Genomic DNA, 57,671 nt, shown 5'->3' on the forward strand with positions numbered 1-57,671 from the left:
TGCAGATGTCGCAATCCACACCTGGCCAGAAGGCCCTCACTCATTTCAAGATCACCTGGCCGTGAGCCCTGTCACCAACCTCCGTGGTCAGTACAGCTAGGTATAAAACTGCCGGACGCGCCGCGCCCCGCCTGCGGGGCCAGGCGGGGCGCGGGTCAGGGCTCGGCGCTCAGGGGGTGGGGGCGGGTCAGGCGTCCGCGCAGATCGCGAAGACGCTGATGCCGACCGTGCTGTAGCCGGGCTGGCGGCCGAGCGCGACCCAGCCGTCGCCGTCGTCGGTCGGGAAGCTGCCGACCAGGATGGCCTCGTTGCCGCGGGCCTCGCCGCCGCCGCCGATGGCCTTCTTGCCGGCCGGGCAGTGGACCGTCCGGCGCTGGAAGTCGGGGACGTTGGCGTTGCCGAGGCTCACCAGCTGGTAGCCGGGGATGCCGCGGGCCGCCTCCGACGCCTGGGCGGGCTGCCCCGCCGAGGCGTTCGCCTGGACGGCCAGCCCGACCCCGCCGGCCAGCGCGATGGCCAGCAGGCCCGCCCCGATCGTGGTGTGGCGACGCATCATGTCAGTTCCCTCCTGTGCGACGAGGACAACTGGTTCGTCCTCGCACTACTTCGAGGTTCGGCTGAACGGCGCAACAGGTGGAGCTGATTCACTCTCAGGAGTGAAGTGACTCCGGGTCAGGCGGGGATGAACTGATAATCGCGGGCGATGCGCCCGTCCGGGGCGATCAGCACGAACTCCACCCCGCCGCCGATCACCTGGCCGGTCCCGGGCTGCAGCGCCTCCCACTGGAAGGTCACCGCGTCACCCACTCGCAGCGCCCCGGGCCGGGCGCGGAAGAGCATCGTGCCGGGGGCGACCAGGTGCTCGTAGGTCCGGGCGACCCGGACCTCCAGGGCTGCGTGCCCGTGTGCCCGCAGCGCCTGGTCGGTGAAGCCGATCGCGGCCGCCGGCTCCCGGACCTCCTGCGGCGGGTGCAGCAGGTGGACCGCGTCGGGGCACCAGAGCCGGGCGACCTCGGTGCGGCGGCGCTCGGGGTCGGGCTCGTTCCAGACGGCGGCGTAGCGGTCGGCGAGCTGCTGGGCGAAGGGGGCGGCGGTGGACTCGGTGATCTCCATGGCCGCCATCCTGCGGAACCGGCTGCGCGCGAACAATTCCCTTCCGGGAATCACTGGTTAGGCTGGGCGTGGACCAACGAACCGGGGGAGTGGGCATGGTGGACGCGGTCGGGCCGTTCGCGGAGTACCAGCCGGCGCCGGCGGACCGTCCGGCGCCGGTCGCGATCACGCTGGCGGAGGCGGTGGCGGGCGACCTGCCGGAGCTGGCCGCGCTGAAGGTGGCCGAGCGCGGCGGCACGGCCGGGTACTGGGCCGAGCGGCTGGCCCGCCGGGTGCCCGCCGGACCGGACGAGCTGGTGGTGGTGGCCCGCAGCGGCGGCGAGCTGGTCGGCTACGCGGGCGTCACGCTGCTGACCGAGCACCCCGGGGACGGCGCGCCGGCGGGCTGGTACCTCAGCGGCGTGACCGTCGCGCCCGACTGGCGGCGGCGCGGCATCGGCGGCGCGCTCACCGACTGGCGGTTGGCGCGGATGCGGGAGCTGGCGGTGCCCGAGGTGTGGTGCTTCGTCTCGGCGCGCAACCCGGCCTCGCTGGACCTGCACCGTGCGCTGGGCTTCACCGAGCACGGGCGCGGCCGGTCCTTCCAGGGCATCACCTTCGGCGGCGGCGAGGGCGTGCTGCTGGTGCTGCGGCTGGGCTGAGCGGGCGGGCCGGCGGAGCCCCTCGCTGACGGTGCGGCAGGTGTGAGAGGGTCGGAACATGGAACAGCGCGAACTGGGACGAACCCACCGTCAGGTCTCCGTCGTCGGCCTCGGCACCTGGCAGCTCGGTGCCGACTGGGGCGAGGTCGGGGAGGAGGAGGCACTGGCGGTGCTGGAGGCCTCGGTCGAGGCCGGCGTCACGCTCTTCGACACCGCCGACGTCTACGGCGACGGGCGCAGCGAGCAACTGATCGGGCGCTTCCGCAAGGCCCGGCCCGACGCCGAGGTGTTCGTGGCGACCAAGTTCGGCCGCCGGGCCGAGCAGCGCCCCGAGCACTACAACCTCGCCAACTTCCGCGCCTGGGCCGACCGCTCGCGCGCCAACCTGGGCGTGGACCGGCTCGACCTGGTGCAGCTGCACTGTCCGCCGACGCCGGTCTTCTCCTCGGACGAGGTGTTCGACGCGCTGGACACCCTGGTCGCCGAGGAGCGGATCGCCGCCTACGGGGTCAGCGTGGAGACCTGTGCCGAGGCGCTGACGGCGATCGCCCGGCCGGGGGTGGCCAGCGTGCAGATCATCCTCAACGCCTTCCGGCTGAAGCCGCTGGAGCGCGTCCTCCCGGCAGCCGCCGCGGCCGGGGTGGGCATCCTGGCCCGGGTGCCGCTGGCCTCCGGGCTGCTGGCCGGGCGCTACACCCGGGAGACCGTGTTCGGCGCCGACGACCACCGCAGCTACAACCGGAACGGCGAGGCCTTCGACCAGGGCGAGACCTTCTCCGGCGTGGACTACCGGACCGGGGTCGAGGCGGCCGCCGAGTTCAGCGCGCTCGCCCCGGCGGGCGCCACCCCGGCGCAGGCGGCGCTGCGCTGGGTGGTGCAGCAGCCCGGGGTGACCTCGGTGATCCCCGGCGCGCGCAACCCCGAGCAGGCGCGGGCCAACGCGGCCGCCGCCGGGCTGCCGCCGCTGCCGGAGGCGACCCTGGCGGCCGTGCGGGAGCTGTACGACCGGCGGATCCGGGCGCAGGTGCACGAGCGCTGGTGAGCCCGGGCCGGGGCGGCCCGGCCAGACCCGCTCCGACCCGCTCCGACCCGCTCCGACCCGCGACGGACGCGGGGCGGAGCGGGGAGCGTCACCAGCCGGGACGCTCCAGGATCTCGACGACCGCGGCGGCGACGGAGTGGCTGCCGCCGTTGCTCATCAGCAGGACGTGGTCGCCCGGCCCGACGGCGCCGGTCTCCACCAGGTGGGCCAGGGAGAGGAACTGGTCGCAGGAGCCCAGGTGGCCGAGGGCGCGGCCGAGGTCGAGCATGCCGCGTTCGGGGGCGATGCCCAGCGGGCGCAGCAGGCCCTGGATGTACCGCGGGTCGCCGCTGAAGACGTGGGTGACCCGGGTGATGTCGGCGGGGGTGAGGCCCGCCTCGTCGATCGCCTGCCCGGCGACGGCGGTGCGGGCCTCCATGAGTTCGCGGGCCATCGCCGTGCGCAGGTCCCGGTCGGTCACCTGGTCCGCGTAGGCGCTCATCCGCAGGCCCAGCGGGATCGAGGTGCCGACCGCGGGGCCCGGCGGGAACATCCGCTCCGTCCCCCGGTACAGCCGTTCCCAGGAGGAGAGCGAGGAATGGGCGAGCGAGCGGATCCGCAGCGGACCGGCGGTGGCGGACAGCAGGACGGCGCAGCCGGCGTCGCCGAGGATCGATCCGCGCCCGGTGCTCCAGCCGTGCGCGTAGGTGAACCGGTCGGTCGTCGGCGCGCCGGAGCCGCCCGCCGCCGGGACGCCGGCGCCGTCCGCCGCCGTGACGCCGAAGTTGTCCGCCGCCGAGACGAGGACGGCGGACCCCTGCGGCGCGTGGGCCAGGTAGCCGTGCGCCAGGCGGGCGCCGTCCAGCATCGCCGTGCAGCCCTGGTTCAGGCCGATCGCGGGCGCCGTCGTGCCGAGGACCTGGTCCTGCACGTAGTTCGCGGAGAACCAGCCGTCCGGGCCCTGGTGGTAGATGCCCGTGTGCATCACCAGGCAGACCTCCCCGGCCGTCAGGCCGGAGCGCTTGAGGGCGAGCCGCGCGGCCTCGGCGGCCAGTTCCGGCGCCGGGGTGTCGTCGGCCACCGACACGCTGGTCCAGCCGTCGTCCCGGGCCTGCTCCGCGCCGGGCCGCCCGGCGGCGACCGCCTCGGCGATCGGCCACAGCCGGGGCACGTGGGCGGCCAGGCCGGCGATGTACAGGTGCTCCGTCTTCATGAGGTGCTCCCCAGTCCGATCAGCAGATGGCAGACGAAGACGGCCGGCAGATAGCCGGCCACCGCCGCGACGGGCCAGCGCGCCGCCCCGGCACGGGTGAAGCTCCGGGCGGCGAGGGCCGCGAGGACGGCCGGCGGCAGTGCCAGCCAGCCCCACCACCCCGCTGCCCCGCCTGCCCAGGGACGCAGCACCGCCAGCGACACCCCGGCGGAGGCGGCGGCGAAGACCAGCGCGAGCACGACGGTCGCGCGCAGGCCGAAGACCCGTACGTAGCTGCGCTCGTGCGGGCCCGGCTCGCGCACGATCTTGCGGGCGAGCTCGTGGTGGGTGGCCGCGAACATGATCACCAGGAGCAGCGGGACCACGTGCCGGGCCGCCCGCCAGAGGGAACCGGTGTCCAGACCGGTGTCGTGCAGGAAGACCGCGTACAGGTAGAGGTTGAGCAGGATCTGCACCGGGGAGCTCAACAGGACGCCGGTGGCCACCGCGTCGCCGCGGGGCCACCCGAAGCGCAGCTCGGCGCCCACCAGCAGGGTGGTGTAGGCGAGTTGCGCGGCGAGCAGGAGGAGGGCGGCCCGGTCGCCCGCGTTGAGGAGCAGCAGCAGCGCGGCGCCGGCGGCGGCGAGGACGTAGAGGTCGCGTGGCAGCACGGCGCCGCGGGCCAGCGGGCGGGCCGGGTTGTGGCGCCGGTCGTAGGGCAGGTCGCGCAGGTCGTCGGCGGCCCGCAGGAGCAGCAGGTCGACCAGGACGGTCACCGCGGCCGGCACGGTGCCCCACCCGGGCCGCCAGTGTGCGATGCGCCCGTCGGCCGCGGCGAACAGGCCGGTGGCGCCGACCGCCCAGACGGCGGCGAACACCAGCGAGAGCGGCAGCGGGAAGCTGCCGCGCACGAACGCGCCGAGGCGGGTGGCGAACGGACCGGGGTCGGTGGGGGCGGGGGTGGACGGGAGGGCGGGATGGTGGGTCATACCGGCGGCTTCGCGGCGGGGCCGGCCGGGCCGGCGGCGCTCCAGCGCACCGGGAGTCGCCAGACACCGTTGATGAACATCGTCCGGCGCCATTCCAACTCATCTTCAGGGACGGCGAGTTCGAGGGCATCGAAGCGGCGCAGCAGGGCATTGAGGCCGATCTGCAGCTCGGCGCGGGCGAGTTCGGCGCCCAGGCAGAGGTGGCGCCCGTATCCGAAGGCGAGATGGGAGGCGACGTCCGGGCGGTCGGGGTCGAAGGCGTCCGGGTCGGCGAAGACGGCCGGGTCGCGGTTGGCGGCGTCGGTGAGCGGCACCACGATCCGGCCGGCCGGCACCGGGCAGCCGCCCAGCACGGTGTCCTCCGTCACCAGGTGGGGGGCGCCACCGGTGTTGTTGAGGGAGGTGAAGCGCAGCATCTCCTCGACCGCCAGCGGGGTGCGCGCGGGATGCTCGCGCAGGGTCCTGGCCAGGGCGGGGTGCCGCAGGAGCAGCAGCACGCACATGCCGAAGGAGTTGCCGGTGGTCTCGTAGCCGGCCATCAGCATGCCCGAGCCGAGGGCCACCACCTCCCGGTCGGAGAGGCGCTGGCCGGGGTCGTCGTCGGGCCGGGTCGCCAGTCTGGTGAGCAGGTCCTCGGCCGGGTCTCCGGCCTCGGCGGCGCGCCGCTTGTCGGCGACCAGGGCGGCGAAGTAGTCGTCCATCCGGGCCTGGCTGGCGGCGACCTCCTCCGGGGTGTGGCCGGAGGTGGACATGAGGATGTCGACCTCGGCTCGCAGCAGGGCGCTGCCCTCGAGCGGCACGCCGAGCACCTCGCAGATGACCCGCATCGGGAAGGGCACGGTGAAACCGCCGACCAGGTCGGCCTCGCCGGCGGCGGCGCCGGCGGTCAGCTCGTCGAGCAGGTGCTCGGCGATGGCCTCCAGGCGCGGGCGCAGCAGGCGGACCTGGCGCGCGGTGAACGCGGGGAGGATCGCGCGCCGGCGGCGGGTGTGGTCGGGCGCGTCGGCAGTGGCCAGCAGGACGGACTCGGTCTTGCGGGCGAACAGCGGGCGGGCGAGTTCGGTGTAGCCGGTGCGGCTGAACCGGTCGTCGCCCAGGACGGCGGTGACGTCCTCGTGCCGGGTGACCAGCAGGGCGGGCTGCCCGCTGGACAGTCGCACCGGGTGCGGGGTGCCGGTGCTCAGCACGTCCTGGTAGGTGTCCGGCGGCCGGACGTCACCGGCGGGCGGGAAAGGGAAGCGGGCCGGGTCGGTCATGGCGTCTCGCCCTTCTCGGTGTGGACGGCGGCTGCGGGCTCCGCGGGCTGCTCGGACGGCGGGAGCAGGCGCACGGTGCCGGCGGTGCCGTCGATCTCGATCCACGCGCCGTCGGGGATCGCGGTGGTGGCCCCCGGGACGGCGACCACGGTCGGAACGCCGAGCAGGCGGCCGGTGATCGCGGTGTGGGACAGCAGGGTGCCGCGTTCGACGACCATGCCCGTGGCGGACATCATGAGGTACAGCCAGCCAGGGTCGGTCTCCCGGGCGACGAGGATCCGCCCGACGGCCAGGTCGGGGTCGGTGGACGGGTCGAGCACCACCTTCGCCCGGCCGCGGACCACCCCGGCGCTGGAGCCGATGCCGCGCAGGAGGCCGTCGTTCACGGCGCCGACCGCGCCGACCGCGCCGACCGCGCCGACCGCGACCGCCCGGGGCAGGGACCGGGCGAGCGGCAGACCGGCAGGGGTGCCCAGCAGGGCGGGACGCTGCGGGTTCTTCGCCCACCGCTCGCGCTCGGTGCGGCGCAGCGCGGCGAGCGCTCGCAGATCGGTGACCGTCCCGGTCCCGTCGAAGGCCCCGATGACCTCCTCGATGGTCAGGTCGGCCACGTCGAGCCCGTCGTCCAGCACACCGGCGCGGGCGAGTTCCGCGCCCAGCTTCCACATCACGTCCCGGGACAGGCCGAACAGCTGGGTGCGGCAGAACCGGGTGTCCTCGCGGATCCGGGCGAGGTCCCGGCCCAGCGAGGTGATGCCGAGCAGGACGGCGCGCTTCGCCGGGTTCGGGCACACCTCGCGCAGCCGCTCGCGGGCGCGCCGGGCGGCGGCCTGCTCCTCGGCGCGGCTGGCCGCCACGGTCGCTCCCTGGCGCACCAGCGGGCGGATCAGCGCGAGCACGGTCCACGGGCGCTGGCGGGGCGTGACCTCCTCCAACTTGAGGTCGTGCAGCGCGCGGTCGCCGTAGCGGGCGACGTAACCGAGGGCTGCCTCGGCGACGGCCGCGCCGTGCCGGCCGGAGACCATCTGCTGCCACAACTGCTCCGGTTCGCTCCGGTCTTCGAGCACAGCGGCGCGCAACTCGGGAACGGCGCCGACGAGTTCGGCCAGGCTCACGGCCGCTCGGACCGCTTGCAGGGAGCGGTTCTCCCGCCCGCCGCCCGTCAGTCCGGCCAGTACCTGCGGGCCCTCGCCGGTCCAGCGGCGCAGCAGGATGCTGCCCGAGCCGAGCACGACCAGGGCGATGAACGCGTTGACCAGGGTCACGCCCCAGCGTTCACCCGAGCGCTCCCACAGCCGCCGGTGGAAGGCGATCAGCTCCTCCGGCGAGTCGCCGACGGTCTCCGCCTCGGCCAGCTGCCGGTCCCACCAGCGCAGGAAGCTCCTCACCTGCCACGGGTGCAGCACGCTGCGCCAGGCCAGCCGGGGCAGGGAGCGGGCGACCGCGGAAGCGGCCCAGCGGCGCTCACCGCGGGCGGGGCCGGTGATGCCCATGGCCTGTTCCCAGCCGCGGCGCACCAGTTCGAACATCGGCATCTGTCCGTGCAGGGCGTGCCAGTCCTCCAGCCGGTAGTAGACCTGACCCTCCAGGTAGCCGACCATCCGGCCGAGCCGGTGGGCGTTGTCCCGGATCCAGGACTCGGGCACACCCATCCGCCGGTAGAGGTCGGTGAAGGAGCGGCGGTAGAACTCCCGGGACTGGGAGAAGGTGAGCGCGCCCGAGACGCCGGGGAAGCTCTCGGTGATGTTGTGGTTGCCCCAGTAGACGCGGGCGGGACCGTCTCCCGCCGGGTCCGCGCCTGTCACACCGCCCGTGACACCGCCGGTGGCTCCGGCGGTGGGCGCGGGCGGGGCGAGGACCATCGGGCGGGCCTGCAGGAGGTGGACGGCCCCGTCCGCGGTGAGGGCGCCCTCGATGTCCTGCGGGACGCCGAAGACCTCCTCCACCCGGGCGGCCAACTCCCCGATCGCGCGCACCTGCCCGTCGTCGAGGACCGGCAGGTCGGCCAGTTCCCCGGCCACCGGCAACAGGACCGGCGGCCCGGCGGCCACGCCTTCGGGCAGGCCCATCGACCACCGCTTGTGCACGGTCCGCGCGCTCACCTCGCCGGTGGCCGGGTCGTGGAAGAAATGGTCGATGTCCGCCCGCTCCTGGACGACGCCCTCGCCTATGCCGTACGCGGCCGCGACCACCTGGTGCGGCGACCCGCCCCGGGGGTCGCGGGTGAACGCCACGAACGAGCGGGTGCCGAGCACCATCCGCTGCACGCCGACCGCGACCCGGGCGCGGAGCGGGTCCAGTCCGCGCAGGATGCGGTAGCGCACCGCCTGCGGATTGAACGCCGAGGCCCAGCAGCGGACCACCGCCTCGGCCAGGCCGCCCTCGTCGACGTACAGGAAGCTGTCGCTCATGCCCGCGAACGGGTCGACGGCGCTGTCCTCCCCGACCGCCCCGTCCGCCGGCCCGTCCCCGGCAGGGGTGTCCGGCGCGGCCACGGGGACGACGCAGGCGCGCACCGCGACCAGGCCGCCCGGCCCGTCCAGCCCGGCGAACTCCTTGCCGATCCGCTCCGCCAGCGCCGCGGGCAGGCTCGAGGCGGTCAGCGCCGCCCGGGCCGCCGCGCACCAGGCCTCCACCGCCTCCCGTCCGGCGCCGTCCACCGGCAGCGGCGGCAGCGCGGGGCGCAGCGCCTCCAAGGCCTCGTCGAAGGCGGCGGCGGACAGGCAGAAGAACTCCGGCACCCGGAACCCGGCCCGGCGCAGCACCTCCTGACGGGCGAACTTGTGCCCGACCCGCGCGGCGTCCGCCAGCACGTCCCCGCCGGTCGCCGCGGTCACCACGAGCTCAGTCATCCGACCCGCCGCCCCGTGCTCCGCCGCCCCAGCCGTCCAGGTGCAGCACGCTGTCCACCGACCGGCGCGGGGCCGGTCCGAAGCCGTCTCCCAGCACGTGCGCGGTGGGGATCAGCGCCCCCTGGCGCACGTCGCGCGGCAGTCCGAGGATGTCGGCGACCTCCTGCTCCGCGTCCAGGTGGACGGCCGTCCACGCCGTGCCGAGCCCGCGGGCGCGGGCGGCGAGCATGTAGCTCCAGGCGGCCGGCAGCAGCGACCCCCACGCGCCCGCCTGATTGCCCGTCGGCAGCGGCCGGCCGCCGAGTTCCAGGCACGGGATCACCAGGACCGGCACCTCGTGCAGGTGTTCCGCCAGGTATCGGCTGCCGGCCAGCATCCGGTCGGACACCCGGCCGCCGGCCGCCTCGGCCGCGGAGATGGACGGCGGGTAGTGGACCTCGAAGACCCGCCGGTAGACCTCGGCGATCTGCTTGCGCCGCCCCTCGTCGGTCACCACCAGCCAGTGCCAGCGTTGCGTGTTGCCGCCGTTGGGCGCCTGCAGCGCGATCTCCAGGCACGCGCGCACCAGCGCGACGTCCACCGGACGCGTCAGGTCCAGCCGCAGGCGCACCGAGCGGGTGGTCGTCAGCAGTTCGTCCGGGGTCAGCGGCACCGTGACCCGCGCCGGGCGGGCGGGGGTGCTCACCACAGCCCCGGCACGAGGCGGGCGTGGCCGGCCGCGTAGGCGGGGTAGCCGGGGATGTTCACCAGCATGCGCTCCTCGGTACGGATCCGGAAGGTGATCGCGGCGGCCAGCGCGATCAGCAGCGCCAGGCTCAGCGGGTTGAGGAAGAAGGCGATGAAGCCGATGTGCGCCAGCAGCATGCCCGCGTAGGCGGGGTGGCGGATGAAGCGGTAGACGCCCCAGGTGATGACCTGGTGGTCGGCCTGCCGCGTGACGTGGTGGGAGTAGAACCGTCCCAGCGTGTGGATCGCGACCTGGCGCAGCACGACCCCGCCGGCGAACAGCGCCGCCGGGACCAGCAGCAGCGGCGACCAGCGGTCCCAGGGCAGCGGGCCGAGCACGGCCGCGGACACGGTGGCGATCCGGGCCGCCGCGTAGAGCAGCAGCGTCGCCGACTCGCGGGGCGCGGCGCCGGAGGTCCGGAAGGTCACCGGGATCTCGACCGCCAGCCACCCCAGGTAGCAGGCGGCCAGGACGGCGGCGACCAGGTCCACCGGCTCTTCGGCGTGCCGCAGGTGCATCACCAGCCCGGTGCCGGTCGCGAGCACCGCGACGACGAACAGCAGCCGTGGTGCCCGCGCCGCCCAGGACGAGCCGGTGCCCGCCGCCGGTTCCACCGTGCTCACCTGGCCGCCCTCCGCTTCAGGTAGTCGGCGCGGCTGAGGCTGTGGACGCCGATCTCGCACCGTCCGTGCCGCTCGCCGCTCTCCGCGTCCAGCACCGCGAACCCGTACGCCGCACGCGCGCCGCGCGCCGGTGCGAACTCCCAGCTCAGCTCCAGGGGCACCGCCACCGGCAGACCGGTCGGCAGGTCCGCGTCCAGCGTGACCCAGAGCATCTGCGCGTCCTCGTCGCGGCCGTGGGCCGTGTGGCCCAGCATCGTCGCCAGCTGACGGGCCGACTCGATCAGCGCGCCCGGGGTGTGCACCCCCGCGCCCGCCAGCCGGTGTTCCGGCGGCGGCACGAGCACGGCTGCCCGGTCGGTCCGCACCGGGCCGCTCACCAGGACGTTCTCCGGCCGCTGCCGGTGCACCAGGGTCGAGTCCGCCGCCGCCTCGGCCCCCCGCGCGGCGCCGGAGGCCACGGCCCGGACGGATCCGGCCGACCCCGCGGGTCCGGCGGGAGCGCCGAGGCCCACGGTCGCCCGGCAGACGGTCACGCCGTCCTGGACGGCGGTCAGCTGCCACGCGGGCCCCTCGCCGGCCGCGACCGGTTCACAGTGCAGCCACACCGGCGAGCTCAGCTCGCACATCCGGTCGAAGGTCAGCGATATCCGGATCCGGCCGTCCGCCGCGTCCGCCCGCCCCGGTTCCCGCGCCCGGACCAGGTCCAGCATGCCGGCCACCAGCACCATTCCCGGCACGTGGTCGAGCGGGTGGTCGAAGAAGCACCGGTCCCCCTGGTCCACCACCACGGGAACCACCACAGCCGGGTCGGCGGACGGGTCTGACGACCCATCACTTTCTCGGACGTCTTCAACGTTCGCCCCGACTAACACTTCTGATCAGTCCTCCTCCCACGGGGCCGACCGGTCCACCCGCCGGTCGGCCCCGCCCCGTAGGAGCGCTCCCATAGTCTACGAACTGATGAAGCGTCAGTTGCGGACGAGATCCCTGATGCCATTGAAGTCACGGGAGTTGAGGAAATCATCGATCATCAGTCCGGGCAACCCCGCCCTTTGCCGACACCTCCGAAGTCCGTTGCCGCCGACCGGAAACGCACCCTTGGTTGACCAAAACCCCATCGCCCGCCCCGCTCGCAGCGGCCGGGGCGGCCCCACCCGACGGGGTGGGGCCGCCCCGGCGTGCGGGCGGCTCAGGCGCGGCGGCCGTAGCGGCGGTTGAACAGCTCGACCCGGCCGGCCGTGTCGAGCACCCGGGCGTTGCCGGTGTAGAAGGGGTGGCTCGCCGAGGAGGTCTCGACATCGACCACCGGGTAGCTGCGGCCGTCGGTCCACTCGGCGGTGCGGTCGCCGGTCGCGGTGATGGGGGCACCCCCGGCCGAAGGCTGGGGGAGGGTGAGGAAGGTCAGGCCGCCGACCCGGTCGCGGAAGAGGACGGGGCGGTAGGCGGGGTGGATCGCGGTCTTCATGCGGGGCTCCTCCAGGGGCTTCGAGGGGTGGCGGGGGTGTGGTGCGGGCGGGGTCAGCGCTCCTCGCGGAACTCGACGTGCCGGCCGGCGACCGGGTCGAACTTGCGCAGCACCAGGCGGTCGGGGTCGTTGCGGCGGCTCTTGCGGGTCACATAGGTGAACCCGGTGCCGGCCGTGGACCGGAGCGTGGTGACGGGGCGCAGGTCACTGCGGGCCATGGTGTCCTCCCGTGGGTCTCGGAAGCGGCCCTGGATGGAATGGTTATCGTTTCCATTTCCAGGCTTGCGATCTCCACAACGGCGGAGGGCCCCGGTCCATTCCCGCTGGGGGCGCCCGGCTTCGGGGCAGCCCCAGCCCGGTAGGCTCGGGGCTCCGCAGGCCGGGGAGACCCGGCGAGGAGGAGAAGGCCGAGATGTCGGGGACCGAGACCCAGAGCCCGCCCGCCACACCCGTGGCGCCGCACCCGTGGCGCGGGCAGGGCCCGGCCGTCGGCGCGGTCGCGGTCGGCGGCGCGATCGGCGCCTGCGCCCGGTACGGACTGGGGCTGCTCTGGCCGACCGGGCACACCGCCTTCCCGTGGACCACGCTGGTGATCAACGTCGTGGGGTGCGCGGTGATCGGCGCCTTCCTGGTCGCGATCACCGAGGGGGTGCCCGCGCACCCCCTGCTGCGGCCGTTCTTCGGCACCGGCGTGCTGGGCGGCTTCACCACCTTCTCCACCTACTGCGTGGACATCCAGCGGCTGGTGGACGCCGGCCGCACCGGCACGGGCCTGCTCTACCTCGCCGCCACCCTGGTCGGCGCGATGCTCGCGGTCTGGACCTCGGCCCGGCTGACCCGCCGGCTGCTCTTCGGCCGGAGGCGTGCGTGAACTGGCTGCTCGTGATCGCCGGCGCCGTGGTCGGCGCCCCGCTGCGCTACCTGACGGACCGCACGGTGCAGTCCCGGCACGCCAGCGGGTTCCCCTGGGGCACGTTCAGCGTCAACGTCTTCGGCTGCCTGGTCCTCGGCACGCTGAGCGGCGCCTCGGCCACCCCGCACGTGCAGCTGCTGCTCGGCACCGGCCTGTGCGGGGCGCTCACCACCTACTCGACCTTCTCCTACGAGACGCTGCGGCTGACCGAGGACGGGGCGGGCCTGCTCGCGCTCGCCAACATCGGCGGCAGCGTCTTCGCCGGCCTGGGCGCCGCCTGGCTCGGCCACGCACTCGGGCAAGCGTTCTAGCCGATTCCAGCCACCTCGTCCGTCCGGTGTAGGCCATACGGGCGGTTCGGAAGCAAGCCATCGACTTCTGGTGGCTAAGCTCGCACCACATGACAGAAAGTCAGAAGACGCGAGTGGCGAGCGAGTACGCCGAGGTGGTGATCCTCGGCGCGGGCCCGGCCGGGCTGGTGCTCGGCAACCTGTTACGCGGCGCCGGGGTGGACTGCGTCATCCTCGAGCGGTCCGCCCGGACCCAGCTGGCGGGCCGGGCGCGGGCCGGGTACCTCGCCGCGAACACCGTGCGGATCCTGGCGCGGCACGGACTCGACGACGGCCTGCGGCGGCGCGGCCGGCCCCATGGCAGCTGCGAGTTCCGCACCGGGGGCGGCCGGTTCCGGCTCGACTACGGCGGCCTCGGCCGCGGCGAGCGGCACACCGTCTACCCCCAGCAGCAACTGGTCGCCGACCTGCTGGCGTACTACCAGCAGACCGGCGGCCGGATCGAGTTCGCCACCGAGGCGCTGGCCGTGCACGGGGCCGACGGCGACCGGCCCACCGTCACCGTCCGCCAGCCCGACGGCAGCCCCGCCACCTGGCGGGCCAGCTACGTGGCCGGCTGCGACGGCCGGCACGGCGCCGCCCGCCGCTCGCTGCCGCCCGGCGCCGTCCGCCACCACCGGCGCGACCACGGCGTCACCTGGCTCGGCCTGCTCGCCGAAGCCCCGCCCAGCCTGGACGCCGTCGGCTACGCCGTGCACCCGCGCGGCTTCGCCGGCCACATGGCCCGCACCCCCGAGGTGACCCGCTACTACCTGCAGTGGCCGGCCGGCGCCCCCGCCGGGGCCTGGAGCGAGGAGCGGATCTGGGCCGAACTGGCCCAGCGGATGCGCACCGAGGCGTACGGGCCGCTGCAGCGCGGCCGGATCGTCCAGCGCACCGTCATCGAGCTCGGCTCCGACGTGCTGGAGCCGCTGCGCCACGGCTCGCTGCTGCTGGCCGGCGACGCCGCCAGCCTGATCAGCCCCGCCGCCGCCAAGGGGGCCAACCTCGCCGTGCTGGAGGCCGAACTCCTCGCCCAGGCGCTGACCAGCGCGCTGCGCGGCGGTGACACCGACGCGCTGGACAGCTACTCCGCCCGCTGCCTGACGCACATCTGGCGGGCCCAGGAGTTCTCCCAGTGGATGATCCGGCTGCTGCACGCGGCCCCGGAGAACGGGGGCGAAACGTTGTTCCAGGACGCCCTGCGGAACTCCCGGCTGGAGTCGCTGCGCACCTCGCGCACCACCCAGGACTGGTTCGCCGACCACTACGTCGGCATCTGACGCACCGCCACCCGCCGCGCCCGTCCCCGCCGCGGCGCCATCCGACGTGCCACGAGAAGACGTGCCACGAGAAGAGGACCCGATGACCACCTCGCCCACGCCCACGCCCGCGCTCATGACCGACGCGGCCCGGCTGCGGGACACCGTCGACTTCGTCCGGGCCCACGACACCGTGACCCTGCTCCCGCTGCTGCTCCCCGGCCTGACCGGCCCCGAACTCGCGGCCCTGCTGCGCACCTGCCGGTTCGCGCACGCCGCGCTGCTGGTGCTGCCGCCCGACCGGCCCGCGCTGCGCGCCCGGCTCGCCGAGTGCGGACTGGACGCCGCGGTGCCCGCCCGCCCCAGCGTGGTGGTGCGCGACCGGCTCGCGCTGCGCCACCACCGCGACCCGGCCGGGCTCGACGTGCAGATCCTGCGCCCGCCCGTCACCGGCCCGGACGGGGCCCGCCGCGAGGTCGAGGTCTTCGTGCTGCCCGTCCCGCCCGGCTCCGAGCTGACCGCCCTGGCCGAGCGGGAGCGGGCCGGGCAGCACGAGGCGCACCTCGCCTTCGAGGTCGAGGACCCCGACCCGCTCACCCTGCGCGGACTGCGCGACCTGCTCGCCAAGCACGGCGCCCGGGCCGACGGCGGCGGCTACAACCCGCACGAGGACGGCACCGTCTTCTACTTCACCGCCCCCGCCGACTCCAAGGCCGGATACGGCCGGATCGAACTGCACGCCGCCGGCGACCACCGTGAGGTGCTCGCCGCCCACCTGGCCGAGCACCGGGCCGGGCAGCCCGGGGAAACGTTGCTGCGGCTGCTCACCGGCGCCTGGACCACCCAGGCCCTGGCCGTCTTCGCCCAGCTGCGGGTGCCCGACGCGATGGACACCGCCACCGCCGCCGGCCCCACCGCGCTGGCCGCCGCCGTCGGCGCCGACCCGGAGAGCCTGGCCACCCTGCTGCGCTACCTGGCGATGCTCGGCCTGGTCGAGGAGGAGCCCGCCGGCTTCCGGCTGACCGAGCACGGCGCCCTGCTGCGCGCCGACACCCCCGCCTCGATGCGGGCGCTGGCGCTGATGTACGGCGGCGCCTTCTACTGCTCGTTCGGCGCGCTCGGACACACCGTGCGGACCGGCGAGCCCGCCTTCGACCACCTCTTCGGCGAGAACCACTTCGACCACTTCGCCCGCGAGCCCGAGCTCGCCGCGCTCTTCGACCAGTCGATGGCCGCCAGCACCCGGATGTTCGAGCCGCTGCCCGCCCACCCCGTGATCACGGCCGCCGGTGCCGCGCCCGAGCCGGCCACCGTGGTCGACGTCGCGGGCGGCACCGGCGAACTGCTCGGCCGGATCCTCACCGCCCACCCGCGGCTGCGCGGCGCCCTGCTGGAGCGCCCGCACGTGATCGACGCCGCCCGGCGCTCGCTGGCCGCCGCCGGCTGCGTCGAGCGGTGCACCCTGCGGGCCGGCGACTTCGCCGAGGTGCCGGCCGGCGGCGACGTCTACCTGCTCTCCCGGGTGCTGCACGACTGGGACGACGAGCGCTGCCGGGAGATCCTGCGGCACTGCGCCCGGGCCATGCCCGCCCACGCCGATCTGCTGATCGTCGAGCGGCTGCTGCCCTCCGACGGCTCGCCCTCGCTGGCCACCGCCTGGGACCTGCACATGCGGTGCAACGTCGGCGGCCGGGAGCGCCGGGCCGAGCACTACGCCCGGCTGCTCGCCGACGCCGGGCTGGAGCTGGTCGGGCGGGCGCCGCTGCCGCTGGACGCGGCGGTGCTGCACGCCCGCAAGGCGGCCTGACCAGGCGTCAGCCCGGGATGCCGGCGGCGATCAGGTCGGCGTTGATCGCGGCGCCGGCCCGCAGGCCGGCCGCCGCGGCCACGATCACCTGGGCGGTCGGGTCGGCGACATTGCCCGCGACCCAGACGCCCGGCAGCTCGGTCGCGCCGGTCGGGTCGGCGGGCACCCGGTCGCCGATCACCTGGCCGGCGTGCTCCACCGGCACCGTCCGCAGGCCCAGCGCCGCCAGCAGCCCCGCCCGCGCGGTCAGCCGGGGCGCCACCACCAGGGCGTCCAGCGGCACCCGCCCGCCGGAGGCCAGCAGCACACCGGGCAGCCCGTCGCCGTCCGACTCCACCGCCAGCACCGGCCCGTCCAGCACCGTGATGCCGAGGGCGGCGAGCCGGTCGGCCTGCTCGGCGTCCGGGGCGGGCGCGCCGTGCCGCAGCACCGTGATTGCGGGCTCCACTGCCGCCAGAGCTGGGCGAGCTGCCAGCCGAGCGGGCCGGTGGCGAGCACGCCGATCCGGCGGTCGCGGACCTCCCAGCCGTGGCAGTACGGGCAGTGCAGCACATCGGTGCCGAACCGCTCGGCCAGCCCCGGCACCTCCGGCAGCTCGTCACGCAGGCCGGTGGCCACCAGCAGGCGGCGGGCGTGCAGGGCGCCGGCCCTCGCCAACCGGACGGTGAAGCCCTCCGGCCCGGCCGTGGCGCCGGTGACCCGGTCGGCGGTGAAGGCGCCGCCGTAGCCGGCCAGCTCGGCCCGGCCGGCGGCCAGCAGCTCGGCGGGCGGGGTGCCCTCGCGGCCCAGGTAGCCGTGCACCTGGCCGGCCGGCGCGTTGCGCGGCTCGCCGGCGTCCACCACCAGCACGGAGCGCCGGGCCCGGGCCAGGGTGACGGCGCCGCTCAGTCCGGCCGCGCCGCCGCCCACCACGATCACGTCATAGGTCTCGTTCATCGGGATCTCCTCTGCTCGCTGTGGGCACCACCGTGCGCCCGGTTCGCCGGAGCGGCAAAGTAAAGTTGCTGCTATGGCAAAGGAACGCGAGGACGCCGCCGTGCTCGCCGGGGTCGGCCCCCGGCTGCGCGACCTGCGGCGGCAGCGCGGCACCACGCTGGCCAAGCTCGCCGAGACCACCGGCATCTCGGTCAGCACGCTCTCCCGGCTGGAGTCCGGTGAGCGCCGCCCCACCCTGGAACTGCTGCTCCCGCTGGCCCGCGCCCACCAGGTGCCGCTGGACGACCTGGTCGGCGCGCCGCAGGTCGGCGACCCCCGGGTGCGGCTGCGCCCGGTCAAGCGGGACTGGGCGACGATCGTCCCGCTGACCCACAACCCGGGCGGGGTCCAGGCCTTCAAGATGATCATCCCGCCGGGCAGTCGGGAGCCCGACCCGCGAAGCCACGAGGGCTACGAATGGCTCTACGTGCTCACCGGCGAGCTGCGGCTGGTGCTCGGCGAGCACGACCTGGTGCTGACGGCCGGCGAGGCGGCCGAGTTCGACACCAGGGTGCCGCACTGGTTCGGCAGCACCGGCACGGCCGCCGTCGAGCTGCTCAGCCTCTTCGGCCCGCAGGGCGAGCGGCTGCACACCCGGGCCAGACCGGGAACGGCCCACGACCCCGGCGCGTCAACCTCACGGGACGGATGAGCCGAAAGGGAGTCAGGGAGCTTCATGGTGCGCCGCATCGTGGTGGGCGTCAGCGGCTCCGAGCGGAGCGGCGCCGCCGTGCGCCGCGCGCTGCGCGAGGCCCGGACCGGTCCCGCCGAGGTGCTGCTGGTGCACGCCTGGCGTCCGCCCGGCGGCGAGCGCGGCTACCTGAGGTATCCCGACTCGCCCGCCCTCGCACAGGCCCGGGCCGGTGCGGCGGCCCGGCTGGCCGAGGTGCTGCGCGGGGCCCGGGCGCAGGCGGGGCCCGACACGCCCGTGCGCGGGGCGCTGGTCCGCGGCCGCCCGCACCGGGCGCTGGTGGCCGTCGCCGACCGGGGCGCCGACCTGCTGGTCCTGGGCACGAGCCGGAGCCTGCTCCGGCGCGGACTGCGCCGCTCGGTCACGGCGCACTGCGTGCGGCACGCGGGCTGCCCGGTGCTGGCGGTGCCGGCGCCCTGAGCTAGTCGCTCCGCTCCGCGTCGGCGCGCACCGCCCGCATGATCGGGGCGACGTCGGCGGCGGTGAAGCCGATCTTGGTGTTGCTGCCGTCGCCCTTGATGACCACGGTGACCCGGGCGGCGGTGGTGGCCGTGAACCAGGAGCAGGTGGTGGCCGTGGTGGTGAGGAAGGCGGCGCGGACCAGCAGGGAGTCGCAGATGGCGCGGCCGCCGTGCGGGCCCGGGTCGGTGTCGGCGTAGCTGAAGGTGGTGTGGTCGCCCGCGCCGTCGTCGCCGGTGGTGACCGGGTGGGTGAGGGCGTCGTGCAGGCGGTCGGGGTCGAAGCCGCTGCCGTTGAGGCCGGAATAGAAGACCCAGGCGCCGTCGGCCGCGTCGTCGTAGGTGGCGCGGACCGGGGTGCCGGTGAGGCCGAGCAGCTTGGCGTTCTGGCCCAGGCCGGAGTCGACCAGCTGGGTGGTGGCAGCCGGGGGCCGGCCCTGCGGGTAGCCTCCGGCGGTCTGCGGGGCGGTGAGCCGGTACTGCGGAGCGGCGCCGGCCGTGGTCGCGGCGGCGGTCGCCCCTTGCGCGGCCCCCGAGGTGCCGGCGGGCCCGCAGGCCGTCAGCACGGCCGGGAGCGCGAACAGCGCACAGGTGACGGTGAGGCGGCGGGCAGGCATGGCGGGCCTCCTGAGGGGGAGTCGGGAATGCCGGTCAGTCTGGCAACCCCGTCCGGTGACCGCAGCCCCGGTGTCCAGGCATACTTGCCCCACCCGACAGCAGAACCGACACCCCCTCAGGACCCGCCGCGATGGACCTCGACCCCCGCCGACTGCTGGTGCTCGCCACCGTCGCCCGCACCGGCGGCCTCGCGCCCGCCGCCCGGGCGCTCGGCCTCAGCCGCTCGGCGGTCTCGCAGCAGGTGGCCGCGCTGGAGCAGGAGTGCGGCCTGCCGCTGCTGGACCGGGCCGGGCCGCGCCCGGAGCTGACCGCCGCCGGGCGGCTGCTGGCCGAGACCGGTGAGCGGATCGGCCGTCAGCTGGCGGCGGCGCGCGAGCAGTTGACGGGACCTCGGGAGATCCGCGGCCCGGTGGCGATCGGCGCCAGCCCGTGGGTGATCGCCCGGCTGGCGGCCGGGGCGAGCGCGCTGCTGCGCCGCCGCCACCCGGGGCTGGTGCCGGTCTTCCAGGAGTACGACCTGGTGAACGGGCTGCGGGCGATGCGGCTGGGCGAGCTGGACGTGCTGGTGGCCGCCGACGACCGGGAGACGGCCGTGCCGCTTCCGCCGGGCACCAGGGCGCGGGCGATGGGCGAGGACGAGTACCGGGTGCTGGTGCCGCAATCCTGGGAGCAGCCGACCGACCCCCGGGAGCTGTCCGGCCGGCCGTGGATCGGCGCGCCGCCGCGGTCGGCGCGCGGCCGGGCCTTCGCCGCCTTCGCCGCCGAGCACGCCATCGAGCCCTCGGTGGTGCACACCGCCGAGCACCCGGCCGCGGTGGTCGCGCTGATGGCGGCCCAGCTGGGCGCGGTGGTGGTGCCCACCCTGCTGGCCGGCCGGCTGGCCGGGGCCCGCGCCACGGCCTTCCCGGTGCGCGGCCGCCTGGTCACCCGGCTGCTGCACCGGGACGGGCACGCGGGCCGCGAGCTGGCCGCCCGGCTGGCCGCCGACGTGCTGCTGCAGGCCGGCCGGGACCACCTGGAGGCGGAGACGGCGGCGGGCCGGATCGCCCAGGAGATCCACGTCAGGGCGCTGCGCGACCCCAGCGAGTAGCGGCGCCGGACCGGGTCCGGCGCCCGTCCCCTCCGTCACACCGGTCCACCGTGCCGCTGCTTTCCCAGCACACCCGGAAAACCCATCAGAATCTCCTGTCCGCGCATTCCCCAGGATCAACGGCGTCGGCTTGCGGATCAGGGGAACGACAGTGAAGACTGTGCGTGGTTCGAGCGGGACTCGGACCTTCCGGTCCACCCGATCGGCCATTTCCCGGACAGCACCGACGGTCCGGGGGTATGTTCATTTTCTGCCCGCCGCGTCCGGCACTCCGCGCATCCACCACCCATGCCGGCCGTTTTGGGAAAGCCCCCGCACAACCGTTGTGCGGGCTGGATTACTGGGGGAAAGGCGTTGTCGGTCCGCCGCGCGATGGAGCGCCCATGTGTGCCGTGCCAGTGAGCGGCCGCCCGCTGCCCGGGTCAGCCCTGGGGCCCGGGTCGGGCGTGTGCGACCCGTCCCACCTGCGCGGATGCGGGTCGGCCCGGCCGGGTGCGCGGTGCTGCGGGGAGCCGGGGGAGTGCACCGGCGTGCGCCCCGGCGGAATTGCGGCGCATGGCGAATTCCGTTCGCTCCGCTGTCCGGAAGGCGTCGGCCGGCGCACTCCGGGGGCCGCCGGAGCGATTCCCGGTAATTTCTCACCTGCCCTTTCCGGGGCGTCGCCGGGGTCGGTCGAAGGCAAAGCCCTTTCCGTGCGGAATGGCGCGGTGGAGGCGCGTCCGGACGTGAATTCATCCATCCACCGGCATCTTTCGCACGACAGTTCGGCTCTCGTTCACATGTTCCGGAAAACCTCGTGCCGCCCGGGCCCGGACCCGCCTGCCGGGCGCTGCGCGCCGATCACCACCCGCTGAGAAACCGTCCTGGGGAGACGCCCGCTCATGCCGTACACCACCACCACTGCCGCCGCGGTCGGCGAACCCGTCTTACCGGACGAGTTGACGGAGCGACTGACCGCCCTCGCCGCCACCCACCGGGTGCCCGGCGCCCAACTCGCCCTCGACACCGGCAGCCAGGTGTTCACCTGGCACACCGGCACCGCCGACGCCGCCACCGGCGCCGCGTTCACCGCCGACACCGCCGTCCCGCTGGGCTCCCTCACCAAGCCCTACACCGCCGCGGCCGTGCTGCTGCTGGCCGCGGACGGCGACCTCGACCCGGACGACCCCGCCGCCGAGCACCTGCCCGAGCTGCGCGCCGTCCCCGACCTGACCATCCGCCAGCTGCTCAGCCACACCGCGGGCCTGCCCACCGGCCCCGACTCGGACACGGCCGCCCGCACCACCCGCGCCCACTACCTGGCGGGCGCCTGCACCCCGGGCGAGCTGCTCTTCGCCCCCGGCACCGGCTTCTCCTACTCCAACGCCGGCTACGTCGCCGCCGGCCAGCTGGTCGCCGCCGTCACCGGCATGGACTGGCAGGAGGCCGTCCGGGTGCTGCTGCTGGACCCGCTGGGCACCGCCGCCGCCTTCCTCGGCAGCACGCCCGCCGCCAACCGGCCGACCGCCGCCGGACACGCCGTCAACACCGCCACCGGCGAGCTGCGTCCCGCCGTGCAGAACCTCGCCCCGGCCGAGGCCCCCGCCGGCGCGCTGCAGGCCAGCGCCGTGGACCTGATGGTCTTCGGCCGGGCCCTGGCCGGCCACTCCGAGGTGCTGCCGCCCGCCGTCGCCGAGCTGCTGCGCACCCCCGAGCCCGCCGCCGAGCCGAGTGCGCTGGCCGACGGCTGGAGCATGGGCCTGGCCGTCCACCGCAGCGACGGCCGCCACTGGTACGGCCACGACGGCAACGCCCAGGGCACCTCCTGCCACCTGCGGGTCGAGCCGGAGAGCGGCCTGGTGCTCGCCTTCACCGGCAACGCCTCCGCCGCCACCGCGCTCTGGTGCGAGGTGGCCGAGGAGATCGGCAAGCACACCGGCCTCGCGGTGCCCGCCGCCGTGCCCGCCCGGCGCGGCCGCTCGGTGCCGCTGCCGGAGGCCGCCGGCCGCTACCGCAACGGCGGCCTGGAGTACCGGGTGGCCGTCGGCCCGGACGGCTCGCCGACCCTCTCGGTCGACGGCGACCTGCCGATCCCGCTGCGCTGCTACGCCGACCTGCGCTGCGACCTGGTCGACCCGGACACCGGCCAGCTGCAGGCCGGCGGGTCCTTCCACCGCGATCCGGCCACCGGCGCCATCGACCGGGTGCAGATCTCCGGCCGCACCGCCCGCCGCACCACCGGCGGCTGACGGCCGCCCCCTTCACCGATCCTCCGGCGACCGACCCCACGCCGCCCGACGCCCCCGCCCGCCGGCCCACCCCGCCGGCGGGTCGTCCCGCCACGCCCGAAGGACGCTCGCCATGACGGACCCGCAGCACCCCACGGCCACCCGCCACCCCGCACTGGGCGAGCTGTTCGCCGCCCGGGCCGCCCGCACCCCCGACGCCCCCGCCCTCACCGACGGCAGCCGGACCTGGAGCTACCGCGAGCTGGCCGACCGCGCCGGGCGGCTGGCCCGCGCGCTGCGGCGGCGCGGAGCGGGCCCGGAGCGGACGGTCGCGCTGGTGCTGCCCCGCTCGCCGGAGCTGATCGCCGCGGAGCTGGCCGTCGCACTGGCCGGCGCGGCCTTCCTGCCGGTGGACCCCGGCTACCCGGCCGACCGGCGGGCGCTGATGCTGGCCGACGCCCGGCCGGCCGTCACCGTCGACGAGGCGCTGCTCGCCGAGCTGACGGCGGAACGGGACGCCCCGCCGGGCGAGCTGCCCGCCGTCGACCCCGCGCAGGCCGCCTACCTGATCTACACCTCCGGATCCACCGGCACCCCCAAGGGCGTCACCGTCACCCACCACGGCATCGGCGGCTTCACCGCGGCCGCCGCCGAGCGGTACGCGGTCGGCCCCGGCGACCGGGTGCTGCAGTTCTCCTCGCCCAGCTTCGACGCCTCGGTGCTGGAGCTGTGCATCTCGGTGCTCTGCGGCGCCACCCTGGTCGTGCCGCCCGGCGGCCCCTGGCTCGGCGAGGAGCTGGCCCAGGTGCTGGAGGAGCACCGGATCAGCCACGCGCTGATCCCGCCCGCCGCGCTGGCCACCCTGCCCGACCCGGCCGCCACCGGCGCCGGGCGGCACCTGCGCACCCTGATCGTCGGCGCCGAGGCCTGCCCGGCCGCGCTGGTCCGGCGCTGGGCGCCCGGCCGACGCATGATCAACTCCTACGGCCCGACCGAGGCCACCATCGTCGCCTCCTGGACCGGCCCGCTCAGAGCGGACGGCGGCGAGCCCACCATCGGCGCCCCGCTGCCCACCGCCCGGGCCCACGTGCTGGACGCCGCCATGCGCCCGGTCGCGCCGGGGGCGGACGGCGAGCTCTTCGTCGGCGGCGACGGCGTGGCCCGCGGCTACCTCGGCCGGCCCGGGCTGACCGCCGGCCGGTTCGTCGCCGACCCGTACGGCCCGCCCGGCGCCCGGCTCTACCGCACCGGCGACCGGGCCCGCTGGACGCCGGCGGGCGAACTGGAGTTCCTGGGGCGGCTGGACCGGCAGGTGAAGATCCGCGGCTTCCGGATCGAGCCCGGCGAGATCGAGGCCGCGCTGCTGCGCAGGCCCGGCGTCGGCGAGGCCGTGGTGGTGGTCCGCGAGGACGAGCCGGGGCGGCAGCGGCTGGTCGGTTACGTCACCGGCGAGGAGGGGCTGGACGGCGCCGCACTGCGGTCCGCGCTGGCCGCCGAACTGCCCGCCCACCTGGTGCCGGCCGCCGTGGTGGTGCTGACGGTCTTTCCGCTGACCCCGCAGAACAAGATCGACCGGCGGGCGCTGCCCGTGCCGGTGGTCACGGCCGTCCGGGCCGGCGAGCAGCCGACCACGCCCCGGGAGAAGGCCATCGCCGCGATCTGGGCCGAACTGCTGGGCCTGGAGGCGGTGGGGGCGCGCGAGGACTTCTTCGAGCTCGGCGGCGACTCGATCCTGGCCGCCCGGGTGCTCGGGCGGCTGCGCGAGGCGCTGGGCGTGCGGCTCGGCCTGCGCGAGCTGTTCACCGCCCGGACCGTCGCCGAACTGGCCGAACTGGCCGAACTGGCGGACGAGGCGGCGGGGGAGGAGGAGCCGGACCCGATCCCGCCCGCCCCGGCCGACCGGCCGCTCGCCCTCTCCGGCGGGCAGCGGCGGCTCTGGTTCCTCGACCACCTCGCCCCCGGCGGCACCGAGTACGCGACCGGCCTCGCGCTGCGGCTGCTCGGACCGCTCGACCCGGACGCCCTGCGCGGGGCGCTGAACGGACTTGCCGCCCGGCACGAGGCGCTGCGCACCACCTTCGCCACGGTCGACGGGCAGGGCGTGCAGCGGATCGGGCCGGTCGGCGAACTGCCGCTGCGCACCGTCCCGAGCGGCGGGGACGTCGAGGCCCGGCTCACCGAGGAGCTGCTGCGCCCGTTCGACCTGGCGGCCGGGCCGCTCACCCGCGCCCTGCTGGTCCGGTGCGGGGAGGAGGACCATGTGCTGCTGCTCGCCCAGCACCACATCGTCACGGACGGCTGGTCGGTGGACCTGCTCACCCGCGAACTGGCCGCGCTCTACCGGGGGGACGTGCTGCCCGCACCCGCGCTGCGCTACGCCGACTACGCGGCCTGGGAGCGGGAACGGCCGCAGGAGGACGGACTCGCTTACTGGAAGCGGCAGTTGGCCGAGATGCCGGAGCTTGACCTGCCGACCGACCGCCCCCGGCCGGCCGTCCGGGCCACCGCCGGCGGCGCCCACCGGCACGCCCTGCCAGGCGAGTTGGTGGAGCGGCTGCGGCAGCTGGCGGCCGGGCGCGGGACCACCCTCTTCACCCTCTTCACGGGCGCCGCCGCCCTGCTGCTGGCCCGCTGCTCGGGGCAGCGGGAGGTGGCGCTCGGCACCGTCACCAACGGCCGCGGCCGGGCCGAACTCGAAGGAGTGGCCGGATTCTTCGCCAACACCGTGGTGCTGCGGGCGGAGGTCGACCCGGACGCCACCGTGGACGGCTACGTCAGCGAGCTGGCGGGCACGCTGCTGGACGCCTTCGCCCACGACCAGGTGCCCTTCGACCGGGTGGTCGAGGAGCTGGCCCCCCGGCGCGACCCCTCGCGGACGCCGCTGGTGCAGGCGGCGGTGGTGCAGCAGCTCGGGGCACGGGGCGAACTGACGGCGGGTCCGCTCCGCTTCGCGCCGCATCCGCTGCCCAGGCCCGGCGCGCGCTTCGACCTGGTGCTGGAGTTCACACCCGCCGGCGACGGCTTCGAGCTGACCGTGGAGTACAGCACCGCGCTCTTCGCACCGGAGACCGCCGAGCGGCTGGCCGGCTACCTGCACCGCCTGCTGGCCGGCATGGCCGCCGGGCCGCAGCGCCGGCTCGCCGAACTGTCCCTGCTGAGCGGGGAGGAGGAGCGGGCGCTGCTCGCCGCCACCGACGGCCCGGCGGTGCTGGACGAGGCCGGGCGGCCGCAGCCGCCCGGGGTGGCCGGCCGGCTGGACGGGGCGGGCGAGCTGGTCCGCCGCCGGGCCGACGGCTCGCTGGCCCGGCTCGGGCCGGCCGGGCCGGCCGGTGTCCGGCGGCTGGACCTCGCCGACCTGGAACGGGAGCTGCTGGCCCGGCCCGAGGTGGCCGAGGCGGCCGTCTTCGAGCACGCCGGCCGGCCGGTCGCCTGGGTGGTCGCCGGTCCCGGCCTGGACCCGGCGGCCCTGCGCCGGACCCTGGCCGAGCGGCTGCCCGGCCGACTGGTCCCGGCGGCGGTGCTGCCCGTCGGGACCGCCCTGCCGCGCCACCCCGACGGCAGGGTGGACCGCGACCGCCTGCCCGACCCCGGCCCGCTCGACCGGGCCACCCGGTACGTGCCGCCGCGCACCCCCGGCGAACGCACCCTGGCCGCCGTCCTCGCCGACCTGTTGCGGATCGAACGGGTCGGCGCCGACGACAACTTCTTCGAGCTCGGCGGCGACTCCATCCTCAGCATCCAGCTCGTCGCCCAGGCCCGGCAGGCCGGACTCGCGCTCACCTCCCGCGACGTCTACCAGCACCAGACCGTCGCCGCCCTGGCCCGCTGCGCCGACACCGCCGGACCGCTGCGCCCCGCCGCCGGGCCCGCCGAACCGGCCAGCGGCAGCGCCCCGCTGACGCCCATCCAGCGGTGGCTGCTGGAGACCGGGGGCGCCGGCGCGGACCGGTTCGCGCAGACCCTCTCGCTGCTGCTGCCCGACGACCTGGACCCGGCCGCGCTGGAGGAGGCGCTCAACGACCTGGCGGCCCACCACGACGCGCTGCGCGCCTCCTTCGCCGGTGCCGGGGAGCCCTGGCAGATCGCCGAGCAGGCGCCCCGGATCGTGCTCGCCCGGCACACCGGCCCCGACTCCGACACCCCGCACCACGGCCCCTTCCCGCTGGGCGGCGGTCCGCTGCTGCGCGCCGTGCTGCACGAGCGCGGCGCCGGGCGCGCACCCGTGCTCCACCTGGCCGTGCACCACCTGGTGGTGGACGGCGTCTCCTGGCGGCTGCTGCTGGAGGACCTGGACCGCGCCTACCGGGCCCGCCGCGACGGCGCCCCGGTCGAGCTGCCCGCCAAGACCACGCCGATGCGCCAGTGGGCGGCCCGGCTGGCCGAGTACGCCGAGCAGGGCGGGTTCGAGGCCGAACTGCCGTACTGGACCGCCGTCGCCGAGCGCTCCGCCGGGGTGCGGCCGCAGGCCGGCGGGAGCTACGCCGAGACCCGCACCCTCACCACCCGGCTGGACGCCCGGGCCAGCGCCGCCCTGCTGCGCACCCTGCCCGAGACCTACCGCACCCGGATCAACGACGTGCTGCTCAGCGCGCTCGGCCGGGCCTTCGACGAGTGGAGCGGCGACCCCCGGGTGCTGGTCGAGGTCGAAGGGCACGGCCGGGAGGAGCTGTTCGCGGACCTGGACACCAGCCGCACCGTCGGCTGGTTCACCACCCGCCACCCCGTGCTGCTGGAGGTCGCGCCGGGGGCCGGCTGGGACGGCGTGCTCAAGCAGGTCAAGGAGCAGCTGCGCGCCGTGCCCCGGCACGGGCTGGGCCACGACGTGCTGCGCCACCTGCTGCCCGGCAGCCTGCCCGCCGAGCCCGTCGCGCCCGTCAGCTTCAACTACCTGGGCCGGATCGCCCCCGCCGAAGGCGGACTCAACCGGGGCGAGTTCCGCCCGCTGGAGCTGGACGCCGACCCGGCCGCCACGCGCCCGCACGCGCTGGAGCTGATCGGGCGGTTGGACGGGGACGAACTGGAGTTCACCTGGTGCCATCCAGCCGGTCAGGAGGACGGCACCGCGCGGCTCGCCGGGCTGTTCACGGCCGCCCTGCTCGGCATCGCCCGGCACGCCGCCCGCCCCGGCAGCGCCGGCCGCACCCCCTCGGACTTCCCGCTCGCCCGGCTCGACCAGCAGGCCGTGGACCTGCTCGCGGGCGCCGACCCCGGCGCGCTGGAGGACGTCCACCCGCTCACCCCCACCCAGGCCGGGATGCTCTTCCACGGCCTGGCCCAGGCCGACCGCGGCCCCTACCTGCAGCAGCTCACCTTCGAACTCGACGGCGTGCCGGAGCCGGAGCGGCTGGCCGCGGTCTGGCAGCGGGTCACCGACCGCACACCGGTGCTGCGGGCCGCCGTGGCCTGGCAGCAGGTGCCCGAACCACTGCTGGTGGTGCGGCGCGGGGTCGTGCTGCCCGTCGAACTGCTGGACTGGCGCGGGCTGACGGCGGAGCAGCGTGAGCAGCGCCTGGCCGAACTGATGCAGCGCGACCGGGAGCTGGGCATCGACCTGGACCGGGCGCCGCTGCAGCGGCTGCTGCTGGCCCGGCTCGGGGACCGCTCGGTGCGGGTGCTCTGGTCCTTCCACCACCTGCTGCTGGACGGCTGGAGCCTCTTCCAGGTGCTCGCCGACGTCTTCGCCCAGCACGCCGACCCGGCCGCCCCGGCCCCCGAGCGGCGCCCCTACCGCGACTACTCGGCCTGGCTGGCCGAGCAGGACGGCGCGGCGGCCGAACAGCACTGGCGGCAGCGGCTGGCCGGCCTGGCCGAGCCGACCCCGCTGCCCTACGACCGGGAGCCGCGCGAGAGCCACCGCGCCGAGTCCACCGCCGCCGTGCGCACCGCCCTCACCGAGCCCGCGACCCGGGCCCTGGAGGAGCTGGCCCGGAGCGCCGGACTCACCGTCAACACCCTGGTCCAGGGCGCCTGGGCGATCCTGCTGAGCCGCCAGTCCGGCCACTCCGAGGTGGTCTTCGGCACCACCACCGCGGGCCGCCCGCCGGAGCTGCCCGGCGCCGACACGATGACCGGCCTCTTCATCGCCACCCTGCCCACCCGGGCCGCCGTCCCCGTCCACGGCTCCGCGCTGGACTGGCTGCGGCAGCTCCAGCAGGACCAGAGCGAGGACCGCCGGTTCGGCCACCTGTCACTCGGCCGGATCCAGGCCGGCACCGAACTGCCGGAGCGGGCAACGCTCTTCGACAGCATCGTGGTCTTCGAGAACTACCCCGTCGACGAGGACCTGGCCGCCGCGCACGGCCTGCGGCTGACCGGGCTGGACGGTGTGGAGACCACCAACTACCCGCTCGCGCTGGTCGCCTACCCCGGACGCACGCTCGGGCTGCGGCTCGGCTACGACCCCCGGCTGCTCGACGCCGGCACGGTCGAGCGGCTGGCCGAGTACCTGACCGTGCTGCTCACCGGCCTCGCCGCCGATCCGCACCGGCCGCCGGCCCGGCTGCCGCTGCTCACGCCCGAGCGCCGCGAGCAGGTGCTGCGGGAGTGGAACGACACCGCCACCGGGCGGGAACCGGCCACCGTGGCCGAGCTGTTCGCCGCCCAGGTCCGCCGCACCCCGGCGGCCACCGCCGTGGAGAGCGGCGGGGAGCGGGTCGGCTACCGGGAGTTGGACGCGCTGGCCGAGGCCGTGGCCGCCCGGCTGGCCGGCCTGGGCGTGCGCGCCGAACGGCCGGTGGCGGTGCTGATGGAGCGCTCGGTCACCCTGGTCGCCGTCCAACTCGCGCTGGTGCGGCTCGGCGGCGTCTTCGTGCCGCTGGACGGGCGGGCGCCGCGCGAGCGGCTGCGCGCAACGGTCCGGCAGGCCGGCGCCGAGCTGCTGCTCACCGACGCCGGACGGGCCGCCGACGCCGACGGGTTGGCGCCCCAGGTACTGCGGCCCGCGGAGTGGACCGAGGGCACGCTGACGGGCGGCTTCGAGGTGCACCCCGACACCGTGCAGTACCTGATGTTCACCTCCGGCTCCACCGGCCTGCCCAAGGGCGTGGCGGTCCGGCAGCGCGACGTCGCCGCGCTCGCCCTGGACCGCGCCTTCGAGGGGCATGACCGGGTGCTGGTGCACTCCCCGCACGCCTTCGACGCCTCCACCTACGAGCTCTGGGTGCCTCTGCTGCGCGGCGGCACCGCCGTGCTCGCGCCGCCCGCCGAACTCGACGCCGCCACGGTGCGCCGGGCGATCGGCGAGCAGGGCGTCAGCCACCTCTGGCTGACCGCGGGCCTGTTCCGGCTGCTCGCCCAGGAGGACCCCGGCTGCCTGCGCGGCGCCCGCGAGGTGTGGACCGGCGGCGAGGCCGTGCCCGGCGCGGTGGTCGGCCGGGTGCTGGCCGCCTGCCCCGAACTGACCGTGGTCAACGGTTACGGGCCCACCGAGACCACCACCTTCGTCACCCGGCGGGCCTTCCGCCCGGGCGACCCGCTGCCCGCCGCGCTGCCGATCGGGCGGCCGCTGGACGACACCAGGGCCTATGTGCTGGACGACCGGATGCAGCCCCAACCACCCGGCATACCCGGCGAGCTGTACTTCGCCGGCGCCGGGGTGGCCCGCGGCTACGCCGGGCGCGGCGGCGCCACCGCCGCCCGCTACCTGGCCGACCCGTTCGGTGCACCGGGCGAGCGGCTCTACCGCACCGGCGACCTGGCCCGGTGGAGCGGCGACGGCGAACTTCTCTTCGCCGGCCGGGCCGACCAGCAGCTGAAGATCCGCGGCTTCCGGGTCGAACCGGCCGAGATCGAGGCCTGCCTGACGGAGCATCAGGAAATTTCGGAGGCCGTGGTCTCGCTGCACCGGCAGCCGGGCGGGCGCAAGGTGCTGGTGGCCCATCTGGTGGCTCCGGCCGGTCTCGACCCGGCCGCGCTGCGGGCCCGGCTGGCCGAGCGGCTGCCCGACTACATGGTGCCCGCCGCCTTCGTCACCGTGCCCGAACTGCCGCTCACCGCCAACGGCAAGGTGGACCACCGCCGGCTGCCCGCGCCCGAGTTCGGCACCGCCGAGCAGGCCCACCGGGAGCCCGCCACCCGGGCCGAGCAGCTGCTCGCCGGGATCTGGGCCGACCTGCTCGGCCTTGAGCGGGTCGGCGCCGACGAGAACTTCTTCATGCTCGGCGGCGACTCCATCCTCTCCATCCAGGTGGTCTCCCGGGCCCGCGCCGCCGGACTCGCCCTGACGCCCCGCGACCTCTTCCGGCACCCGGTGCTCAGCGCCCTCGCGGCGGCGGCCGCGGAGACAGCACCCGCCATCGCGGGGACCGAACCGGTCGCGGGCGCTGTCGAACTGACGCCCATCCAGCACTGGCTGCTCGACCCGCAGCCGGTGCGGCCCGAGCAGGTCGGCCAGCGGCTGACCGTCGAACTGCCCGCCGAGGTCGACGAGGAGGCGCTGCGGCAGGCGCTGGCCGCGCTCTGGAGGCAGCACGACGCCCTGCGCTCGCGGTTCGAGAACCTGGACGGGCAGTGGCGGCAGAGCTGCGCCGACGCCGACCAGCCGGTTCCGGAACTGCTGCGCACCGATGCGGACTTCGACCTGGCGGCCGGTCCGCTGCTGGCGGCCGTCCGGGACGGCGACCGGCTGGTGCTGACGGCCCACCACCTGGTGGTGGACGGCGTCTCCTGGCGGATCCTGCTGGAGGACCTGGAGACCGCCTACCGCCAGGCCCGCGACGGACAGACCGTCCGGCTGCCCGCCCGGACCAGCTCGGTGCGGGAGTGGGCCCGGCGCCTGCGCGCCCGTACCGCGGCCGGCGCCTTCGCCGCCGAGCGCGAGCACTGGCGCGCGGCCGCCCGGGAGTGCGCCCGGCCGCTGCCCGTGGAGCTGGGCGGCGGCAACACCGTCGCCGACACCGCCGAGGTCACCGTTCGGCTGGACCGGCGGCAGACCGAGGAACTGCTGCGCAAGGTGCCCGCCGCCTACCGCACCCGGATCGACGACGTGCTGCTGACCGCGCTCGGCCGGGTGCTCGCCGACTGGACCGGGCGCGAGCGCGTCGCCATCGGCCTGGAGGGCCACGGCCGCGAGGACCAGCTCTTCGACGACCTCGACCTCTCCCGCACGGTCGGGTGGTTCACCAGCCTCTACCCCGTCGCCCTCGAACTGCCGGACGGTCACTGGGGCGCGGCGCTGAAAGCCGTCAAGGAGCAGCTGCGCGCCGTGCCGCAGCGCGGCCTCGGCTACGGCGCGCAGCGCTACCTGGCCCGGGACCCCGAGCTGGCCGCCGCGCCCGGCGTCAGCTTCAACTACCTGGGCCGGTTCGACTGGACCGCCGGCGACGCCGCCCTGGTCCGCGCCGTGCCCGGCGGCCTCGGCAGCACCGAGCCGCCCGAGGCCGAACGCCCGCACCTGCTCGACGTGGTGGCCCGGGTGTCGGACGGCGAACTCGAACTCGCCTGGTACTACAGCACCGGACGCCACCGGCGGGAGACCGTCACCGCCCTCGCCGAGGCGATGGCCGCCGCGCTCGGCGGAATCCTCGCGCACTGCGCCGAACCGGGGGCCGGCGGCCGCACGCCCTCCGACTTCCCCCTGGCGCTGCTGGACCAGGCCACCCTGGACCAGGTCGTCGGGGACGGCAGCGCCGTCGCCGACCTCTACCCGCTCACCCCGATGCAGGCCGGCATGCTCTTCCACCACCTGCTGGAGCCGGGCGGCAGCAGCTACGTCAACCAGGCCGTGCTCCAACTCGCCGGTGTCACCGACCCGGAGGCGCTGGCCGAGGCCTGGCAGCGGACCGCCGACCACAACCCGGTGCTGCGCACCCGGCTGGTCTGGCAGCAGACCGCCCGGCCGCTGCAACTCGTCCAGACCCGCGCCGCCGTGCCGATCGACCGGCACGACTGGAGCGGGCGGCCGGCGGACTGGTGCGCCCGGGAGCTGGACCGGCTGCTCGCCGAGGACCGGGCGGCCGGCATCGACCTGGCGGCGGCTCCGCTCTTCCGGCTGACGCTGATCCGGCTGGCGGCGGACCGGGTGCGGCTGGTGTGGACCTTCCACCACGTGCTGCTGGACGGGTGGAGCGCGGCCCAGGTCTTCGAGGAGGTCTGCGAGCGCTACGCGGCGGCGGTCGGCGACCGGCCGGCCGGGGTGCCGGAGCGGGCCCCGTTCGCCGAGTACCTGGGCTGGCTGGCGCGCCAGGACGGCGGAGCGGCGGAGCGGTACTGGCGGGAGGCGCTGGCCGGATTCGCGGCGCCGACCGAGCTGCCCGGCCTGCGGCGCGGTGCGGCGGCGGAGGGCGCCGGGGCCTGCGAGTCGGTGCTGGTCGAGCTGGGCGCGGAGGTCTCGGCCCGCCTGCGGGAGACCGCGCAGGGCGCCGGACTGACCGTCAACACGGTGCTGCAGGGCGCCTGGGCGCTGCTGCTCTCCCGGTACGGGGGAGCGGAGGACGTGGTCTTCGGCAGCACCGTCTCCGGCCGGCCGGCCGAACTGCCGGGCGTCACCGGGATGGTGGGGCTCTTCATCAACACGCTGCCGACCCGGGTGCGGGTGGCCGGCGAGCAGCCGCTGCTGGCCTGGCTGGGCGAGCTGCAGGCCGCCCAGGCGGAGGCGCGGCGGCACGAGGCGGTCTCCCTCGCCCAGGTCCAGGGCTGGAGCGAACTGCCGGGCGGGACACCGCTGTTCGCGAGCATCCTGGTCTTCGAGAACTACCCGCTGGACGGCGAGGCCCCCGGCCGGCTCGGCCTGACCGTGACCGCCGAGCGGGACGTGGAGCCGACCAGCTACCCGCTGAGCGTGGTGGTCGCGCCGGGCGAGGCGCAGCTGTCGGTGATCCTGGACTACGACCCGGCGGCACTGGACCGGCCCTTGGTGGAGTCGCTGGCCGGGAGCCTGCGCGCGGTGCTCGGCGGCATCGCGGCCGACCCGGGACGCACGGTGGCGGAGCTGCCGCTGATGGCGGACGGAGCGGAGCTGCTGGAACGTTTCGCCAGCGAAGCACCACGGCCGCCGCAGGGTGGTTCGCTGCCGGAGGCCTTCGAGGCGCAGGCCGCGCGGACACCCGGGGCCGTCGCCGTGATCGACGGGCCCGAGCAGCTGACGTACCGTCAGCTAAACGCCCGCGCCAACCGGCTGGCCCGGGTGCTGATCGCGCACGGCGCCGGGCCGGAGCGCTTCGTCGCCCTCGCCCTGCCGCGCGGCGCGGAGCTGCTGGTCGCCCTGCTCGCCGTGCTGAAGAGCGGCGCGGGCTACCTGCCGATCGACCTCGGGTACCCGGCCGAGCGGATCGCCTTCCTGCTCGACGACGTCCGCCCGCACGTGGTGCTCGGCAGCACCGCCCAGCGCGACCGGTGGGCCGAGGTGGCGCCCGGCACGCCCCGCCTGGAGATCGAGGAGCTGGACACCGCCGCGGCGGCCGACACCGACCTCACGGACGTGCCCCGGCACCCCGCCCACCCCGCCTACGTGATCCACACCTCCGGCTCCACCGGCACCCCCAAGGGCGTGGTGGTCGCCCACTCCGCCGTCCTCGGCCTCACCGCCTGGGCCGCCGAGGAGTTCCGCGACCGCGGCTTCGGCCATGTGCTCGCCGCCACCTCGCTCTCCTTCGACGTCTCGGTCTTCGAACTGCTCGCCCCGCTGCTGGCCGGCGGCACCGTCGAGCCGGTCCGCGACCTGCTCGCCCTCGCCGAGCGGGCCGAGCCCTGGCAGGCCGGCCTGCTCAGCGCCGTGCCCTCCGCCCTCGGCCGGCTGCTCGCCGAGGGCACCGCCCGGATCGCCGCCGACACCGTCGTGCTCGCCGGCGAGGCGCTGCCCGCCCGGACCGTGCGGCAGGTGCGGGAGGCGATACCCGGCTGCCGGGTGCTCAACATCTACGGCCCCACCGAGGCCACCGTCTACGCCACCGCGCACGCCTGCGACCCGGCCGACGGCGGCGACCCGCCGATCGGCCGCCCCGTGGCCGGCACCCGGGCCTACGTGCTGGACGAGCGGCTGCGCCCGGTCCCGGCCGGCGCCCCCGGCGAGCTCTACCTGGCGGGCACCGGCCTGGCCCGCGGCTACCTGGGCCGGCCCGGACTGACCGCCCAGCGCTTCCTCGCCGACCCGCACGGCGCACCCGGCGCCCGGATGTACCGCACCGGCGACCTGGCCCGCTGGACCCCGGACGGCCGGCTGGTCTACCTGGGCCGCACCGACGACCAGGTCAAGGTGCGCGGCTTCCGGATCGAACTCGGCGAGCTGGAAGCCGCGCTGGCCCAGCACCCGGCGGTCCGGGCCGCCGCAGCCCGGGTGGTCGAGCAGGACGGCCACCGGCGTCTCGCCGCCTACGCCGTCCGCCGGCCCGGCGGGGAACCGCTCGACCCGGCCGCGTTGCGCGCCTTCCTCGCCCGGGGGCTGCCCGAACACCTCGTCCCCGCGGTGGTGGTGGAGCTGGACCACCTGCCGCTCGGCGCCACCGGCAAGCTCGACCGCCGCGCGCTGCCCGAACCCGACTGGCAGGCCGCCGCCACCGCCGCCGAGCACCGCGAACCCGCCACCGCGACCGAGCGGACCCTCGCCGCGATCTGGGCCGAGGTCCTCGGCGTCCCGCAGGTCGGCAGCGGCGACAACTACTTCGCCCTCGGCGGCGACTCCATCCTGGGCATCCAGATCGTCTCCGCCGCCCGCCGGGCCGGCCTGGCGCTGACCCCGCGCCACCTCTTCGCCCACCAGACCGTCGCCGAACTCGCCACCGCCGCCGACCTGCTGCCCGCCGCCGCGGCCCGCGCCGCCGAACAGGGCCCGGTCACCGGCGAGGTGCCGCTCACGCCCATCCAGCACTGGCTGTTCGACAGCCTGGACGGCGATCCGGCCCTGGTCACCCAGACCACCGCGCACACCGTCGACCCGGACGTCGACCCGGCCCTGCTGCGACAGGCGCTGGCCGCCGTGCTGGAGCACCACGACGCACTGCGGCTGCGCGCCACCCGGCAGGCCGACGGGAGCTGGCGCCAGCGGATCGCCGAGCCGGGCGAGGCCCCCGAGCTGTGGGAAACCGAACAGGCGCCCGAGCAGGTCGAGTTGGCCTTCGACCTGGCCACCGGCCCGCTCCTGCGGGCCGCGCTCTGCCGGCCCGCCGGCGCACCGCCCGTCCTGGTGCTGGCCGCCCACCACCTGGTGGTGGACGCCGTCTCCTGGCCGCTGCTGCACGCCGACCTGGACGCCGCCTACCAGGCCCTGCGCGAGGGCCGGCGGCCCCGCCTCGGCGCCAAGACCAGCTCCTTCCGCAGCTGGGCCGAACGCCTGGCCGAGCACACCGCCGCCGGCGGCTTCGACGCGGAGGCCGCGCACTGGCAGGCGGTGGCCGCCGGCAGCGGCGAGCTGCCCGTCGACCTGCCGGGCGGTCCCAACACCGCCGCCGCCGAGCGCACCGCGACCGCCGGACTGGACGCCGAGGAGACCAGGCGGCTGCTCCAGGAGGTGCCGCCGGTCTACCGGACCCGGATCAACGACGTGCTGCTCACCGCGCTCGGCCGGGTGCTCGGCCGCTGGACCGGCCGCGACCGGGTGGCCGTCGCCCTGGAGGGCCACGGCCGCGAGGAGCTCTTCCCCGAACTCGACCTCTCCCGCACCGTCGGCTGGTTCACCGCCCTGTACCCCTTCGCCGTCCCCGCCCTCCCGGAGGCCGACCCCGGCAGCGCGCTCAAGCAGGTCAAGGAGGCGCTGCGGGCCGTGCCGAACGGCGGCACGGGCTACGGCGCCCTGCGCCAGCTGCGCGGCGGCGCCGCCGCCGCACCGCAGCTGAGCTTCAACTACCTGGGCCGGCAGGACGGTCCGGCCGGGCCGGTCGGCGCCTTGCTGAAGGCCCCGCACGGCGGACTCGGCGGCAGCCTGGACCGCACCGCCACCCGGCCGCACCTGATCGACATCGTCGGACGAATAACCGACCAGCGACTGGAGTTCAGCTGGTCCTACGCCGACACCGTGCACCACCCCGCTACCGTCGAGCGGCTGGCCGCCGAACTGGCCGAGGAACTGCGCGCGCTGATCCGGCACTGCGCCGACCCGGCGGCCGGCGGGCGCACCCCCGCCGACTTCCCGCTGGCCCCGCTCGATCAGGCCACCGTGGACCGGCTGGTCGGCACCGGCCGCGAGGTGGTGGACGTCTACCCGCTCACCCCCAGCCAGGCCGGCCTGGTGGTGCACGGGCAGCAGCACTACACCGAGCAGATCACCTTCGTGCTCGACGGCGTCACCGACACCGCCGCGCTCGCCGCCGCCTGGCGGCACGTGGTGGACCGCACGCCCGTGCTGCGCAGCAGCGTGGTGCTGCACGAGGTGCCCGTGCCGCTGCAGTTGGTGCACCAGGGCGTCGACCTGCCGGTCGGCCTGCACGACTGGACCGGGCTCGACCCGGACCGCCAGGCCGCCGAACTGGAGACCGTCCTCGCCGGGCAGCGAAACCTGACGCTGGATCAGCCCCCGCTGCTGCGAGTCGCGCTGGTCCGCCTCGGGCCCGACACCGTGCGGGTCGTCTGGACCTTCCACCATGTGCTGCTGGACGGCTGGAGCGTCTTCCAGGTGCTCGGCGACGTGCTCGCCGCCCACGCGGCACTGGCCAAGGGCGAGCAGCCGCGGCTCACCGAGCGGCGCCCGTTCGCCGACTACGTCGGCTGGCTCGCCGCCCGCGAACCCGGCGCGGCCGAGGAGCACTGGCGGCGCACCCTGGCCGGAATCACCGCCGCCACCGCGCTGCCCTACGACCGCCGCCCCGTGCCCGGCGAGACCGCCCGCTCCGACCAGTGGCTCACCCGGCAGCTCACCGCCGCCGAGACCGCGCGGCTGCAGAAGTACGGCCGCACGCACCGGCTCACGCTCAACACCCTGGTGCAGGGCGCCTGGGCGCTGCTGCTCGCGCGCAGCGGCGGAGGGCCCGAGGTGGTCTTCGGCACCACCGTCTCCGGCCGGCCCAGCGACCTGCCGGGCGCCGACGGCATCACCGGGCTCTTCATCACCACCCTGCCCGCCCGGGTCGCGGTGGACGGCACCGCCCGGACGGCGGACTGGCTGAGCGCCCTGCAGCAGGCGAGCGCCGAGGACCGCCGGTTCGACCACCTGCCGCTGCCCGCCCTGCTGGCCTGCGCCGGACTGCCGCCCGGCCAGGCGCTCTTCGACAGCCTGCTGGTCTTCGAGAACTACCCGGTCGGCGACGACACCGCCGGGGCGCACGGCCTGCGGATGCGCGAGCTGGACGCCCGGGAGGCCACCAACTACCCGCTCACCGCCGTGATCTCACCCGGCGAGCGGCTGCACATCGAACTCGGCCACGACCCGCGCTGGTTCGACCGCCGCACCGCCGAGGCGCTGGCCGACCGGCTGGTGCACACCCTGCTCGCGCTCGCCGACAGCGGCGCGGGCGACCGGCTGGAGCAGGTGGAGGTGCTGTCGCCCGCCGAGCGCGAGCGGCTGCTGCACGGACCGGTCCGGCCCGACCTGGAGGCCGCCGAACCCCGGCTGCTCGCCGAGCTGTTCGAGGCCGCCGCGGACCGCGACCCCGAGGCCACGGCGCTGCGCGCCCCCGGCCTGCTGCTGGACTTCGCCGGAGTGGAGGCCTGCGCCAACCGGCTGGCCCACCGGCTGCTCGCCCGCGGCGCCGGCCCGGACACCCTGGTCGCCCTGCTGCTGCCGCGCTCCGCCGAGATGGTGCTCGCCCAACTCGCCGTCGCCAAGACCGGCGCCGCCTTCCTCCCCGTCGACCCCGGCTACCCGCGGGCCCGGATCGAGCTGATGCTCGCCGACGCCGCCCCCGCCCTCACCCTGGACCACGCCGAGGTCACCGCCCTGCTGCTGGACGAGGAGACCCCCGCCCACCGCCCCACCGACGCCGACCGCACCCGCCCGGTGCGGCTCGACGACCCGGCCTACGTGATCTACACCTCCGGCTCCACCGGCACCCCCAAGGGCGTGCTGGTCACCCACCGGGGCCTGGCCGGCTTCGCCGCCGCCGAGGCCGCCCACCTGCACGTCACCCCCGGCGACCGGGTGCTGTCCTTCGCCACGCCCAGCTTCGACGCCGCCGTGCTGGAGCTCTGCCTCTCGCTGCCGCACGGCGCCGCCCTGGTGGTGCCCGAACCCGGCCCGCTGCTCGGCGGCCCGCTGGCCCGGCTGCTGCGCGCCGAGCGGATCACCCACACCCTGCTGCCGCCCGCCGCCCTGGCCACCCTGCCGCCCGACACCCCCGGCACGCTGCCCGACCTGGTCACCCTCGCCGTCGGCGCCGACGCCTGCCGGGCCGAACTCGCCGCCCGCTGGGCCCCGCACCACCGGATGGTCAACTGCTACGGCCCCACCGAGGCCACCGTGGTGGCGACCTGGTCCGACCCGCTGCCCGGCGACGGCGGCGCACCGCCGATCGGCCGCCCGCTGCCCGGCACCCGGACCTACCTGCTGGACGAGCACCTGCGCCCGGTCCCGGACGGCGTGGCCGGCGAGCTCTGGCTCGGCGGACCGGGCCTGGCCCGCGGCTACCTCAACCGCCCCGGACTGACCGCCGAGCGGTTCGTCCCCGACCCGTACGGCCCGCCCGGCGCACGGATGTACCGCACCGGCGACCTGGCCCGGCGCGACGCCGACGGCGAACTCCACCACCTCGGCCGCACCGACCACCAGCTCAAACTGCACGGCCACCGGATCGAGGCCGGCGAGGTCGAAGCCGTGCTGCTGCGCCACCCGGCCGTGCTGGACGCCCTGGTGACGGTGCGCGAGGACGAGCCCGGCCTGCCTCGGCTGGCCGCCCACCTGCTCGCCGCCCCCGACGCCGCCCCGCCCACCGCCGCCGAGCTGCGCGAACTCGCCGTGCGCGCCCTGCCCGGCCACGCCGTGCCGACCGCCTACGCGATCCTGGACGCCTTCCCGCTCACCGAGAACGGCAAGGTGGACCGCCGGGCGCTGCCCGCGCCCGTCACCGTCGAACCCACGGGCACCGGGCGGGTGGCACCCCGCACCCCGCTCGAGGAGGTGCTGGCCGAGCTCTGGGCCGATACCCTGGGCGCCGAAGTCGGCGTCACCGACGACTACTTCCTGCTCGGCGGCGACTCCCTGCGGGCCCTGCTGATCGCCTCCCGCGCCAACGACACCTTCGGCACCGCGCTCACCCCGCGCGACGTGCTGGTCAGCCGCACCGTCGCCGGACTGGCCGAGCTGGTGGAGGACCTGGTGCTGAGCGAACTCGAGGCCGCCGCCGCGGACGGCGGCGGCGACCCGACGGCCGGAGAGAACCGGTGAGGACGTCAATGAACCCGACCAACGGTGAGGACCCGACGACCATGACGTCTGCCAACCGCGACCGCGCCGCCGCCCTGCCCGAGGCGCTGCGCGAGCAGCTGCGCCGCCGCCTCGCCGGCCGCGGACCGGCCGCCGCCACCGGACCGGCCCCGCTGCCGCGCGCCGACCGCACCGCACCGCTGCCGCTCTCCTCCGCCCAGCAGCGGCTCTGGTTCCTGGACCGGCTGCGCCCCGGCGACCCGCGCTACAACAGCGCCGTCGCACTGCGCTTCGCCACCGCCCCGGACCGCGCCGCGCTCGGCCGGGCGCTGGACCGGCTGGTCGAGCGGCACGAGGCGCTGCGGACCGTCTTCGGCGAGTCCGAGAACGGCCGCCCGGTGCAGCTGGTCCGCCCGGCCGAGCCCCTGGAGATCGCCGAAGAGACCCTGGGCGCGGACGAGTTGGACGAGGCACTGCTCGCCGAGTACGCTCGCTCGTTCGACCTGGCCGCCGGCCCGCTGGTCCGCGCCCGGCTGCTCACCGAGCCGGCCGGCTCCCAGGTGCTTGTTCTGACGGCCCATCACATCATCATCGACGGCTGGTCGATGGGCGTGCTGCTCGCCGAGCTCGGCACCCTGATGAGCGGGTCGGCCGACCTGCCGCCCGTCGCCGTCCAGTACCCCGACTACGCCGCCTGGCAGCGCGCCCAGCAGGACGGCCCCGAGGCCGAACGCCGGCTGGCCGGCTGGCGGGAGCGGCTGACCGGGGCGACGCCCGCCGAACTGCCGCTGGACCGCCCGCGGCGCGGCGAGGAGGCCGGCCCCGGCGCCGTCCACCCGTTCACCGTGCCCGCCGAGGTGACGGCGCAGCTGCGCAGCCTCGCGGGGGAGCAGCAGGCCACCCTCTTCGGCTGCCTGGTCGCCGCGAGCCAGGCCCTGCTGGCGCGCTGGTCCGGCCAGCCCGACATCACCGTCGGCTCGCTCACCCCCGGCCGCACCCGCAGCGACCTGGAACGCGCCGTCGGGTTCTACGTCAACACCGTCGCCCTGCGCACCCAGGTCGCCGGCAGCTTCCGCGAGCTGGTCGCCGCCACCGCCGACACCGTCAACCAGGCCTTCGCCGCCGGGGACACCCCGTTCGAGCGGGTGGTGGAGGCGGTCGGCGCGGCCCGTGAGCCGGGCCGCAACCCGCTCTTCGACGTGATGGTGCTGCTGCACCCCGACCCGCCCGCCGCCCCGGCCGGCGTCGAGCCCGTCGCCGTGCCCCGGCAGGCGGCCGTCTTCGACCTCAGCATCGAGTTCGTGCCCGACGGCGAGCGGCTGGCCGGCCTGCTGGAGTACCGCACCGACCTGTTCGACCCCGCAACGGCCGCCCGGATGGCCGAGCAGCTGCTCCGCCTGCTGGCCGGCGCCGCCGCCGAGCCGGACCGCCCGCTCGACGAGCACCCGCTGCTGACGCCCGAACAGACCCGCCGGCTCACCCGGGAGTGGACCGGCACCGCCTGCCCGCTGCCCGACACCGCCTACCCCGAGCTGTTCCAGCGCCAGGCCGCCCGCACCCCGCAGGCGCTCGCCCTGGTGGCCGGCGCCGAACGCCTCGACTACGCCACCCTCAACGCCCGCGCCAACCGCCTGGCCCACCACCTGCTGGCCCGCGGCGCCGGCCCCGAGCAGCTGGTCGCCGTCCGGCTGCCGCGCACCGCCGAGCTGATCACCGCGCTGCTCGCCGTGCTCAAGTCCGGCGCCGCCTTCCTCTACCTCGACCCCGCGCTGCCCGCCGACCGTGCCGAGTACCTGCTGGCCGACGCCGAGCCCGCGCTGCTGCTCGACCGGGCGGCGCTCGACGGACTCCCGGACGGGCTGCCGGAGACCGACCCCGCCGACGCCGACCGGCCGACCCCGCTGCTGCCCGACCACCCCGCCTACCTGGTCTACACCTCCGGCTCCACCGGGCGCCCCAAGGGCGTCACCGTCGCCCACCGCGCCGCCGCCAACCTGCTCGCCGCACACCGCGAGGGCTTCGTGGCCGAGGCCGGGGGCGGGCCGCTGCGGGTCGCGCTCACCGCCGCCTTCTCCTTCGACACCTCGCTCGAAGGCCTGCTGCTGCTCGCCGACGGCCACCCGCTGCACCTGGTCGACGAGGCCACCCGGCTGGACCCGGCGGCGCTCGTCGCCTACGTGGTCGAGCACCGGATCGACTTCCTCGACCTGACCCCCTCCTACCTGCGGCAGCTGCTGCCCGCCGGCCTGCTCGGCGACCCGCGCCACCACCCCGGCGTGCTGATGCTCGGGGGCGAGGCGATCGGCCCCGCGCTCTGGCGCGAGCTGGCCGCGCACCCCGGTGTCACCGCGTACAACTTCTACGGGCCCACCGAGTGCACCGTCGACGCGCTGGCCTGCCGGATCGACGGCACCGGCCGGCCGCTGATCGGCCGCCCGCTGCCGGGCGTGCGCGCCCAGGTGCTGGACGGGCGGCTGCGGCCGGTGCCGCCCGGCGTGGCGGGCGAGCTCTACCTGGCCGGCGTGCAGCTGGCCCGCGGCTACGCCCGCCGGGCCGGACTGACCGCCGAGCGGTTCGTCCCCGACCCGTACGGCCCGCCCGGCACCCGGATGTACCGCACCGGCGACCTGGCCCGCTGGACCGCCGACGGCCGGCTCGACTACCTCGGCCGGGCCGACGACCAGATCAAGGTGCGCGGCCACCGGATCGAGCCCGGCGAGGTCGAGGCCGCGCTGCTCGACCTGCCCGAGGTGGCCGCCTCCGCCGTGGTCGCCGTCACCGACCCGCACGGCCACACCCGGCTCGCCGCCTACGCCGTGCCCGCCGCCGGCACCCGGCCGACCGCCGGCGAACTGCGGGCCGCGCTGCGCCAGGTGCTGCCCGACCACCTGGTGCCCAGCTCCTACACGCTGCTGCCCGCGCTGCCGCTGACCAGCAGCGGAAAGCTCGACCGGCGGGCCCTGCCCGCCCCCGAACCGGCCGAACGGGACCGGGAGTTCGTCGAGCCCCGGACCGCCGCGGAACGGACCCTGGCCGCGATCTGGGCCGAGGTGCTGGGCCTGGCCGCGGTCGGCGCCACCGACAACTTCTTCGAGCTCGGCGGCGACTCCATCCTCTCCATCCAGGCCGTCACCCGGGCCCGCGCCGTCGGGCTGCGGCTCGGCTCGCAGGACGTCTTCCGCCACCAGACCGTCGCCGACCTGGCCGCCGCCGCGACCCGCCGCACCGAGGAACCGCCCGTCGCCCGCCCCGCCCGCACCGAGGGCCCGGCCCCGCTGACGCCCGTGCAGGAGTGGTTCCTCGCCACCCACGGACCGCTGCGGCACTTCACCATGTCGATGCTGCTCGACCTGCCCGCGGACCTCGACATGCCCGCGCTGGAACGCGCCCTGGCGGCACTGGTGGAGTGCCACCCGGCGCTGCGCACCCGGTTCGAGCAGGGCGCGGAGGGCTGGCGGCAGCACCCGGGGGAGGGGACGGTCGGCGCGCTGGCGGTCGACCAGGACCCCGACGAGGCCCGGGCCGCGCTCGACCCCGCCACCGGCGAGCTGTTCCGGGCCGTGCTGCTCACCGGGGAGCGCCCGCGGCTCTTCGTGACGGCCCACCACCTCGCCATCGACGGCGTCTCCTGGCGGGTGCTGCTCGCCGACCTCGCCGAGGCCTACCGGCAGGCCGCCGCCGGCCGGCCGGTGCGGCTCGACCCGGAACCGGCCCCGTTCGCCGACTGGGCCGCCCACCTGGCCGGCCGGGTCCGCGCGGGGGAGTGGGACGCGGACCTGCCGCACTGGCTCGCCGAGGCCGCCGCACCCCGCACCCCGCTGCCCGTCGACCACCCCGGCACCCCGCGGGCCGGATCGGTGCGCACCGTCCGCGCCCGGCTGGACCGGGCCACCACCGAGGCGCTGCTGCGCACCGTGCCCGCCGCCTACCGCACCCAGGTCAACGACGTGCTGCTCAGCGCCGTCGGCCGGGTGCTGGCCGACTGGGCGGGCGCGGAGCGGATCACCGTGCTGCTGGAGGGGCACGGGCGCGAGGAGTTCGACCTCTCGCGCACGGTCGGCTGGTTCACCAGCCAGTACCCCGTCACCCTGGCCCCCGGCGACGGCTGGGACGCCACCCTGAAGGCCGTCAAGGAGCAGCTGCGCGCCGTGCCCCGGCGCGGCCTGGGCTTCGAGGCGCTGGCCCGGCTCGGCTCGCCCGACCCGGCCGCCCGGACGCTCGCCGAACTGCCCATGCCCCAGGTCAGCTTCACCTACCACGGCCAGTGGCAGGCGCCGGCCGGCGGCGAGTTCGCCCCCGCCGCCGAGCCGCCCGGCCGGGAGGTGGCCGACGGCGAGCCGCTGGACCACCTGCTGGACGTGGCCGCCCTGGTCACCGACGGCGAGCTGGAAGTCACCTGGCACTACAGCGAGTCGGTGCACGAGAAGGCCACCGTGCAGGCGCTGGCGGACGCGACGGCGGCGGCACTGGCCGGGATCGTCGCGCACTGCGCCGCGCACAGCGGCCGCACGCCCTCGGACTTCCCGCTCGCCCGCCTGAGCCAGCGTCAGCTCGACGAGCTGATCGGTGACGACCGCACGGTGGAGGACGTACTGCCGCTCACCCCGCTGCAGGAGGGCATGCTCTTCCACCGCCTGGTCGGCGGCCCGCAGGACGTCTACCTCGACCAGGCCGAACTCCTGCTGGACGGCATCACCGACCCCGCCGGCTTCGCCCTCGCCTGGCAGCGGGTGGCCGGCCGCACCCCCGCCCTGCGCACCCGGGTGGTCTGGGAGGGCGTGCCGGTACCGCTGCAACTCGTCGAGCGGACCGCCGAGCTGCCGATCACCCGGCTGGACGGGCCCGGGCTCGACCTGGAGCGGGTGCGGACCGAGGACCTGGCCCGCGGCATCGACCTGGCCAGCGCCCCGCTGATGCGGCTCACCCTGCTGCCCGAGCCGGACGCCCGGCTGCGGCTGCTCTGGACCTCGCACCACCTGATCCTGGACGGCTGGAGCCTGGCCCAACTCCTCACCGAGGTCTGCGAGGAGTACACCGCCCTGGTGGCCGGCCGGGCCCCGCAGCCCCCGCTGCGCCGCCCGTTCGGCGACTACGTGCGCTGGCTCGCCGAACAGGACCCGGAGGCCGCCCGCACGCACTGGCGGCGCACCCTGGACGGCTTCGCCGAGCCCACCCCGCTGCCCTTCGACCGCCCGCTCAGGGACGCCCACGACAGCCGCTCGGCAGCCGTGCACCCGACCGGGCTCACCGGACCCGAGACCGAGGAGCTGGCCCGCGCCGCCCGGGAGGCCGGGCTCACCCTGGGCACCGTGGTCCAGGGCGCCTGGGCGCTGCTGCTGGCCCGCTGCGCGGGTGAGCCGGAGGTGGTCTTCGGCACCACCGTCTCCGGCCGGCCCGAGGAACTGCCCGGCGTTGAGTCGATGGTGGGCATGTTCATCAACACCCTGCCGACCCGGGTCCGGGTCGAGGGCGGCCGCACCGCCGCCGACTGGCTGCGCGGGCTCCAGCGTGAGCAGGCCGAGGACCGGCGGCACTGCGCCGTCTCGCTGGCCGAACTCGGCGCGCTCACCGGCCGGCCCGCCGGACAGCCGCTCTTCCACAGCATGGTCGCCTTCGAGAACTACCCCTTCGACCCCGACCGCACCGCCGCCGCGGGCGTGCGGCTGCTCGCCGTCACCTCCCGCGACACCACCAGCTTCCCGCTGCTGCTGCGGGCCTACCAGGGCGACCGGCTCACCCTGGAACTCGCCTACGACCCCGAGCTGTTCGAGGCCGCCACGGTCCGCGCCCTGGGCGAGCGGCTGCGGCTGCTGCTCACCGGCCTGGTCGGCGGGCTGCACCGTCCGGTGCGCGAACTCGCCTGGACCACGGCCGAGGAGCGCCAGCGGCTGGTGGCCCGTGGCGGCGGCCGGCAGCTCCCCAGACCGGAGAGCACGCTGACCGAGCTGTTCGAGGCCCAGGCCGCCCGCACCCCCGCCGCGATCGCCGTCAGCCACGGCGCCGAACGGCTGGACTACGCCGAACTGGACGCCCGCGCCGACCGGCTGGCCCACCGGCTGGCGGCGGCCGGGGCCGGCCCCGAGCGGTTCGTGCTGCTCGCCCTGCCCCGCTCCACCGACCAGGTGGTGGCGATCCTCGCCGTGCTCAAGACCGGCGCCGCCTACCTGCCCACCGACCCCGCGCTGCCCGCCGAACGCGTCGCCCAGCTGATCGCCGACGCGGCCCCCGTGGCCGTGGTCAGCGCTGCCCCGGTCGAGACCGCCGTGCCCGTGGTCCGGCTGGACGACCCGGCCGTCCGGGCCGCACTGGCCGCCGGACCCCGGCTCGCCCCCGGGCGCCGGGCGCTGCCCGAATCGCCCGCCTACGCCATCTACACCTCCGGCTCCACCGGCCGCCCCAAGGGCGTGGTGATCCCGCACGCCAACGCCGTGCGGCTGTTCACCCGCACCCGGGACTGGTTCGGCTTCGGCGAGCAGGACGTCTGGACGCTCTTCCACTCCTACGCCTTCGACTTCTCGGTCTGGGAGCTCTGGGGGCCGCTGCTGCACGGCGGCCGGCTGGTCGTGGTGCCCGAGGACACCGCGCGCTCCCCGGAGGACTTCCTGCGGCTGCTCGCGGAGGAGCGGGTCACCGTGCTCAGTCAGACCCCCTCCGCCTTCCACCCGCTGGCCCGGGCCGAGGCCGAGCACCCCGAACTGCCGCTCGCCCTGCGCACGGTGGTCTTCGGCGGCGAGGCGCTGGACACCGACCAGCTGGCCCCCTGGTTCGCCCGGCACGGCGCCGAAGCGCCCCGGCTGGTCAACATGTACGGCATCACCGAGACCACCGTGCACGTCACCTACGCACCCCTGGAGCCGGGCACCGACGGCATCGGCGTGCCCATCCCCGACCTGCGGCTGTACCTGCTGGACGAGAACCTGGCGCCGGTGCCCGACGGCGCGGTCGGCGAACTCCACGTCGCGGGCGAAGGGCTGGCCCGCGGCTACCTGGCCCGGCCGGCCCTGACCGCCACCCGGTTCCTCGCCGACCCGTACGGGCCGCCCGGCAGCCGGATGTACCGGACCGGCGACCGGGCCCGCCGCCGGACCGACGGCACCCTGCTCTACCTGGGCCGGGCCGACCAGCAGGTGAAGCTGCGCGGCTACCGGATCGAGCCCGGCGAGATCGAGGCCGCGCTGCGCAGCCACCCCGGCGTGGCCGCGGCCGCCGTCGGCGTGCAGCAGGACCAGGCCGGCACCCGCCGGCTGGTCGCCCACCTGGTCCCGAGCGGCGGGCAGGCCCCCGGCGCCGCCGAACTCCGCGCCCACCTGGAACGGTTGCTCCCCGCGCACATGGTCCCCGCCGCCTATGTGCCGCTGCCCGAGCTGCCGCTCACCGTCAACGGCAAGCTGGACCGGCGCGCGCTGCCCGCCCCCACCGCCGAAGGCCTGGCCGCCGACAGCGACCGCACCCCGCCGCGCACCGCCGCCGAACGCGCCGTCGCCGCCGCCTTCGCCGAGGTGCTGGCCCTGGACGAAGTCGGCGCCGGCGACGGCTTCTTCGCCCTCGGCGGCGACTCCATCCTGGCCGTCCGGGCCACCGCCCGGCTGCGCACCGCCTTCGGCACCCAGGTCTCGCCCCGGCTGCTCTTCACCCACCCCACCGTCGCCGCCCTGGCCGCCGCGCTCGCCGAACCGGGCGCCCCCGAGCAGCAGCCGATCCCGCGGCTCGACCCCGGCGCCGAACCCCCGCTCTCCTACGCCCAGCAGCGACTCTGGTTCCTCGACCGGTTCGAGCCCGGCGGCACCGAGTACACCACCCTCACCGCGCTGCGGCTGCGCGGCCCGCTCGACCCCGAGGCGCTGCGCACCGCCCTGGACGGCCTGGTCGCCCGGCACGAGACCCTGCGCACCACCTTCGCCGAACGCGACGGCCGCCCGCACCAGGTGGTCCACCCGCCGCGCCCGGTGGACTGCCCGGTCACCGAGACCGCCGACCTGGACGCGCTGCTGGAGCGGGAGGCCGCCGCCGGCTTCGACCTGGCCGCCGGCCCGCTCTTCCGCGCCCGGCTGGCCCGCACCGGACCGGAGGAGCACGTCCTGGTCCTGACGGCCCATCACATCGTCACCGACGGCTGGTCCGCCGCCGTGCTCGGCCGCGACCTCGGCGAGCTCTATGCCGCCGCCCTGGCGCGGCGGCCCGCCGAGCTGCCCGCACTGCCGATCCGGTACGCCGACCACGCCGCCTGGCAGCGCGCCAGGACCGCCGAGGCGGAGCGGCAACTCGCCTTCTGGCAGCGCGAACTCGACGGCCTGGACGTGCTGGAGCTGCCCACCGACCGCCCCCGCCCGGCGGTCCGCACGCTGGACGGCGCGCTGCTGGAGTTCACCCTCACCGCCGAGCTCGCCGACCGGCTGCGGGCCCGCGGCCGGGAGGCCGACACCACCCTCTTCACCGTGCTGCTGACCGGCGTGCAGATCCTGCTCGCCCGCTGGACCGGACAGCCGGACGTGGCCGTCGGCACCGTCACGGCCGGCCGGGAGCGGGCCGAACTGCACGATCTGGTCGGCATGTTCGTCAACACCCTGGTGCTGCGCTCGCGGATCGGCGCCGAACTGCCGTTCCGGGAACTGCTGACCCGGGCCCGGGCCACCGTGCTGGCCGCCACCGCCCACCAGGAGGTGCCGTTCGAGCGGGTGGTGGACGCCGTCCAGCCCGAGCGCGACACCAGCCGCACCCCGCTCTTCCCGGTGCTGGTCGCGCTGCACAACCTCGGCGCCCAGACGCCCGAACTGCCCGGCCTGACCGTCGAACCGGTCACCCCGCCGGTCCGCCAGGCCAGCTTCGAACTCGCCTTCGACTTCGCCGAGCGGGACGGCGGGATCATCTGCTACCTGCAGTACAACACCGGCCTCTTCGACGCCGCCACGATCGGCCGGCTCGCCGACCGGCTGCGGATGCTGCTGGAGTCCGCGGCCGAGGACCCGGAGCGCACGGCCGGCGAGCTGCGCCTGCTCACCGGGCCCGAGCGGCGGCAGGTGCTCGGCGACTGGCAGGGGCCGCCGGCCGAACTGCCCGACACCCCGCTGCACGAGCTCTTCGAGCAGCAGGCCGCCCGCCGGCCGCGGGCCACCGCGCTGGTCGCCCGGGACGGCGCGCTCGACTTCGCCGCCCTCAACCAGCGCGCCAACCGGCTGGCCCACCACCTGATCGCGGCCGGCGTCGGCCCCGAGGACCGGGTGGCGCTGCGACTGCCCCGCACCACCGACCTGCTCGCCGCCCTGCTCGGCGTGCTCAAGGCCGGCGGCGCCGTGGTCACCGTCGAACCCGGACTCCCGGCCGAGCGCGCCGAGTTCCTGCTGGCCGACAGCGCGCCCAAGCTGGTCCTCACGCCGGCCGAGCTGGACCGGGTGCCCTGGGCCGAGCTGCCCGCGCACGATCCCGCGGACCGCGACCGGCGGGCCCCGCTGCGGCCCGGCAACGCCGCCTACCTGATCCACACCTCCGGCTCCACCGGGCGCCCCAAGGGCGTGCTGGTGGAACACCGCCAGCTCGCCGCGCTCTGCCAGGACCACGTCCGCGGCCTGGCCCTGCCCGAGGGCGGCCTGCGCGCCGCGCTCAGCGCCTCGGCCTCCTTCGACACCTTCTGGATCGGCCCGCTGCTGCTCGCCGCCGGCCAGCAGATGGACCTGATCGACGAGGAGACCAGGCTCGACCCCGCCGCCTTCCGCGACCGGATCGCCGAGCAGCGCCTCGACCTGGTCAACGTCACCCCCTCCTTCCTGCGCGAACTGCTCGCCGCCGGACTCCTCTCCGACGACCGGCACCGGCCCGCCCTGCTGCTGGTCGGCGGCGAGGCCCTGGCCCCCGACCTCTGGCAGCTGTTGGCCCGCGCCGACACCACCGCCTACAACCTCTACGGCCCCACCGAGTGCACCGTGGACGCCAGTTACCTGCGGATCGCCGACCGCCCGGCCCGCCCCGCGATCGGCCGCCCCGGCCGCAACCAGCGCGCCTACGTGCTCGACGGCGCGCTGCGGCCGGTGCCGCCCGGCCTGCCCGGGGAGCTGTACCTGGCCGGCCCGCAGGTCGCCCGCGGCTACCTCGGCCGCCCCGGCCTGACCGCCGCCCGCTTCCTGGCCGACCCGTACGGTCCGCCCGGCAGCCGCCTGTACCGCACCGGCGACCTGGCCCGCTGGGCCGCCGACGGGCAGCTGGAGTTCCTCGGCCGGGCCGACCAGCAGCTGAAGATCCGCGGCTTCCGGATCGAACCCGGCGAGATCGAGGCCGCCCTGGCCGACCACCCCGGCATCACCGAGACCGTGGTCACCGCCTGCGAGCACGGCGGCCGGACCCTGCTGGTCGGCTACCTGGCCGGCCCGGACCTGCCGGACGACCAGGCCGTGCGCGCCCACCTGCACCGCACCCTGCCCGACCACATGGTGCCCGGAGCCTTCGTCCGGCTCGACCGGATCCCGCGCACCAGCAGCGGCAAGACCGACCGGCGCGCCCTGCCCGCCCCGCAGCTGACCGCCACCGCCCGGTACACCGCCCCGCGCCCCGGCACCGAGCAGCTGCTCGCCGGGATCTGGTCCGAGGTGCTGGGCGTGGACCGGGTCGGCGCCAGCGACAACTTCTTCTCGCTCGGCGGCGACTCCATCCTCAGCATCCAGATCGTCTCCCGCGCCCGGCACGCCGGGCTGGCACTCAGCACCAAGGACGTCTTCCGCCACCAGACCATCGCCGAACTCGCCCCGCACGTCCGTGAACAGACCGCCACCGCCGCCGAGGCCGCGCCGGAGGACGCCCCGCTGACGCCCATCCAGCATTGGTACCTGGACGGCCGGCGGCCCGGCGAACGGCTGCGGTTCAGCATGACCCAGCACCTGGAACTCGCCCCCGGCGCCGACCTGGACGCCTTCGGCCCCGCCCTGGACGCCCTGCTGCGCCACCACCCCGCCCTGCGCACCGCCTTCCGCCGGGTCGACGGCGAATGGCGCCAGCGGCTGCTGCCCGAACCGCCCGCCGGCGTGCTCAGCCGGCACCAGGGCATCGACGGGCAGGAGCGCGAGGTGGCCGCCGCCCAGGCCGCGCTCGACCCCGAGAGCGGCCGCACGGTCCGCGCCCTGCTCTTCGACCGGGGAGCCGGCCACCCGGCCCGGCTCGTCCTCACCGTGCACCACCTGGCGATCGACGGCGTCTCCTGGCGGATCCTGCTCGCCGACCTGGAGCGCGCCCACCGCCAGGCCGCCACCGGCGCGCCGATCACCCTGGAGCCCGCCGGCACCCCCTTCGGCAGCTGGGCCGCCCGGCTCGAACAGCACACCAGGGCGGGCGGTTTCGACCCCGAACTCGGCTACTGGCAGCGCGAATCGCCCGCCGCCGGGCTGCCGGCCGGGCGCCCCGGCCGCAACACCCACGGCAGCGCCGCCACCCTGAGCACCACGCTGACCGAGCAGGAGACCGAGGCGCTGCTGCGCCAGGTCCCCGAGGTCTACCGCACCCAGGTCAACGACGTGCTGCTGAGCGCCCTCGGCCGCACCCTGGCCCGCTGGAGCGAGAGCGACGGCGTGCTGATCGGCGTCGAGGGCCACGGCCGCGAGGACCTGTTCCCGGACGCCGACCTCTCCCGCACGATCGGCTGGTTCACCGCCGAACACCCGCTCGCCCTGACCGTCGACCCGGCCGCCGACTGGCGCGACACCCTGCGCGCCGTGAAGGAGCAGCTGCGCGCCGTGCCGCAGCACGGCATCGGCCACGGCGCCCTGCGCCACCTGCACCCCGACCGCCCGCTGACCGAGGGCCCCCGCCCGCAGGTCGGCTTCAACTACCACGGGCACTGGGACGTCGGCCCCGCCGACGGCCTGTTCCGGGCGGCCCTGCCCGCCCTCGGCAGCGACAGCGACCCGGACGCCGAGCGGCCCTACCTGCTGGAGATCACCGGCGCCGTGCAGGACGGCCGGCTGGAGCTCGGCTGGACCTACCCGCCGGAGATCCACCAGGAGGCCACCGTCCGCGCCCTGGCCGAGCAGACCCGCGAGGCGCTGCGCGAGATCATCGCGCACTGCGCGCGGCCCGGCGCGGGCGGCCGCACCCCCTCCGACTACCCGCTGGTCGAACTGACGCAGCGCCAGCTCGACGAGCTGGTCGGCGACGGCTCCGCGATCGAGGACGTGCTGCCGCTCAGCCCGCTGCAGGCCGGCATGCTCTTCCACGGCCTGGTGGACAGCGCCGACGCCTACTCCGACCGGATCCTGATCCGGCTCACCGGCGTCGCCGACCCCGAGGCCTTCGCCGCCGCCTGGCAGCGCACCGCCGACGCCACCCCCGCACTGCGCACCAGCGTGCACTGGCGCGGTCTGCCGCACCCCGTGCAGCTGGTGCACCGGCGGGCCGAGCTGCCCGTCACCCGGCTCGACTGGCGGCAGCTGGACGAGGCGGAGCGGGCCGAGGCCACCGAACGGCTGCTCGCCGAGGACCGCGCCGCCGGGATCGACCTGACCCGCGCCCCGCTCACCCGGCTCACCCTGGCCGCGCTGCCGGGCGAGGAGGTGCTGCTGCTCTGGTCCACCCACCACCTGGCGCTGGACGGCTGGAGCAGCGGCCAGCTGCTCGCCGAGGCCCAGGACCGCTACGCGGGCGCCACCGGGCTCCCGGCCCGGCCGCCGTTCGCCGACTTCCTGCGCTGGCTGGCCGAGCAGGACGAGCAGGCGGCCGAGCGGCACTGGACCGAGCTGCTGGCGGGCTTCGAGGAGCGCACCCCGCTGCCCTACGACCGCACCCCCGCCGAGGCGCACCGGGCCCGCTCCAGCGCCCTGGCGCACCGCGAGCTCGACCAGGCGGCCTCCCGGCGGCTGCGGGAGGCGGCGGCGCGCGGCGGACTCACCGTCAACACCCTGGTCCAGGGCGCCTGGGCGCTGCTGCTGGCCCGCTCCAGCGGCCGCCGGGACGTGGTCTTCGGCACCACCGTGGCCGGGCGGCCCGCCGAGCTGCCCGGGGTCGGCGCGATGATCGGCATGTTCATCAACACCGTGCCCACCCGGGCCCAGCTGCCCGCCGCCGGCGCCGTGCTGCCCTGGCTGCGCGAGCTGCAGGAGCGCGAGGCGCAGTCGCGGTCCTACGACCACCTCTCGCTCGCCCGGATCCAGGCGCTCGCCGGACCGGCCGCCGGCGAGGCGCTCTTCGACAGCATGGTGGTCTTCGAGAACTACCCCGTGGACGAGGAAGCCGGCGAACGGACCGGCGTGCGGGTGGCGGAGGTGCGCGCCGAGGACGCCACCACCTTCCCGCTCTGCCTGCGCGCCTACCTGGACGACCGGCTCGGCTTCGACCTCGCCTACGACCCCGCCCTCTTCGACCCCGCCACCGCCGACCGCGCCGCCGACCGCCTGGCCGCACTGCTCGGCCGGCTGGCCGACGGCCTGGACGGCGACCTCGGCGAGCTGGACGCCCTCACCGAGGCCGACCGCGAGCTGCTGCACGGCTGGGACGCGACCGCGCGGACCTGGCGGCCCGTCAGCCCCGTGGAGCTGATCGGCCGCACCGACGCCGTCGCCGTGGTCGACGGCACCGAGCGGCTGACGTACCGGCAGCTCGGCGACTGGTCCGACCGCCTCGCCGCGCGGCTGCGGGCCGAGGGCCTGGCGCCGGAGGAACGGGTCGCGCTGCTGCTCGACCGCTCCACCGACCTGGTCGTCGCCCAGCTCGCCGTGCTCAAGGCCGGCGGCGCCTACCTCCCCGTCGACACCCGGGCGCCCGAGGAGCGCCGGGAGGCGCTGCTCGCCGAGGCCGGCGCCCTCCGGCGGCTGACGGCGGACCAGGTGCGGGCGGCCCGGACGGGCGAGGCCGCCGGGCCGCTGCCCGCGCCCGACCCCGACCAGCTCGGCTACGTCATGTTCACCTCCGGCTCCACCGGCCGCCCCAAGGCCGTGGCCGTCCGGCACCGCGACATCGCCGCACTCGCCACCGACAGCCGGTTCGCCGACGGCTCCTGCGCCGCCGTGCTGCTGCACTCGCCGGTCGCCTTCGACGCCGCCACCTTCGAGGTCTGGGCCCCGCTGCTCAACGGCGGCCGGATCGTGGTCGCCCCCGAGGGCCCGGTGGACGCCGCCCTGCTGCGCCGCCTCACCGCCGGGGGAGAGCTGACCGCGCTCTGGCTCACCGCCGGCCTCTTCCGGCTGCTCGCCCAGGACGCCCCCGACTGCTTCGCCGGCCTGCGGCAGCTCTGGACCGGCGGCGACACCGTCCCCGCGCCCGCCGTCCGCTCCGTGCTCGCCGCCTGCCCGGACCTCACCGTGGTCAACGGCTACGGACCCACCGAGACCACCACCTTCGCCACCGCCCACCCCGTCGCCGGCGGCCCCGCCGCGGTCCCCGACAGCGTGCCGATCGGCCGCCCGCTGGACGACGTCCGGGTGCACGTGCTCGACGCCCGGCTGCGGCCCGTGCCGCCCGGCTGCGCCGGCGAGCTGTACGTGGCGGGCGAAGGCGTCGCCCGCGGCTACCTCGGCCGCCCCGGCGACACCGCCGCCCGCTTCCTCGCCGACCCGCACGGCCCGGCCGGCGCCCGGATGTACCGCACCGGCGACCTGGTCCGGCGGAGCCCGGAAGGCACCGTGGAGTTCCTGGGCCGCGCCGACGACCAGGTGAAGATCCGCGGCTTCCGGGTCGAACCCGGCGAGGTGGCCGCCGCCCTCGCCGCCCATCCCGGCGTGGCCGACGCGGCCGTCGTCGCCCGGCAGGACGGCCCCGGCGCCCGCCGCCTGGTCGCCTACGTGGTCGGCCCCGCCGGCGAACGGTCCGAGGAACTGCTGGAGTTCGCCCGCCGCATGCTGCCCGACTACCTGGTCCCGGCCGCGATCGTCGCCCTGGCCGCCCTCCCGCTCAGCGCCAACGGCAAGCTCGACCGCAGGGCGCTGCCCGCCCCGGCCACCGCCACCGCCCCCCGCACCGCCCCGCGCACCCCCGCCGAGCAGCGCACCGCCGCCGTCTTCGCCGAGGTGCTGCGCCGGCCCGAACCCGGCGTCACCGAGGACTTCTTCCAGCTCGGCGGCGACTCGATCCTCAGCCTGCGGCTCGCGGCCCGGCTGGCCGAGGAGTTCGGCACCGAGCTCTCGCCCCGCGCCGTCTTCACCCACCCCACGCCCGCCGCCCTGGCCGCCCTGCTCGAAGAGCCTGCCGCTGCCACCGCCCCGCTGCGGCCCGTCGAACGCGGCGCGACCTCGCCGATGTCCTACGCGCAGCAGCGCCTCTGGTTCCTGGCCGAGTTCAACCCCGACAGCGCCGAGTACACCACCGCCCTCGCGCTGCGCCTGGACGGCCCGCTCGATGCGGCCGCGCTGGCCGCCGCGCTGACCGCGGTGGTCGCCCGGCACGAGTCGCTGCGCACCACCTTCGACGCCGTCGACGGCCACGGCACCCAGACCGTCCACCCGCCGCGGCCCGTCCCGCTGCCCCTCACCGAGCTGACCGAGGCCGAGCTGCCCGCCCTGCTGGCCGCCGACCGGGCCCGCCCGTTCGACCTGCGGCGCGGCCCGCTGCTCCGGGCCCGGCTGCTGCGGCTGGCCCCCGAACGGCACGTGCTGGCGCTCACCCTGCACCACATCGTCACCGACGGCTGGTCCACCTCCGTGCTCACCGCCGACCTCGCCCAGGCCTACCGCGGCGAGCAGCTGCCCCCGCTCCCGCTGCAGTACGCCGACTACGCCCACTGGCAGCGCACGGCCACCGAGGCCGCCGCCACCGAGCAGCTCGCCCGCTGGAAGCGGCGGCTGGCCGGCCTCGGCCCGCTGGAGCTGCCCACCGATCACCCGCGCCCCGCCGTGCGCACCGGCCACGGCGCCAGCACCCGGCTGGTGCTGCCACCGCTGACGGCCCGCCGGCTGACCGCCCTGGGCCGCGCCCACGGCAGCACCCTGTTCACCGTGCTGGCCGCCGCCGCCCAGGCCTACCTCTCCCGGCTGACGGGCGATCAGGACGTGGCCGTCGGCACCGTGGTCTCCGGGCGCGACCGGCCGCAGACCCAGGGCCTGATCGGCTTCTTCGTCAACACCCTGGTGCTGCGCGCCCAGGCCGGCCCGGAGCTGCCGTTCACCGCCTTCCTCGACCAGGTGCGCCAAGGCGTGCTGGCCGCCTTCGCCGACCAGGACGTGCCGTTCGAACGGGTGGTGGACGAGCTGCAGCCGGTCCGCGACCCCGGCCGCACCCCGCTCTTCCAGGTGATGGTGGCGCTGCAGAACGCCCCGGCCGCCGAACTGGAGCTGCCCGGCCTGACCGTCGCCGACCTGGAACCCGACCTCCAGCACGCCCCCTTCGACCTCGGTCTGGAGTTCGCCGAGACCGACACCGGCGCGCTGCACGGCCTGCTCACCTACAGCACCGACCTGTTCGAAGCCGCCACCGCCGAGCGGATGGCCGCCCAGCTCGCCACCCTGCTCACCGCCGTCGCCGAGCACCCCGAACGGCCGCTCGGCGCCCTGCCGCTCGCCTCCGAGCAGGAGGCCAAGGCGCTGCTGGAGCTCGGCCGGGGCAGCGCGCGGCCGGTGCCGGAGGCCACCCTCGCCGAGCTCTTCGCCCGCCAGGCCGCCCGCACCCCGCAGGCCCCGGCCCTGCTGGAGGCCGCCACCGGAGCCACCGTCAGCTACGCCGAGCTGGACCGGGCCGCCAACCGGCTGGCCCACCGGCTGCGGCAGCGCGGCGTCGGCGCCGAGACGGTGGTGGCACTGGCGCTGCCGCGCTCCTCGGCCGCGGTGGTCGCCCAACTGGCCGTCAGCAAGGCCGGCGGCGCCTTCCTCCCCGTCGACCCCGACTACCCGCAGGAGCGCCGCGCCTTCATGCTCGCCGACTCCGGCGCCGCGGTGGTGCTGGAGGACCCGGCCGAGGTCTGGGCCGCCGACGGGCCGGACACCGCGCCCGAGCCGGCCGAGGGCACCGACCGGGCCGCCTACCTGATCTACACCTCCGGCTCCACCGGCACCCCCAAGGGCGTCCTGGTCACCCACCGCGGCCTGGCCGCCTTCGCCGCCGGCACCGCCGCCCAGTACGCCGCCGGACCGGGCGACCGGGTGCTGCAGTTCGCCTCGCCCAGCTTCGACGCCTCGGTACTGGAGCTCTGCACCGCGCTGCTCTCCGGCGCCACCCTGGTGACCGGCGCCGAAGGGCCGCTGGTCGGCGAACGGCTGGCCGAGGCGCTGGCCGAGCACCGGATCAGCCACGTGCTGATCCCGCCCGCCGTGCTCGCCACCGCCCCGCCCGGCACCGAAGACGCCCTGCCCGCGCTGCGCACCCTGGTGGTCGGCGCCGAGGCCTGCCCCGCCGACCTGGTGGAGCGCTGGGCGCCCGGCCGGCGGATGGTCAACTCCTACGGCCCCACCGAGGCCACCGTGGTCGCCAGCTGGACCGGCCCGCTCGCCCCGCACCACGCCGCCCCGCCCATCGGCCGCCCGGCCGCCGCCGCCCGGCTGCACCTGCTGGACGGCGCCATGCGCCCCGTGCCGCCCGGCGTGGTCGGCGAACTGCACGTCGGCGGCCCCGGCGTGGCCCGCGGCTACCTGGGCCGGCCCGGACTGACCGCCGCCCGGTTCCGGCCCGACCCGTTCGGCGCACCCGGCGACCGGCTCTACCGCACCGGAGACCTGGCCCGCTGGGACGCCGACGGCCAACTTCGCTACGCCGGGCGGGCCGACGAGCAGATCAAGCTGCGCGGCTTCCGGATCGAACCCGGCGAGATCGAGGCCGCGATCCGCCGCACCGGCCTGGTCGCCGAGGCCGTGGTGGCGCTGCGCGGTGAACCGGCCCGGCTGGTCGGCTACCTGGTGGCCGGCGCCGAACCGCTGGACACCGCCGAGCTGCGCACCCGGCTCGGCGCCCAACTGCCGCCGCACCTCGTCCCCTCCGCCCTGGTGGTACTCGACGAACTCCCGCTCACCCCCAACGGCAAGACCGACCGCCGCGCCCTGCCCGACCCCGGCCCGGCCGAACCCGCCGCAGGCCCGCACACCCCGCCGCGCACCGACACCGAAGGCCGGATCGCCGCCATCTGGGCCGACGTGCTGGGCGTACCGGAGCAGCGGGTCGGCGCGCACGACAACTTCTTCCACCTCGGCGGCGACTCGGTGCTCAGCATGCAGGTGGTCTCCCGGCTGCGCCGGGCCGGGCTGCACCTCGCGACCCGCGACCTGTTCACCCATCAGACCGTCGCCGAACTCGCCGCCGTGGTCAGGGTGCTGCCCGCCTCCGGC

Annotated in this window: 24 protein-coding genes and 1 pseudogene (1 of these 25 running past the window's edge); 12 read left to right on the forward strand and 13 right to left on the reverse strand. The window is 76.4% G+C overall.

Annotation, left to right across the window (positions count from 1 at the left end; translation table 11 throughout):
* Positions 1-187: 187 nt before the first annotated feature.
* Both ACFYNO_RS36620 and ACFYNO_RS36625 read right to left on the reverse strand, forming a co-directional pair.
* A complete protein-coding gene (locus ACFYNO_RS36620; protein ID WP_388021990.1) occupies positions 188-556 on the reverse strand; it encodes a hypothetical protein in 369 nt (122 codons plus the stop codon).
* 116 nt (positions 557-672) lie between these two features.
* Positions 673-1,113: a hypothetical protein gene (locus ACFYNO_RS36625; RefSeq protein WP_388021991.1), complete on the reverse strand. Its 441-nt coding sequence runs from the start codon at positions 1,111-1,113 to the stop codon at positions 673-675.
* A gap of 95 nt (positions 1,114-1,208) precedes the next feature.
* Here ACFYNO_RS36625 and ACFYNO_RS36630 point away from each other — a divergent pair, with 95 nt between their 5' ends.
* Both ACFYNO_RS36630 and ACFYNO_RS36635 read left to right on the forward strand, forming a co-directional pair.
* Positions 1,209-1,754, forward strand: a complete 546-nt coding sequence (locus ACFYNO_RS36630) for a GNAT family N-acetyltransferase (RefSeq protein ID WP_388021993.1) — start codon at positions 1,209-1,211, stop codon at positions 1,752-1,754.
* 58 nt (positions 1,755-1,812) lie between these two features.
* Positions 1,813-2,796 carry an aldo/keto reductase gene (locus tag ACFYNO_RS36635; protein ID WP_388021995.1) on the forward strand — a complete coding sequence of 328 codons (984 nt, stop codon included), beginning with the start codon at positions 1,813-1,815 and terminating at the stop codon, positions 2,794-2,796.
* Between the two features lie 88 nt (positions 2,797-2,884).
* Here ACFYNO_RS36635 and ACFYNO_RS36640 read toward each other — a convergent pair whose 3' ends face one another.
* From ACFYNO_RS36640 to rpmG, 9 genes are all read right to left on the reverse strand, one after another.
* The gene (locus tag ACFYNO_RS36640) at positions 2,885-3,988 is read right to left on the reverse strand and encodes a 3-oxoacyl-[acyl-carrier-protein] synthase III C-terminal domain-containing protein (RefSeq protein WP_388021997.1); all 1,104 of its coding nucleotides are present in this window, start codon (positions 3,986-3,988) and stop codon (positions 2,885-2,887) included.
* Positions 3,985-4,956 (reverse strand): hypothetical protein, encoded by a 972-nt coding sequence (locus ACFYNO_RS36645; RefSeq protein WP_388021999.1) that lies wholly within the window; start codon positions 4,954-4,956, stop codon positions 3,985-3,987. The genes ACFYNO_RS36640 and ACFYNO_RS36645 overlap by 4 nt, the downstream gene beginning before the upstream one ends.
* Complete coding sequence (locus ACFYNO_RS36650; RefSeq protein ID WP_388022001.1) at positions 4,953-6,212, reverse strand: cytochrome P450; 1,260 nt, start codon at positions 6,210-6,212, stop codon at positions 4,953-4,955. The genes ACFYNO_RS36645 and ACFYNO_RS36650 overlap by 4 nt, the downstream gene beginning before the upstream one ends.
* The gene (locus ACFYNO_RS36655) at positions 6,209-9,064 is read right to left on the reverse strand and encodes a PEP/pyruvate-binding domain-containing protein (protein ID WP_388022003.1); all 2,856 of its coding nucleotides are present in this window, start codon (positions 9,062-9,064) and stop codon (positions 6,209-6,211) included. Before ACFYNO_RS36655 ends, ACFYNO_RS36650 begins: the two co-directional genes overlap by 4 nt.
* Positions 9,057-9,749 (reverse strand): nitroreductase family protein, encoded by a 693-nt coding sequence (locus ACFYNO_RS36660; protein ID WP_388022005.1) that lies wholly within the window; start codon positions 9,747-9,749, stop codon positions 9,057-9,059. Before ACFYNO_RS36660 ends, ACFYNO_RS36655 begins: the two co-directional genes overlap by 8 nt.
* Positions 9,746-10,414 carry a methyltransferase family protein gene (locus ACFYNO_RS36665; protein WP_388022007.1) on the reverse strand — a complete coding sequence of 223 codons (669 nt, stop codon included), beginning with the start codon at positions 10,412-10,414 and terminating at the stop codon, positions 9,746-9,748. Before ACFYNO_RS36665 ends, ACFYNO_RS36660 begins: the two co-directional genes overlap by 4 nt.
* Complete coding sequence (locus ACFYNO_RS36670; RefSeq protein WP_388022009.1) at positions 10,411-11,202, reverse strand: AfsA-related hotdog domain-containing protein; 792 nt, start codon at positions 11,200-11,202, stop codon at positions 10,411-10,413. The genes ACFYNO_RS36665 and ACFYNO_RS36670 overlap by 4 nt, the downstream gene beginning before the upstream one ends.
* Before the next feature lie 401 nt (positions 11,203-11,603).
* The gene (locus tag ACFYNO_RS36675; RefSeq protein ID WP_388022011.1) at positions 11,604-11,879 is read right to left on the reverse strand and encodes a type B 50S ribosomal protein L31; all 276 of its coding nucleotides are present in this window, start codon (positions 11,877-11,879) and stop codon (positions 11,604-11,606) included.
* Between the two features lie 53 nt (positions 11,880-11,932).
* Positions 11,933-12,097 carry a 50S ribosomal protein L33 gene (gene rpmG, locus ACFYNO_RS36680; protein ID WP_388022013.1) on the reverse strand — a complete coding sequence of 55 codons (165 nt, stop codon included), beginning with the start codon at positions 12,095-12,097 and terminating at the stop codon, positions 11,933-11,935.
* A 194-nt stretch (positions 12,098-12,291) separates the two neighbouring features.
* Here rpmG and crcB (ACFYNO_RS36685) point away from each other — a divergent pair, with 194 nt between their 5' ends.
* From crcB (ACFYNO_RS36685) to ACFYNO_RS36700, 4 genes are all read left to right on the forward strand, one after another.
* Entirely contained in the window at positions 12,292-12,750 is a 459-nt protein-coding gene (crcB, locus tag ACFYNO_RS36685) for a fluoride efflux transporter CrcB (protein ID WP_388022014.1), read from the forward strand.
* Entirely contained in the window at positions 12,747-13,103 is a 357-nt protein-coding gene (gene crcB / locus ACFYNO_RS36690) for a fluoride efflux transporter CrcB (RefSeq protein ID WP_388022015.1), read from the forward strand. The genes crcB (ACFYNO_RS36685) and crcB (ACFYNO_RS36690) overlap by 4 nt, the downstream gene beginning before the upstream one ends.
* Before the next feature lie 89 nt (positions 13,104-13,192).
* Entirely contained in the window at positions 13,193-14,404 is a 1,212-nt protein-coding gene (locus tag ACFYNO_RS36695; protein WP_388022017.1) for a 4-hydroxybenzoate 3-monooxygenase, read from the forward strand.
* 82 nt (positions 14,405-14,486) lie between these two features.
* The gene (locus tag ACFYNO_RS36700) at positions 14,487-16,190 is read left to right on the forward strand and encodes a methyltransferase (protein ID WP_388022019.1); all 1,704 of its coding nucleotides are present in this window, start codon (positions 14,487-14,489) and stop codon (positions 16,188-16,190) included.
* Positions 16,191-16,197: 7 nt separating this feature from the next.
* Here ACFYNO_RS36700 and ACFYNO_RS36705 read toward each other — a convergent pair.
* Positions 16,198-17,126 (reverse strand): annotated as a pseudogene (locus ACFYNO_RS36705) (NAD(P)/FAD-dependent oxidoreductase).
* 73 nt (positions 17,127-17,199) lie between these two features.
* Between ACFYNO_RS36705 and ACFYNO_RS36710 the strand changes: the two are divergent.
* Both ACFYNO_RS36710 and ACFYNO_RS36715 read left to right on the forward strand, forming a co-directional pair.
* Positions 17,200-17,817 carry a helix-turn-helix domain-containing protein gene (locus ACFYNO_RS36710; protein WP_388022021.1) on the forward strand — a complete coding sequence of 206 codons (618 nt, stop codon included), beginning with the start codon at positions 17,200-17,202 and terminating at the stop codon, positions 17,815-17,817.
* A 24-nt stretch (positions 17,818-17,841) separates the two neighbouring features.
* Positions 17,842-18,276, forward strand: coding sequence for a universal stress protein (locus ACFYNO_RS36715; protein WP_388022023.1), 435 nt, complete (start codon positions 17,842-17,844; stop codon positions 18,274-18,276).
* 1 nt (position 18,277) lies between these two features.
* On the opposite strand, the gene ACFYNO_RS36720 is transcribed toward ACFYNO_RS36715, so the two are convergent.
* Positions 18,278-18,931 (reverse strand): hypothetical protein, encoded by a 654-nt coding sequence (locus ACFYNO_RS36720; RefSeq protein WP_388022024.1) that lies wholly within the window; start codon positions 18,929-18,931, stop codon positions 18,278-18,280.
* A gap of 131 nt (positions 18,932-19,062) precedes the next feature.
* Here ACFYNO_RS36720 and ACFYNO_RS36725 point away from each other — a divergent pair, with 131 nt between their 5' ends.
* From ACFYNO_RS36725 to ACFYNO_RS36740, 4 genes are all read left to right on the forward strand, one after another.
* Positions 19,063-20,022 carry a LysR family transcriptional regulator gene (locus ACFYNO_RS36725; RefSeq protein WP_388022026.1) on the forward strand — a complete coding sequence of 320 codons (960 nt, stop codon included), beginning with the start codon at positions 19,063-19,065 and terminating at the stop codon, positions 20,020-20,022.
* A gap of 881 nt (positions 20,023-20,903) precedes the next feature.
* Positions 20,904-22,250 carry a serine hydrolase domain-containing protein gene (locus tag ACFYNO_RS36730; protein ID WP_388022028.1) on the forward strand — a complete coding sequence of 449 codons (1,347 nt, stop codon included), beginning with the start codon at positions 20,904-20,906 and terminating at the stop codon, positions 22,248-22,250.
* A gap of 112 nt (positions 22,251-22,362) precedes the next feature.
* Positions 22,363-39,474: a non-ribosomal peptide synthase/polyketide synthase gene (locus ACFYNO_RS36735; RefSeq protein ID WP_388022029.1), complete on the forward strand. Its 17,112-nt coding sequence runs from the start codon at positions 22,363-22,365 to the stop codon at positions 39,472-39,474.
* Positions 39,475-39,515: 41 nt separating this feature from the next.
* Positions 39,516-57,671, forward strand: partial view of a non-ribosomal peptide synthase/polyketide synthase gene (locus ACFYNO_RS36740; protein ID WP_388022030.1) — the 5' portion only. Its footprint extends 1,341 nt past the window's final position; 18,156 of the gene's 19,497 nt are visible here — the first part of the coding sequence; its start codon is at positions 39,516-39,518; the stop codon falls past the right edge of the window.

Origin of the sequence: Kitasatospora sp. NPDC006697, assembly GCF_042869935.1 — a bacterium.
GTDB lineage: Bacteria > Actinomycetota > Actinomycetes > Streptomycetales > Streptomycetaceae > Kitasatospora.

What these genes read in the sequence shown, in the direction of transcription:
- ACFYNO_RS36620 (WP_388021990.1), bottom strand. Translation starts at nt 556, where the DNA reads ATGATGCGTCGCCACACCACGATCGGGGCGGGCCTGCTGGCCATCGCG.
- ACFYNO_RS36625 (WP_388021991.1), bottom strand. Translation starts at nt 1,113, where the DNA reads ATGGAGATCACCGAGTCCACCGCCGCCCCCTTCGCCCAGCAGCTCGCC.
- ACFYNO_RS36630 (WP_388021993.1), top strand. Translation starts at nt 1,209, where the DNA reads ATGGTGGACGCGGTCGGGCCGTTCGCGGAGTACCAGCCGGCGCCGGCG.
- ACFYNO_RS36635 (WP_388021995.1), top strand. Translation starts at nt 1,813, where the DNA reads ATGGAACAGCGCGAACTGGGACGAACCCACCGTCAGGTCTCCGTCGTC.
- ACFYNO_RS36640 (WP_388021997.1), bottom strand. Translation starts at nt 3,988, where the DNA reads ATGAAGACGGAGCACCTGTACATCGCCGGCCTGGCCGCCCACGTGCCC.
- ACFYNO_RS36645 (WP_388021999.1), bottom strand. Translation starts at nt 4,956, where the DNA reads ATGACCCACCATCCCGCCCTCCCGTCCACCCCCGCCCCCACCGACCCC.
- ACFYNO_RS36650 (WP_388022001.1), bottom strand. Translation starts at nt 6,212, where the DNA reads ATGACCGACCCGGCCCGCTTCCCTTTCCCGCCCGCCGGTGACGTCCGG.
- ACFYNO_RS36655 (WP_388022003.1), bottom strand. Translation starts at nt 9,064, where the DNA reads ATGACTGAGCTCGTGGTGACCGCGGCGACCGGCGGGGACGTGCTGGCG.
- ACFYNO_RS36675 (WP_388022011.1), bottom strand. Translation starts at nt 11,879, where the DNA reads ATGAAGACCGCGATCCACCCCGCCTACCGCCCCGTCCTCTTCCGCGAC.
- rpmG (WP_388022013.1), bottom strand. Translation starts at nt 12,097, where the DNA reads ATGGCCCGCAGTGACCTGCGCCCCGTCACCACGCTCCGGTCCACGGCC.
- crcB (WP_388022014.1), top strand. Translation starts at nt 12,292, where the DNA reads ATGTCGGGGACCGAGACCCAGAGCCCGCCCGCCACACCCGTGGCGCCG.
- ACFYNO_RS36695 (WP_388022017.1), top strand. Translation starts at nt 13,193, where the DNA reads ATGACAGAAAGTCAGAAGACGCGAGTGGCGAGCGAGTACGCCGAGGTG.
- ACFYNO_RS36700 (WP_388022019.1), top strand. Translation starts at nt 14,487, where the DNA reads ATGACCACCTCGCCCACGCCCACGCCCGCGCTCATGACCGACGCGGCC.
- ACFYNO_RS36710 (WP_388022021.1), top strand. Translation starts at nt 17,200, where the DNA reads ATGGCAAAGGAACGCGAGGACGCCGCCGTGCTCGCCGGGGTCGGCCCC.
- ACFYNO_RS36715 (WP_388022023.1), top strand. Translation starts at nt 17,842, where the DNA reads ATGGTGCGCCGCATCGTGGTGGGCGTCAGCGGCTCCGAGCGGAGCGGC.
- ACFYNO_RS36720 (WP_388022024.1), bottom strand. Translation starts at nt 18,931, where the DNA reads ATGCCTGCCCGCCGCCTCACCGTCACCTGTGCGCTGTTCGCGCTCCCG.
- ACFYNO_RS36725 (WP_388022026.1), top strand. Translation starts at nt 19,063, where the DNA reads ATGGACCTCGACCCCCGCCGACTGCTGGTGCTCGCCACCGTCGCCCGC.
- ACFYNO_RS36730 (WP_388022028.1), top strand. Translation starts at nt 20,904, where the DNA reads ATGCCGTACACCACCACCACTGCCGCCGCGGTCGGCGAACCCGTCTTA.
- ACFYNO_RS36735 (WP_388022029.1), top strand. Translation starts at nt 22,363, where the DNA reads ATGACGGACCCGCAGCACCCCACGGCCACCCGCCACCCCGCACTGGGC.